This is a genomic window from Streptomyces sp. NPDC091972 (assembly GCF_044756385.1).
Taxonomy (GTDB): domain Bacteria; phylum Actinomycetota; class Actinomycetes; order Streptomycetales; family Streptomycetaceae; genus Streptomyces.
The window spans coordinates 1-57671 of record NZ_JBIVSV010000016.1; the positions used below are offsets into that span (position 1 = coordinate 1).

Genomic DNA, 57671 nt, shown 5'->3' on the forward strand with positions numbered 1-57671 from the left:
CTTCGGTCTTGCGTTTCCGACTCTATCAGACCGTTTCCGGTTCCGATTTCCTCGGTGCTTTCCAGGTTCCCGCTTCCGCGTTTCCCTTTCCGGCGCTCCCAACATTATCAGAAGTTTCAGGCCGGACTGACCGGCCATCCGTTTCCGATTTATCGGGAAGGGGCTTCTTCGAAATCGAGATTTCCAGAAGCAGACAGACACTCACCGCTGCCGAGCGGGAAGTATCCCAGCTCCAGGCAACTGTTCGAATCTACCTCCCCGCATCGTCCGTGTCAACGGCTCCTGTGGGGCGAAGGAGACAGTAGCAGCTCAGTACCGTCGCCTGCACATCAGGCGGCAGTGGGGACGCCGGCGCTGCGCTCGGCTGCCTCCACGTCGCCCGTGTCACCCGCCCGTGCCGCGCGTCCGCCCAGGACGAAGACGTAGGCGAGGAAGGCCAGCTCGGCGAGGATCCCGATGCCTATGCGGGCCCAGGTGGGCAGGCTCGAAGGCGTCACGAAGCCTTCGATCGCACCTGAGACGAACAGGACCAGGGCGAGGCCTATCGCCATACCGACGGCGGCTCGCCCCTCCTCCGCCAGCGCGGTACGGCGGGAACGGGGGCCCGGATCGATCAGGGTCCAGCCGAGGCGCAGGCCCGTGCCGGCGGCGACGAAGACCGCGGTCAGTTCGAGGAGGCCGTGCGGGAGGACCAGGCCGAGGAAGGTGTCGAGGCGGCCGACCGAGGACATCAGGCCGGCGCCGACACCGAGGTTGAGCATGTTCTGGAAGAGGATCCAGAGCACCGGGAGGCCCAGGAAGATGCCCAGGACCAGGCACGTGGCAGCGGCTTGGGCGTTGTTCGTCCACACCTGGGCGGCGAAGGACGCGGCTGGATGGCTCGAGTAGTACGTCTCGTACTGGCCACCGGGGCGGGTGAGCTCCCGCAGTTCGCTGGGGGCCGCTATGGAGGACTGCACTTCGGGATGGGTGCCGATCCACCAGCCCAGGAGGGCTGCGACGACGGTGGACAGCAGCGCGGTGGGCACCCACCAGTGACGCGATCGGTAGACGGCGGCGGGGAAGCCGTACGCGAGGAAGCGTGTGACATCGCGCCAGGAGGCGCGGCGGGTTCCTGTGACGGCACTACGCGCGCGTGCCACGAGTTGGCTGAGCCGGCCGGTGAGCTGTGGGTCGGGGGCGCTGGACTGGATCAGGGAAAGATGGGTGGCCGTGCGCTGGTAGAGGGCGACGAGTTCGTCCGTCTCGGCGCCGTTGAGGCGGCGCTGGCGCCGGAGCAGGGCGTCGAGGCGGTCCCACTCGGCTCGGTGGGCGGTGACGAAGACGTCGAGGTCCATCGGTTTGCCTGCTCCTCGGCTGATCGTCGGCGGTCCGTCGTGGATGTCAGCTTGTCGTACTGCGGCACGATGCGCTCTCAGCTTGGCAGACTGGCTGTTCACGAGGCAGGTCAGGGAAGGGCGGCGGGCGTGAGTGAGCTGGTGACGGGCGAGGCGGTGGCGCTCGAGTTGCGTCCCGCGAGGCTGCCCAGCAGGGCGTTGGCCGTGCTGATCGACCTGATCGTGGCCGTGGTCGTGTACGTCGCCGTGACCATCGCGGTGGTGGCCGCTGCCGCTTCTCTGGACGACGCGGCCCAGATGGCGCTGTCGATCGCCGCGTTCCTGCTCGTCCTGGTGGGCGGGCCGATCGCGGTCGAGACGCTGAGCCACGGGCGGTCGCTGGGGAAGCTCGCCGTGGGGCTTCGCGTGGTGCGGGACGACGGAGGACCCATCCGGTTCCGGCATGCGCTGGTGCGGGGTGCGATCGGTGTGGTCGAGATTCTGATGACGTTCGGGGTCGTGGCCTGTATCGCCTCGCTCGTCTCGGCGCGTGGCCGTCGGCTCGGTGACGTGTTCGCGGGGACGCTGGTCGTGCGGGAGCGGATCCCCGTGGCGCCCAGCGGCTTCGTACCGCCGCCTCCGCCGTGGCTGGCCGGCCGGTTCTCGGGGCTCGACCTGTCGGCGGTTCCCGATGGACTGTGGCTGGCCATACGTCAGTACCTGACCCGGATGCACCAGCTCGACCCGCAGGTCGGCTGGGCGATGGCGGAGCGGCTGGCGGCCGATCTCGCGGCGCGTACGGGTGCTCCGGCGCCGAGGGACGTGCCGCCGGGTGCGTATCTGGCGGCGGTGGTGCAGGAGCGGCAGGTCCGTGAGTCCCGGCGGGCCTTCGGCGGCACCGCGCCGGGGGCCGGGTCGTCCGCTGCCGTGGTGCCCGGTGGCGCCGCGGCCGGGATGCGGGGTGGCTATCCGCATCCGGAGATGCGGCCCGCCGGTCCCTTCTCCCCTCCCTCTCCTCAGCCGCCCGTCTCGTACGGCGGCGAGGCGAGTGCGGTCGTGGAGCGTCCCGGCGTTCCGGTCGGGGAGGTCTCCGACGGCCCCGCGCCCACCGTGCCGTCGGAGGGCAGGCCCGCGTCCGGGTTCGTCCCGCCGGCGTGATCCCGCGGGGTCAGTCGGCCGGTGTTCCAGGGAACGCCGACGGCGGTGACTCGAGGTCCTCCAGCTCGATCCCGGGGGCCGCGAGGACCACGTCCCCGGCGATGTGCACGGAGTGCTGCTCGCCCGTGTCCAGGGCTGTGACCTGGTACTCCTCCACGATCAGCGAGCCGTTGTCAGTGGCGTGTGCTTCTCTTTCCAGCAAGGTCCAGGACTGGTCCACGGTGCGCGGGGCGAGGACGGGGTCCGTGAAGGCCACGAGGCGTACGCGGGTTGCTGATGCGGAGGGGGTGAGGCGCAGGAGACGAGTGGTGGCGACGAGGAACGCGGGGGACGTGCCGGTGAAGGCGTGGGCGGGGACATTGCCTTCCGTGGCTCGGGTCCCGGTGGGGTCCGTGCGGACCCAGGTGACGCCGTCGAGCGCGGCACCGCGTACCTGCCAGTCCCCGGCGTGCAGTTCGAGGCGGATGGGGCGGCCGAGTTCGTCGAGGGCGAGGTCGACCGAGCCGCTGTGATCGCCCGCGGGGGTGGTCAGCCGAGAGACGTAACGCCAGCCGGACGGGCCGGGGGCGCACTGGAAGTGTTCTTCCGCGAGGGGGGTGTGATCGTGCGGATCGTGGAGCGAATAACGGCCGCGGGGCATGGGTGTCCTGGGTTCTGACGGGCTGTCCGGCCTGACGGTCACGCGGTGAGGGAGCAGGGCCGAAGAAGGATCACAAGGCCAAAGGGGCAGGCCCCCGACACGGGGGTGCGGGGGCCTGCCTCGGAGGACTGCTGCTGTGTCGTGCGGCTCAGTAGCGGTAGTGGTCCGGCTTGTACGGGCCCTCGACCTCGACGCCGATGTACGCCGCCTGCTCCGGGCGCAGCTGGGTCAGCTTCACGCCGAGCGCGTCCAGGTGGAGGCGGGCGACCTTCTCGTCGAGGTGCTTGGGCAGCACGTAGACGTCGGTCGGGTACTCGTCGGGCTTGGTGAACAGCTCGATCTGGGCCAGGGTCTGGTCCGCGAAGGAGTTGGACATCACGAACGACGGGTGACCGGTGGCGTTGCCCAGGTTCAGCAGGCGGCCCTCGGACAGGACGATGATCACCTTGCCGTCGGGGAAGGTCCAGGTGTGGACCTGCGGCTTGACCTCGTCCTTGACGATGCCGGGGATCTGGGCGAGGCCGGCCATGTCGATCTCGTTGTCGAAGTGGCCGATGTTGCCGACGATCGCCTGGTGCTTCATCTTGGCCATGTCCGAGGCCATGATGATGTCCTTGTTGCCGGTCGTGGTGATGAAGATGTCGGCCTTGTCGACGACCTCGTCCAGCGTCGTGACCTGGTAGCCGTCCATCGCCGCCTGCAGGGCGCAGATCGGGTCGATCTCGGTGACGATGACGCGGGCGCCCTGGCCGCGCAGGGACTCCGCACAGCCCTTGCCCACGTCGCCGTAGCCGCAGACGACCGCGGTCTTGCCGCCGATGAGGACGTCGGTGGCGCGGTTGATGCCGTCGATCAGGGAGTGGCGGCAGCCGTACTTGTTGTCGAACTTCGACTTGGTGACGGCGTCGTTCACGTTGATCGCCGGGAACAGCAGGGTGCCGTCACGGTGCATCTCGTACAGGCGGTGGACGCCCGTGGTGGTCTCCTCGGTCACGCCGCGGATCTCCGAGGCGAGCTGGGTCCACTTCTGGGAGCCCTCGGTGATGGTGCGGTTGAGGAGCTCCAGGATGACCCGGTGCTCCTCGTTCTCGGCGGTGTCGACCGAGGGGACCTTGCCGGCCTTCTCGTACTCGACGCCCTTGTGGACGAGGAGGGTGGCGTCGCCGCCGTCGTCGAGGATCATGTTCGGGCCGCCGGTGGGGGTGTTCGGCCAGGTCAGAGCCTGCTCCGTGCACCACCAGTACTCCTCCAGGGTCTCGCCCTTCCAGGCGAAGACCGGGACGCCCTGGGGGTTGTCCACGGTGCCGTTCGGGCCGACGGCGATGGCGGCGGCCGCGTGGTCCTGGGTGGAGAAGATGTTGCAGGACGCCCAGCGGACCTCGGCGCCCAGGGCGACGAGGGTCTCGATGAGGACGGCGGTCTGCACGGTCATGTGCAGGGAGCCGGTGACGCGGGCGCCGGCGAGCGGCTGCGCCTCGGCGTACTCCTTGCGGATCGCCATCAGGCCGGGCATCTCGTGCTCGGCGAGGGTGATCTCCTTACGGCCGAACTCGGCCAGGGAGAGGTCGGCGACCTTGAAGTCCTGTCGGTTCTCGACAGTCGTCATTACGAGCTGCTCCTCGGGGTTGGGGCGCGGTGGGTACGGCTGGTCTGCGCGGCGGCGGACACAGGGGTGCCCGAAGAGGACACAGGCATGCCCGGTGCGCGCAGCGCAGTCCGTCGGAGGCCCTCTCTCCCTCGGCCGGTCCGCGGTGGGACCGCCCGACCGCCATCAGCAGCGACGTCTGGCTCCGTCCCAAGCTACACCGGTCGGCCGGGCCGCCCCAGTCCGCCTCCGCATGCATCAGGCCGATCAGGGACGGCCGGCGGGGACACCGACGGGACACCGCAAGCCGTCCTGGCAGGGTGCCCGGACGACGGTGACAACACGCCTGCGAATTATGGAATGAGCGGCAACAGACCAGGTCATGCGGGAACTTTTGCCTGTTGGACGACCGGGGCAGGTGAGGGAGGATGCGAGGCCCAACGGAGCAGCAGAGCGGTCTCGCGGGGCGTCCGGGACGGCGCTTCCGAGTGACACAGGCGTGAGGAGATCGACGTGACCAGTCCGGCCGGACCTCCCCCCACGGGCGGCGACAGTGAGCGGCGGCAACGGGTGAAGCTGCTGGCGGTGACCGCGTGCCCGACCGGCATCGCGCACACGTACATGGCCGCGGAGAAGCTGGCGCAGGCCGCCGCGAGCCGTGGCATCGACATGAAGGTGGAGACCCAGGGCTCGATCGGGGCTGAGAACATCCTCGATGACAACGATGTCAGCACCGCGGACGGAATCATCGTCGCCGCGGACAAGGACGTGGACCTGAGCCGCTTCGTGGGCAAGCGGGTGCTGACCGTGGGCGTGGCGGAGGGAATACACCACCCCGAGCAGTTGATCGAGCGGGTGCTGTCGGCGCCGGTGCACACCTCGGACGGAACCCCGGCGGCGACGGCGTCGGGCGGTGGCAAGGAGCGGAGCGTCGGGTACAAGGCGCTGATGAACGGGGTCAGTTACATGATCCCGTTCGTGGTGGTCGGCGGGCTGCTGATCGCGATCTCGCTCTCGCTCGGCGGGCACACCGACCCGTCCGGCGGCCTGGTCATCCCGAAGGACTCCTTCTGGATGGACATCAACAACATCGGCGTCATCGGCTTCACGCTGATGGTGCCGATCCTCTCCGGATACATCGCCTACGCGATCGGTGACAGGCCGGCGCTGGTGCCCGGCATGATCGGCGGCTGGATCGCGAACACGGGGGACCTGTACGACTCGGAGGCGGGTGCCGGGTTCATCGGGGCGATCGTGATCGGGTTCCTCGCCGGATATCTGGTGCTGTGGATCAAGAAGGTCAAGGTCCCGAAGTTCGTGCAGCCGATCATGCCGATCATCGTGATCCCGATCGTGGCGACCACGGCGCTCGGGCTGTTCTTCATCTACGTGATCGGGAAGCCGATCTCCTGGGTGTTCGAGCACCTGACCGACTGGCTCAGCGGGATGACGGGCACCAGCGCGGTCCTGCTGGGCGCGATCCTGGGGCTCATGATCGCGTTCGACATGGGCGGGCCGGTCAACAAGACGGCGTTCCTGTTCGGGGCGGGGCTCATCGCCACGGGCAACCAGACGGTCATGGGCATGTGTGCGGCGGCGATCCCCGTCATGCCGCTCGGGCAGGGCCTGGCCACACTGATCCGCAGGCGGCTCTACACCGAGCAGGAGCGGGAGACCGGGCTGGCCGCGCTGTTCATGGGCTGTTTCGGCATATCCGAGGGCGCGATCCCGTTTGCGGCGGCGCGGCCGGCGCAGGTCATCCCGGCCAACATGCTCGGGGGCGCGGTGGCCGGAGCGATCGCCGGTGTCGCCGGGGTCGAGGACGCGGTGCCGCACGGCGGGCCGATCGTGGCGGTGCTGGGTGCGGTGAGCGGGGTGCCGCTGTTCTTCGTGGCGGTGCTGATCGGCACGGCGGTCACCGCGCTGACGACGGTCACGCTGGTCGATCTCGGCGAGCGCAAGCGCGAGGGCGGAGTGCCGTTCGGCGACGCACGCGTGGGCGGGCCGGCAGTGGCCGGGCCGCTGGAGCCGGCGCTTGTCGGAGTGGGCACCGGTGCTGCGGCGGGTGGAGCGGCCGCAGCCGTGGCGGCGGAACGGATCGTCACCTCGTCGGGCGCGCCCGGCGCGGAAGTAGCGGCGGACGGGGGTCAGACGGCCGGGGCAGCCCGCGATGGGGGCACTGACGCCGGGACCGAAACCGCCGGGGAGGAACCCGGTGCCGACGCCAACCCCGACGCGATCCTCCGGCGCAGCGCCGAAGCCCGGGCGGAAGGGACCCGGGACAACGCCGGTGCCGACCCCGAACCCGACGAGACCCTCAAGTCCAACGCCGACGCCAGGACCGAAACCCTCCGGGACGAGGCCGGTGCCGGCACCCGCCCCGGTGAGTCCACCGGGCCCAGTGCCGAAGCCCTGCCCGCCACCGTCCAGGGCGACACCGGCGGCACCCCTGACGAGACCGCCAGGCCCAGCGGCGGGGCCGCGCCCCATGCCGGTGCCGCAGCCGAAGCCGGTGTGCCCGCCGGGACGGACACCGGAGCCGGAATCGGCGGCCCGGCCGACCTCCATCCCCCGGCCGCACCGGACCGCCAGGTCCTCTCCGGCCATCTCACCGAGCAGACCGTGAAGGTGTCCCTCGACGCCCGGGACAAGGAGGGGGCCGTCCGGGAGATGGCGGAGTTGCTCGCCCGGACCGGCAAGGTGACGGACGTGGACGAGTTGGTGGCGACCGCGCTGCGGCGGGAGGAGCAGGGGACCACCGGGCTCGGGGAGGAGATCGCGATCCCGCATGCCAAGACGGATGCGGTGTCTGCGCCCGTCGTCGGGTTCGCACGGTCCGCCGAGGGCGTCGAGTGGGGCTCGCTGGACGGGACGAAGGCCAGGCTGGTCTTCATGATCTGCGTGCCGGAGGCAGCCGCGGGCGACGAACACCTGCGCATCCTGGCGCAGCTGTCGCGGAAGCTGATGGACGCCGCGTTCCGGGCGCGGCTGATCGCGGCGCCCGATGAGCGGGCCGTGCTGGACGTACTGAGCGAGATCGGGTGAGCGGGATCGGGTGAGCGAAGGGCCCGCGTCCCCGGTGCGGGGTCGCGGGCCCGTGCAGCCGCTGCGGACCGGTGATCAGTGCTCGGCGGGATGCGGCGCCGGTCCCCCGGGGGTCGCCTCGCGGTCGGCACCCTTGCGGGCCTCGGCCTCGCTGTAGATGTCCGGTTCGAGGTAGATGACGCGGGCGATGGGCACGGCCTCGCGGATGCGGGACTCGGCGGCGTTGATCGCGGCGGCGACCTCGCCGGCCGTGTCGTCGTGCTGGACGGCGATCTTGGCGGCGACGAGCAGTTCCTCGGGGCCGAGGTGGAGTGTGCGCATGTGGATGATGCCGGTGACGGTGTCGCCGTCGACGATCGCGGCCTCGATCTTCTGGACCGCCTCGATGCCGGCGGCCTCGCCGAGCAGCAGGGACTTCGTCTCCATCGCCAGGACGAGGGCGATCAGGATGAGCAGGACGCCGATGCAGAGGGTGCCGATGCCGTCCCACAGGCCGTCGCCGGTGAGCAGGGCCAGGCCGACGCCGCCGAGGGCGAGGATCAGGCCGACGAGGGCGCCGAAGTCCTCCAGGAGGACGACCGGGAGTTCGGGTGCCTTGGCGCGGCGCACGAACTCCTTCCAGGAGAGGTTGCCGCGCAGCGGGTTGGACTCCTTGATGGCCGTCCGGAAGGAGAAGCCCTCGGCGATGATCGCGAAGACGAGGACGCCCACCGGCCAGTACCAGTGCTCGATCTCGTGCGGATGCTTGATCTTCTCGTAGCCCTCGTACACGGCGAACATGCCGCCGACCGAGAAGAGGACGATGGAGACCAGGAAGGCGTAGATGTAGCGCTCGCGGCCGTAGCCGAAGGGGTGTTGCGGGGTGGCCTCGCGCTGGGCCTTCTTGCCGCCGACGAGCAGCAGGAACTGGTTGCCGGAGTCGGCGAGCGAGTGCACGCCCTCGGCGAGCATCGAGGACGAGCCGCTGAACGCGAACGCCACGAACTTCGATGCCGCGATCGCGAGGTTGGCGCCGAGTGCCGCCACGATCGCCTTGGTTCCGCCTGACGCGCTCATGTGGTCGCGTTGTCCCTTCGCCTCAAGTGCCTCTACGCCGTCCAGGCCTTTGCCCGTCCTTTGCCGGAGGGCCATTCTTGCAGCCTCCCCCGGCACGGGCGTTTCAGCCGTCCACAGGCCCGGTCATACGATCACACGCTTCCGTCACACGATCACGGTCGCCCGGAAGACCGTGCCGGTGCCGGACGCCTCGGCCGTCTCGCCCGCCGGTACGAACACCGACTGGCCGGGGCGCAGTTCGTGTTCCCCGACTCGCACGGAACCTGCCGTGCAGAGCAGGATCTGCGGGGTCGGGCGGGTCAGGTCGTGGGTGGCGGCTCCCTCGGGGAGGACATACCGGGACAGCCGGAACTCGTCGATGGGGGTCTCGTAGACCTCCTCGCCGTCGGGGGACGCCTCGGGGCGCAGCACGCCCGGGTCGGCGGCCTCGAAGCGGACGATGCGCAGGAGCTCGGGTACGTCGACGTGCTTGGGGGTGAGGCCGCAGCGCAGGACGTTGTCCGAGTTGGCCATGATCTCGACGCCCAGGCCGCTGAGGTAGGCGTGCGGGATGCCGGCGCCGAGGAACAGGGCCTCGCCGGGCTGGAGTCGGACGTGGTTGAGGAGCATCGCGGCGAGGACGCCCGGGTCGCCCGGGTAGTGGTGGGCGATGTCGGCGTAGGGCGCGTGGTCGCCGCCGAGGCGGGCGCAGGCGGCAGCGGCCTCGCTGACCGTGTGGGCCATCTCCTCGCGGTCGGCGGTGAGGATCGCGGTCAGGACCTCGCGCAGCGCCGCCTCCTCGGGGTGGGCGTGCAGGAGGTCGACGTACGGCTTGAGGGAGTCGACGCCGAGCGCGTCGAGCAGCTCGGCCGCGCGCGCGGGTTCACGGAAGCCGCACAGGCCGTCGAACTCGGTGAGCGCGCAGATCAGTTCGGGCTTGTGGTTGGCGTCCTTGTAGTTGCGGTGGCCCGCGTCGACGGGGATGCCTCGGCGCTCCTCGTCCTCGTAGCCCGCTTTCGCCTGCGCGAGGTCGGGGTGGACCTGGAGGGAGAGCGGGGCGCCGGCGGCGAGGATCTTGAGCAGGAAGGGCAGGCGCGGGCCGAACCTGGCGACCGCCTCGGCGCCGAGTTCCTTCACCGGGTCCGCGTCGATGACCTCGGCGAGGGTGCCTCGGCCGGTGCGTGAGGGAGCTCCCGGGTGGGCGCCCATCCACATCTCCGCCTGCGGTTCACCGGTCGGCTCCACGCCGAGGAGTGCGGGGATGGCGGTGGTGGAGCCCCAGGCGTAGGGGCGGATCGTGTTGTCGAGGCGGTCCATCGGGCTCTTTCTGTACGTACGGCGTTCAGGGCGTCCTGGGCTACGTCAGGCCCCGGAGGCGAGCGCCAGGTAAACGGCGGCGAAATCCGTGACGGCGATCAGTTCCGCGAGGGTCTCGATCTCGCCCCCGGACTCCGGTTCCAGCTCGCTGATCGGCGTGTCGTGGCTCAGGGCCAGGTCACGGGCGGCCGGGGCGGCGCTGAGACCGCCGATCGGACGGTCGCGGAGGAGCACCACGCGTGCGCGCAGCGCGGGAGGTTCCTCGACGCGGTCGCGGAAGAAGTCGTCGGGGTCGGCGCCGGCGGCCAGCGGTCCGGAGAGCAGCGTGCTGTGCGCGGCGAGGGCCTCGGGCAGTTCGGCGACCACGGACGGGCGGCCGGAGAGTTCGGCGAGGGCCGCGGCGAATCGCCGTCCCGCGGGGCCAGCGGAGGTGCCCTCGGTCCAGATCACCGGCAGCGCGTCGGCGAGTTCGGCGGCGAGGGTCTTGGCCGGGTTGCTGTAGGTCGCGATGGCGGGGCCGCAGCGCTCGGCGATGTGGTCCAGGCGGCCGGCGATCTTCTCGAGGATGTCCGGCGGGGCGGTGAGCAGGCCGGTGCGGTCGAGGATCGCGAGGAACGGGGTGAGCAGGGCCCACAGGACGCCGGGGGCGGAGGCGGTGAGCGGGGTCTCCTGCTCGTACGGGGCGGTCGCCATGGGCACGAACAGGCCGTGGGCGCCCTCGACCGCCTCGGCGAGCGGGGTGCGGGCGGGGGCCACGGCGACGACCGTGCAGCCGCGGCGGTAGGCATGGTCGGCGAGCAGGGACAGGCCCGGTTCGGTGCCGTCGGGGGTGGCGATCAGGAGCAGGTCGACCGAGCCGGCCCAGCCGGGGAGTTCCCAGCGCAGGGCGCCCGCGGCGGGGGCGACGCCGGTGGGGGCGAGGCGGGTGACCGGGCTGCCGGCGCCGGCCAGCGTGCCGAGGAGGTCGGCCACGTGGGTGGCGGCGGCGCCGGGGCCCGCGATGAGGACCGCGCGCGGACGGCCGTCGGGCTTGAGGTCGTTGACCCCGGCCTCGGCGGCGTGCCGGGCGGCGGTGCGGACGCGGGCGCCGGCCTCGGCGGCACCGCGGAGCAGGCCTCGGCGGTCGGCCTCCGAGAGGGCCTCGGGGGTGTCGAGCAGCGATTCGTCGAGCATGGGGCGGCAGCCTCCGATCGCCGGGTCTCCGGGACGCCGGATTGTCGCTTCGCCGGGTCGTCGGTCGCGGGTCCGGGACGCCGGTGGTCGCTGGGGGTCGCTGTGCGGTTGTCGCTCACGGCCGCTCGGGCGCTGTCCGGCCCGGGGCCGGCGGGGCGCTCGGGCGGAGGGTTCAGGCGGGGCGGCGGGCCTCGTCGACGAGGAGGACGGGGATGCCGTCACGGACGGGGTACGCCAGGCCGCAGTCCTGGCCGGTGCAGATCAGCTCGGCGTCCTGCTCCTTGAGGGGGGCGTGGCAGGCCGGGCAGGCGAGGATCTCCAGGAGGCCGGCTTCGAGCGGCATGGGGGTTCCCTTCGGGGCGGTACGACTGCTTGTGCGGATGTGCCTGGTCAGAGTACCGCCGGGAGGAGTTGGGTGCGGGGGTTGGGCCGAGGTCGGGGGGCGGGGCGCCGCCGGGGTTCTCCACCCCCGCCGCCCCGGCTCGTCTCCCCGGTCGCCCAGCGGCCCGCCCCTCGCCCCCCGGGCCACGGGATCAGGCCCTGATGATCGCCAGGACTTCGTCGCGCACCTTCGCCATCGTCGCCTCGTCCCTCGCCTCCGCGTTCAGGCGCAGGAGGGGCTCGGTGTTGGAGGGGCGGACGTTGAACCACCAGTCGGCTGTGGTGATCGTGAGGCCGTCGAGTTCGTCGAGCCGTACGCCCTCCTGGCCCTCGTAGGCCGCCCTGATCGCTGCCAGGCGGTCCGTCTGGTCGGCGACCGTGGAGTTGATCTCGCCGGAGCCCGCGTAGCGGTCGTACTGGGCCACCAGGGACGACAGCGGGCCTTCCTGGCCGCCCAGCGCGGCCAGGACGTGCAGGGCCGCCAGCATGCCCGTGTCGGCGTTCCAGAAGTCCTTGAAGTAGTAGTGCGCGGAGTGCTCGCCGCCGAAGATCGCGCCGGTCCTGGCCATCTCCGCCTTGATGAAGGAGTGGCCCACGCGGGTGCGTACGGGTGTGCCGCCGTTCTCCTCGACGACCTCCGGCACCGACCAGGACGTGATCAGGTTGTGGATGACCGTGCCCCTGCCGCCGTGCCGGGCGAGCTCCCGGGAGGCCACCAGGGCGGTGACGGCGGACGGGGAGACCGGGTCTCCGTGCTCGTCGACGACGAAGCAGCGGTCGGCGTCGCCGTCGAAGGCGATGCCGAGGTCGGCCCCCTCTTCGCGGACGCGCTTCTGGAGGTCGACGATGTTGGCCGGGTCAAGGGGGTTGGCCTCGTGGTTCGGGAAGGTGCCGTCCAGTTCGAAGTACATCGGGACGGTGTCCAGGGGCAGCCCGGCGAAGACGGTCGGGACGGTGTGACCGCCCATGCCGTTGCCCGCGTCGACGACGACCTTGAGGGGGCGGATGGAGGTCAGGTCGACGAGGGAGCGCAGGTGGGCCGCGTAGTCCCGCAGCGTGTCCCGCTCGGTGACGGTCCCCGTGACGGCCGCCGGCTCCGGGCCGCCCGTCTCGCTCCACCGCTCGACCAGTGCGCGGATCTCGGCGAGGCCGGTGTCCTGGCCCACCGGGGCGGCGCCCGCGCGGCACATCTTTATGCCGTTGTACTGCGCGGGGTTGTGGGAGGCCGTGAACATCGCGCCCGGCAGGTCCAGCGCGCCGGAGGCGTAGTAGAGCTGGTCGGTCGAGCACAAACCGATCTCGGTGACGTCGACACCGCGGGCGGCCGATCCGCGCGCGAAGGCCCGCGACAGGGCGGGGGACGTGGGCCGCATGTCGTGACCCGTCACGATGGCGCTCGCCCCGGTCACCTGGACGAAAGCGGCACCGAAGAGCTCGGCCAGCGTCTCGTCCCACTGGTCGGGAACGACTCCGCGCACGTCGTACGCCTTTACGAGCTGTGACAGATCAGCCACGGCCAACCCTTCTGAAAGTCCTGTCGGTCACCACAAACTACCCGGGCGTACTGACAGCGCGTAGTGCGGGAGGCGAGTGGACGCCCAGCCGTTATCTGAGGTCAGAGGGCGTCCAGGGGGTCAGGGCAGCATCCAGTCCAGTACGGGTGAGCTCTGCCCGACCACGATCAGGCACATCACCAGCAGCAGTCCGAGGCTCCAGGGCAGCACCTTGCGCAGCAGGTCCCCCTCGCGGCCCGCGAGTCCGACGGCCGCGCAGGCGATGGTGAGGTTCTGCGGCGAGATCATCTTGCCGAGCACGCCGCCGGAGCTGTTGGCGGCCGCCAGCAGCTCGGGCGACAAGCCGGACTCGCGGGCCGCGGTCACCTGCAACGCCCCGAACAGCGCGTTGGCCGAAGTGTCGGAGCCGGAGACGGCCACCCCGAACCAGCCCAGGACCGGCGACAGGAAGGCGAGGCCCGCGCCCGCGGCGGCCACGAAGTGGCCGATGGTGGCGGCCTGTCCGGAGAGGTTCATGACGTACGCGAGCGCCAGCACGGACGTCACGGTCAGGATCGCGAACCTCAACTCATGGACGGTGGCCGCCCATTCACGCACCGCCCCGCGCGCGTGCACGCCGAGCACGAGGGCCGTGAGGACTCCCGCGAGCAGCACGAGGGTGCCGCCGGTGGAGACGACCGGCCAGGTGAAGACGTTGCCGCCGACCGGATCGCCGTCGGGGTCCACGACGTTCAGGAAGGGCCAGTCGTACGTCCGGGTCGCCTTGGCCAGCCAGTCCTTGACGGCCGGGACCTGGGCGACGGAGAAGATCACGACGATCAGGGCGTACGGCGCGTAGGCGCGCAGGACTTCGCCGCGCGGGTCGGTCTCGTCCAGGTCCTCGCTGCGCGCGCCGGTCAGCACGGACGCGCGTACGGACTCGTCGGCCGGTACGCGTGCGCGTGGCACGGCGACCAGGGCGCCCGCGCCGGCCAGCGCCGCCCCGATGTCGGCCAGTTGGGCGGAGACGTAGTTGGAGGCCGCGAACTGGGCGACGGCGAAGGCCACTCCGCAGACCAGGGCGGGCACCCAGGTCTCGCGCAGGCCCCGCTTGCCGTCGACGAGGAGCACCAGGACGAGGGGCACCACGAGGGCCAGCAACGGCGTCTGACGGCCCACCACGGACGCCACGTCGTCCAGGGGCAGTCCGGTGACCTGAGCGAGTGTCACCACCGGTGTGCCCATGGCCCCGAAGGCGACGGGGGCGGTGTTGGCGACCAGCGCGACGACCGCCGCGCGCACCGGGTCGAAGCCGAGAGCGACGAGCATGACCGAGCAGATCGCGACCGGGGCGCCGAAGCCCGCGAGGGCCTCCAGGAGCGCGCCGAAGCAGAAGGCGACCACGAGGGCCTGGATGCGCGGGTCGTCGGAGAGCCGCCCGAAGGAGCGGCGCAGGATGTCGAAGTGCCGGGTGCGGACGGTCATCCGGTACACCCACAGGGCGTTGACGACGATCCACAGGATGGGGAAGAGGCCGAAGACGGCCCCCTGGGCGGCGCTGGAGACGGTCTGGCCCAGTGGCATGCCGTAGGCGAGCCGGGCGACCAGAGCGGCCGCCAGGAGGCCGGTGAGGCCCGCCAGGTGCGCCTTCATGCGGACAGCGCCGAGCAGGACGAGGACGATCACCAGGGGCAGGGCCGCGACGAGGGCGGACAGCCCGAGCGAGTGGGCGACGGGTTCGAGTTCCTGGACGTACACGGGCGCCTCCCCGATTCCGTCATGCGGAAAGCGATGTCTCACTTCGGCTCACGGAATGGTCGCGTCCGCGCCGACGAAACGTCAATGGGCGTGCGTCAGTCGACGGAACACGTGCCCAAGTGGCAGGCGGAACGGTTCAGTTGTCCGGCGAGCGCAGCACCCGGAGATGACCGCGGCGCGCGACCTCCATCGGGTCGGCCCGCCGGGCCCCGCCGGCCTCGGCCGCGCGCTCCTGGGGACGGGCCGCCTCACGCACGGCGTTGGCGAGCGCTTCCAGGTCGTCCCCGCTGGGCCTGGCCGGGGCCGAACCGTCGAGGAGCCGGACGACCTCCCAGCCGCGCGGGGCGGTGAGGCGCTCGGAGTGCTCGGCGCACAGGTCGTAGCAGTGGGGTTCGGCGTAGGTGGCGAGCGGGCCGAGGACCGCGGTCGAGTCGGCGTAGACGTACGTCAGCGTCGCGACGGCGGGACGGCCGCAAGCGGTGCGCGAACAGCGACGTACAGGGCTCACGACGTTGGACGGTACCGCACTCTTGAGCGGGCCGCGACGACTCTCCCCCAGGTCACCCCACCGTGTCGTGTTGTGAAACGCCCCACACGCCCCTCCGATCACACCGCGGTGACCTGCGCGGACACCCGTTTCCGGACAGCCGGTCCGACCTGAATCCGATCACCACTCGGTACAAACCATGTCAATCGCCTAGCGATCGACGGTCTCGGAGAGATACGGAATCGAGCCCAACCTTGGCTGGAATGGTCAACCGCCGACACGCCGTACGAGGCGGCCGTACGTCGTTTCGGACGGTGTCCCGACAGCGCGTGGGGGCCGGGCACCGGAGGGCGGCGAGGATTACCCTTCACCAGTGATGGACAACCCCGTACCGCCCCGCGCCACCGGCCCCGGGCCCCGCCGCCGTGATCGCCACGGACGAGGCATGCGCGGTCCGATCGCCCCGCCGCAGGTACCGCTCGCCGCGAGCCGGGCGGAGGCGTTCGCGGACCTGGTGCAGGACTCCGTGGAGCGCCTGGAGCGGCGCTGGCCGCAGCTCGCCGACATCGATTTTCTGGTCCTGGAGGTCCCCCGGCTGGACGGGCGGACCTGGAACGACGAGGCGGTGCCGCTCGGCGGGACGATTCCCGCGCGGGAGGGACGCCCCGCGCGCGTGGTCGTCTACCGGCGTCCCGTGGAGATCCGCACCAAGGGGCGCGACGAGCGGGCCGCGCTGGTGCACGAGGTCGTCGTGGAGCAGATCGCGGAGCTGCTGGGACTCACCCCCGAGACGGTCGATCCGCGGTACGGCGAGGACTGAGCCGCCCACGGACCGTCCCGGGCTACTTCTGGAGCACCGACAGGTCCTGGTCCGCCTCCGGCACCGCGACCATGCCCCGGTCGTCCGGGAGGGTCTGGATCGTGAAGCCCGGGACGCCGTCCTCCGTCGCCGCCAGGGTGCGGGCGCCGTAGACGGGGCCGCCCGAGACCCGCTCCACCGTGAGGGCGTAGGTGCCCTTGAGGCCGGTCGGGACCGGGGCCTCCACGTTCTGCGTGGTGCCCGCCTTGAGGGTGAACGTCTTCGAGACGGCCTCGCCGCCCTCGCTGCCCGCCGAGGCCGTGACCTTGACGGTGGCGGCGCCCTTGGGGGCGGTCAGGGACAGCGTGGTCCCCTTGGCGCTGTTGTCGGCGACCGTCGCGCGCGCGCCGACCGGCCGGGTGGCGGGGATGAAGGCCGTCTCCTGGTCGTCGCCCTTGCCGCGGACGACCCGCAGCGCGGCGACCACCGGCGCGGAGGCGTCGGTGGAGGTGAGCACCAGCGAACCGGCCTCCCCGCGCGTGACGTCACCGAGGTCGGCCGAGGCCGTCATGCCCGCCTTCACGTGCAGCGTCTCGTTGCCGGCGGGGGTGATCAGGCCGGACGGGGACGCGAGCTGCACCTTCAGGTCGGCGTCGGAGTCGCCGGGCGTGAAGGCGACCAGGCGCACGGCGGTGGCGTCCTTCGGGATGCCCGGCAGCACCAGGCTGCCGGACGGGTCCGTGGAGGCGGCCAGCCAGTCACCGCCGAGCTTGTCGTCCAGCGCCTGCACGGCCGCGCCCACGCGCCCGCTGCGGACGTTCACATGGACGGTGAGGTTCTCCTGCTTCTCCTCGGTGAGCGTGGACAGCAGGATCGGGTCGCTGGAGTGCGGCGCGACGGTGATGCCCTCCCCCAGCGTGGAGTCCAGGGCGCCGTCCTTGCCGTAGAGCTCGATGTCGACGACGGCGGCGGAGTCGTCGGGGTTGGTCAGGTGGACGTAGTCGGTGCGGTCGGCGGCCGTGCTCACGCCCGGGAACCAGAACTCGGTGTCGGGGGCCGAGCAGTTGACGCCCTGCAGCCCGCGTCCGGAGCCCGCGGCGACCTGCGTGGTCTCCTGGACGGTCCAGCCGGGCGCGAACTTCCCCTCGGCGGTGCCGACGAGAGCCGGCGCGTCGCCGCCTGAGGTGTCACCGGTGGCGGGCTTGCCGGGCTCCACGGGCGCGAGGACAGGCTTGTCGGCCTTCTTGCCCTTGCCCTTGCCCTTGCTCTTGCCCTTGCTCTTGTCGTCCGACTTCTCGGCGGCCGCCTGGAGTGCGGCCTTGCCGTCGCCGCCCGCGTCCTTGGTGACGGGAGTGAAGGACGTGTACGACGTCTCCGCTATGTCGGAGGTGCTGGGCGAGGGGCACAGCAGGCTGGTGCGCTCCACGGGCAGCTCGGTGGCCGTCCCGGCGGTGCCGGCGGCCTGCGGTGAGCTGAGCGTGGCGAACCCGGTGACGGCGGCGAGCGCCGCGGTGCCGGCGATGAGGGACACGGTGGTGCGGTTCACTGCTGACTCCCGTCGGGGCGCTCGCTGCCGGGGGCGCCCGGGTGCTGCTGCGCCGGGTCGTACGCGGGGTCGTAGCCCTGGTCGTACTGCTGCTGCTCGTACTGGCCGCCGTACGTCTGGTCGTACGACGTCTGCTGGTGCTGCCCGCCGTAGGCGTACGGGTCGTACTGGCCGCCCTGGTAGGGGTCCGCCTGGTACGGCTGCTGGTCGTAGCCGCCCGCCGGGTACTGCTGGGCGTTCTGGTACTGGTCACCGGCGTAGCTGCCGTACTCGGCGTGCGCGTGGTTCGGGGCGTCCCAGTCGCCGTAGGACTGCTGCTGGGGGACCGCGGCGGGGGCCTCCTGCGGAGGTGCGGGGAAGTCCTCGGGTGCGGGGGTCTCCTCGGCGTCGGCCTGGGCGCGCAGCCGGCGGGCGCGGCGGCCCTCGCCCGCGACGGCCTGGGCGGGCACGGCCGGCTCCTCGGGGAGGTCGTCGTCGACGTCGCGGCGGCGGCCGGGCAGGGCCATCACCACCAGGACGACGGCGAGGAAGCCCTGGATCCACAGCCACAGGGTGTGGGTGAAGGGGTCGTCGAAGGTGACGTCCAGCCTGCCGCCGGAGGCGGGCAGTTCGAAGCCCTGGGCCCAGCCGTCGACCGTGGTGCGGGTCAGCGGCTTGCCGTCCAGGGTGGCCGTCCAGCCCTCGTCGGCGGTGTCGGCGAGGCGCAGGACGCGGCCTTCGGCACCGGACGGGACCGTGGTGTGGATGTCGACGGGGCCCGCGGCGACGGGGGTCGCGGGGCCGGAGCCGGACTTCGCGACGATCGTCGCGCGCGCGACCTCCTGGTCGACCCGCCACAGTCCGCTGCCGTCCTGCTGGCTGAGCCGGGTCAGGCCGGGGGTGGCGTCCAGCACGCGCGTGACCTCGCGGGGCGCGCCCTTGTGGACGAGGACGTAGCGCACGGCGAAACCGCCGAGCTGGTTCGCCTGGTCGGCGCCGGAGCCGGCGACGAGGTTGGCCACGACCTTGTCCAGCCTGGCGTTCTCACCGTCGGCCGCGGCCAGTTCGGCGTCGCCGAGGCGGGCGCCGGAGCCGCGCACCAGCATGTAGCCGACGTGGGCGGAGGAGTCGCTGTCGAGGACGAGGGTGCGAGCCTGGTCGCGGGTGCCGCTCTCCTCGGCGACGAACGCCGGCACCTGCACGGGGTCGCGGCGCTCCAGCGGTCCGTCGGCGCCGCCGATCATCCAGCCGGCGGCGACGAGCAGCGGGCCCGCTGCGGACGCGAAGGCGATCAGCGCGGCGACCGGCTGGCGCCAGCCGAAGCTCTGCTCGGCCACACGCGCGCGTGCCCCGTCGGCGCCGAGCATGGCGGCGGCCAGCAGGGCGAGGCCGTAGACGAGGGTGGCGGGGCCGGCCCAGGTCGACTCGTTGGACAGGACCGCGAAGACGAGGCCGACCAGGGCCACCGCCCAGGCCGTCCAGATGGCGAACTGCCGCTCGGTGCGCAGCAGGGCGGCCAGCGCGGCCAGCACCACGCCGATGAGCATCAGGCCGTCGACGGTGCCGGGCCCGCCGGGGCTCGCGCCCAGCAGGTCCAGCGCGGAGGCGGTGGACGAGCCGTACTCCAGGCCCGCCTGCTCGAAGAAGCCGAACGGGAGCAGCGTCAGCGACCAGGGCGCGAGGACCAGCAGCGGGGTGCCGAACTGGGCCAGGAAGCGCAGGCCGTAGGCGGTGATGTCGCCGCGGCGCACCACCAGCAGGCCGATGCCGAGGAGCAGCGTGATCGGCCAGACGATCGGTGTGAACGCGGTGGTGATCGTGAGCAGCAGGGCGAACGTCCAGGTGGCGCGCCAACTGCCACGCGCGCCCGTGCTGTTCGTCAGTCCGGCCGCCGCGACGCCGGCGCGCGCGATGAGCGGCAGCAGGACGGCGAGGACGGCCGTGCCGACGCGGCCGCCGGCGAGGGCGCCGGTGGCGGCGGGCAGGAAGGCGTAGACGACGGCCGCCCACGCGCGCAGGAGGCGGGACTCGACGAGCGGCCGGGAGGCGAAGTAGGCCGTGAAACCGGCCAGCGGCACCGAGCAGACCAGCAGGACCGTCAGCGCGAGCCCGGTCGAGCCGAACAGCACGGAGGACAGCGCGGCGATGATCGCCAGGTAGGGCGGCGCGGAGGGGGTGCCGCCGGCCCCCACCGTGTGCCACGCGTCCGCGTAGCGGGCCCACAGCTCGCTCGCGTCGGCCGGGGCGGGCAGCAGGGCACCGCCCGCGAGCGCGCCGCCGCCCAGGAGGTTGCGGCAGGCGACCAGGGCGACCAGCAGCAGCGCCAGGAAGAGCACCGGCCCCGGCTTGCGGGCGATGCGCTTGAGGCGGGCGAACTGCTCGATCTCCAGGAACTCGGCGTCGTCGCCGCCGGGTCCGGACTCGATGCCGCCGCCGTGGCGTCCGGCGGTGGAGGCGTCGGTGTCGGAGCCGCCGAAGAGGTTGCCCGCGACCTGCTCGACCGTGGCCCGCACGGTCGCTCCGGGCGGCGGGAACAACGGCCGGAGCTCGTCCTTGTCGACGACGGGCTTGCCGCGTCTGCCGCGTCCGGCGATGATCCGCTCGGGCCGCAGCAGGGTGCCGAGGAGGCCGCGGATCTCGTCGAGGGCCTGTCCGGGGACCTTGCCGACGAGGTAGGCGACGGTCCGCAGCAGGGTGCCGAGGACCAGCCGCAGCAGCACCCAGGGCAGCGCGGCGGTACGGGTGTTGACGAGCAGGGTGTAGGCGGCGCCGGCCTTGTCGACCTTGTGCGGGGAGGCGGTGGTGCGGCCCGCGCAGTCGACGGTGCGGCGCTCGCGGGAGGCCGCCTCGGCATGGCGGACGACGGCCTCGGGGGCGATGAGGACGCGGTGCCCGGCGGCCTGGGCGCGCCAGCACAGGTCGACGTCGTCCCGCATGAGGGGCAGGCGCCGGTCGAAGCCGCCGAGCTGCTCGAAGACGTCGCGGCGGATCAGCATGCCGGCGGTGGACACCGAGAGTACGGACCGGACGTGGTCGTGCTGGCCCTGGTCCTGTTCGCGGCGGTCGAGGCCGGTCCAGCGGCGGCCGGAGTTGGCGATGGAGACGCCGACCTCCAGGAGCTGCCGCTTGTCGTACCAGCCGCGGAGCTTGGGGCCCACGACGGCGACGTCGTCGCGGCCGAGCTCCAGTTCGTTCTCCACGACGCGCAGCAGTTCGGCCAGGGCGCCGGGTTCGGGGGCGCAGTCGTCGTGCAGCAGCCACAGCCACTGGACGGGCTCGCCGTGCGGCAGCTCCGGCAGGTCGTAGGCGTCGTCGCGCCAGGTGCGCGTGACCGGGTCCCAGCCGCTCGGCCGCTTGAGGTACGGCAGCTCGTCCGGGGTGAGGACCGGGGCGGTGCGCGTGGCCTCCTCGACGGCCTGGCCGAAGCCGGTGCGCCGGGCGAGGTGCAGCACCCGGTCGGCGCCGAGGGCCTCGGTGACCAGCCGGGCGGAGTCGTCCGCGCTGCCGGTGTCGGCGGCCAGGGCGAACTGCACGGGGCGCTCCTGGCCGAGCAGCCCGGCGAGCGCGTCGGGCAGCCAGCGGGCGCCGTCGTGGGAGACGAGCACCGCGGTCACCACGTGACGCGGGAACTCAGGGGTGGCAGCGTGGTCTTGGGCTGCCGTGTGGCTGTGCACGGACATCGAGGTACGGGCCCCGGTTCGGTGGACTGCGGTGGACGCCTGTGCCCTGAGGGGGCGGCGAGGCGTCTCGGACGAGCGCCCACACTATCGGCTGGGCAAGACGGCGGCCCGCCGCCTGTGGACAACCAGGTGCGACGGGCCGTGCGGTTGCGTACGAAAAGTGCGGTGACGCCTGCCTCGGATCAGACGGCGGCCTTCTTCAGCCTGCGGCGTTCGCGTTCCGACAGGCCGCCCCAGATGCCGAAGCGCTCGTCGTTGGCGAGGGCGTACTCAAGGCACTCGGAGCGGACCTCGCAGGAGAGGCAGACCTTCTTGGCCTCGCGGGTGGAGCCGCCCTTCTCCGGGAAGAAGGACTCGGGGTCGGTCTGGGCGCACAGCGCGCGCTCCTGCCAGCCGAGTTCCTCGTCCGCGTCGTCGACCAGCAGTTGCTGCACCGTCTCGGTCATGTGCGCCCCTCGTCTGTCTTTCGCGTCCCCGTGTGACGGCCGTTACCGATTTCGGCTGAACGACACGAGTGAAATTACAAGTGTGCTGCTCCGGGCGAGTCAAGCCGAGATCTGCTATTGGGCCCCTTATTCACTCTGCGGAACCAAGGCCTTGCTGAAAGTGTTCAAATCGGCATAAACCTTGACAAGCAGACGAGACCCGAAAGGGCTGCCGAGTCGCACCGGGCCTTGCGGACCTGTACGGGGAAGGACGCCCATCAGTTCGAACTCGTTCCGTACGCCCGTGTGGAAGTCACGGTGAACTCACGGCCCGTGCGCCCGGTTGTGCGCCATGTGTCCCGGTCGGCCCCTGAACAAACCTTTCACCACCCAGATGGACCGGATGAGGTGAAACATCTCCCACTTCCAGGGTGTCGAGTTGACAGTGAAGGTGTGAGCCGCTGTCCTTGTGGGCATGCTCGCGAACTTGGCGCTCACCTCGACCCGCACCGCCGGGTCCCACGGTGCTGCCCGCGCTCGCTGTAGCTGTTGTTGCTGTTCCAGCTGTTGAGCCCATCGCTCCGGCTGCTCCTGAGTCCATCGTGACTCGGCTGCTTGTGCCCCGCCCGCACCCGGGCATTCCTGTTCTCCCGCGATCCGGGCGGACGGTACGTGACACCCAGCCAGCCCCCCACTCTTCGCCGAGGATCCACCGCACCCATGAACAGCGACTACGACCTCCAGATCGCGGGCGACCTCCTCGAGGTCCCGCACCTCCTCCAGAGCCCCCGCGAGCACCCGGCCACCGTCGCCGAGTTCGCCGGACTGGCCCGCTCCATCGCCGCCGACCGCTCGCAGTGGGCCCACCTCGTCCGGTTCGACGCGACGAGCCGCTGGTACCACCGGCTGCGCACCGGACCCGGCTACGAGGTGTGGCTGCTGTCCTGGGTGCCCGGTCAGGGCAGCGGGCTGCACGACCACGGCCGCTCCGCAGGCGTCCTCACCGTCCTGGAGGGCGCGCTGACCGAGCGGACCGAGCGCGGCAAGCGCTCGCTGGCGGCGGGAGCGCAGCGGGTGTTCGCGCCGGGGTACGCGCACGAGGTCGTCAACGATGCGCTGGAGCCGGCGGTCAGCCTGCACGTCTACTACCCGGGTCTGACCGACATGCCGATGCTCCCCCAGTCCGCACTCGACGCGGCCGGACGGGCCCCCGTCGGCTGCGCCGCCGGCGGAGGCCGCACCGGGGCGGACGCCGTAACCGCATGACGCGTTGTCGTAGCCGCCTGCAAGACTGGCTTCCATGCGAATCGTGGTTCTGGCAGGCGGCATCGGCGGTGCCCGTTTCCTGCGTGGTCTGAAGCAGGCCGCGCCGGAGGCGGACATCACGGTCATCGGCAACACCGGGGACGACATCCACCTCTTCGGGCTGAAGGTCTGCCCGGACCTCGACACGGTGATGTACACGCTCGGCGGCGGCATCAACGAGGAGCAGGGCTGGGGGCGCGCCGACGAGACCTTCCACCTCAAGGAGGAGCTCGCGGCGTACGGCGTCGGCCCCGAGTGGTTCGGGCTCGGCGACCGGGACTTCGCCACGCACATCGTGCGGACGCAGATGATCGGTGCCGGGTACCCGCTGAGCGCGGTCACCGAGGCGCTCTGCGACCGGTGGAAGCCGGGGGTGCGGCTCATCCCGATGACCGACGACCGGGTCGAGACGCATGTCGCGGTCGAGATCGACGGCGAGCGCAAGGCCGTGCACTTCCAGGAGTACTGGGTGCGGCTGCGGGCGTCCGTGCCGGCCCACGCGGTCGTGCCGGTGGGCGCCGAGCAGGCCAAGCCGGCGCCGGGGGTCCTGGAGGCGATCGCCGAGGCGGACGTCGTGCTCTTCCCGCCGTCCAACCCCGTCGTGTCCGTCGGCACCATCCTCGCCGTGCCCGGCATCCGCGAGGCCGTCGCCGAGGCCGGGGTGCCGGTCGTGGGCCTGTCCCCCATCGTCGGGGACGCGCCGGTGCGCGGCATGGCCGACAAGGTCCTCGCGGCGGTCGGCGTCGAGTCCACGGCCGCGGCGGTCGCCGAGCACTACGGCTCGGGGCTGCTGGACGGCTGGCTCGTCGACACCGTGGACGCCGGCGCGGTCGCGCGGATCGAGTCGGCCGGCATCCGCTGCCGCGCCGTACCGCTGATGATGACCGACCTCGACGCGACCGCGCGGATGGCCCGGGAGGCGCTGGAGCTGGCGGAGGAGGTGCGCGGAGCTTGAGCGGGACACCTGCCGACGGCTACCGGGTCTGGGCCGTCCCGGATCTCCCCGAGGTGCAGCGGGGGGACGACCTGGCCAAGATGATCGCCGCCGCCGAGCCGGGGCTGGCCGACGGGGACGTCCTCCTGGTCACCTCGAAGATCGTGTCCAAGGCGGAGGGGCGGGTCGTCGAGGCCGCCGACCGGGAGGCCGCGATCGACGCCGAGACCGTGCGGGTCGTGGCCCGGCGCGGACCGCTCAGGATCGTCGAGAACCGGCAGGGGCTCGTGATGGCCGCCGCCGGGGTGGACGCCTCCAACACCCCTTCCGGGACCGTGCTGTTGCTGCCCGAGGACCCGGACGCGTCCGCGCGGGCGATCCGGGACGGGCTGCGGGACGCCCTCGGGGTCGACGTCGGGGTCGTCGTCACCGACACCTTCGGCCGGCCCTGGCGTGCCGGGCTCACCGACGTCGCGATCGGCGCCGCCGGGGTGCGGGTGCTGGACGACCTGCGGGGCGGGACGGACGCGTACGGCAACCCGCTCGGCGCGACCGTCGTGGCGACGGCCGACGAACTGGCCGCCGCCGGTGATCTCGTCAAGGGCAAGGCCGCCGGGCTGCCCGTCGCCGTCGTGCGCGGGCTGGCGCATGTGGTGGCCGACGGACACCGGGAGGGGGCGCGGGCCATGGTGCGCCACGCGCGCGACGACATGTTCCGGCTGGGCACCTCGGAGGCGGTCCGGGAGGCGGTCACCCAGCGGCGTACCGTACGGGCGTTCACGGACGAGCCCGTCGACCCCGGGGCTGTGCGGCGGGCCGTGGCCGCGGCCGTCACCGCGCCGGCGCCGCACCACACCACGCCGTGGCGGTTCGTGCTGCTGGAGTCGCAGAGCGCCCGGATCTCGCTGCTGGACGCCATGCGGGACGCCTGGATCGCCGACCTGCGGCGGGACGGCAAGTCCGAGGAGTCCATAGCGAAGCGGGTGCGGCGCGGCGACGTCCTGCGGAACGCGCCGTACCTCGTCGTGCCCTGTCTGGTGATGGACGGCTCGCACACGTACGGGGACGCGCGGCGGGACGCGGCCGAGCGGGAGATGTTCGTCGTCGCCGCGGGGGCCGGGGTGCAGAACTTCCTCGTCGCGCTGGCCGGGGAGCGCCTCGGCTCGGCGTGGGTGTCGTCCACCATGTTCTGCCGCGAGGTGGTGCGGGACGTGCTGGGGCTGCCGGAGGACTGGGATCCGATGGGGGCCGTCGCGGTGGGGCATCCGGCGCAGGAGCCCCGGCCGCGGCCGGACCGGGACGCGGGGAGCTTCATCGAGGTGCGGTGACGTGCGCCCGAGGTGCCGAGGTGCGGCGGTGGGCCTCGGGTTGCGCCTAGTCTCGTAGGGCTTCCACCGGTTCCTCTCGTACCCCAGGACTTCATCCGTGGCAGGACGTTTCACTCCCCGGCCCACGCGTACGACCGTGCGCGGCGGTGAGGTCGTCGTGCCCGCCGCGCGGCGGGAGGCGGCCCGGGTGGAGGCCCCGCTGGTGCGGAGGTGGACGCCGCCGTGGCCCGTCGACCTCGGGCTGGTGCTCGGGGCGCTTCGGCGGGGCCCGGCGGATCCCACGTTCCGGGCCCTCCCGGACGGCTCCGTGTGGCGGGCCAGCCGTACGCCCGCCGGCCCCGGGACCCTGCGGGTGTGCGTGTACGGCGGTGAGGTGCGCGGCGAGGCGTGGGGGCCGGGGGGCGAGTGGCTGCTCACGCAGTTGCCGGAGCTGCTCGGGGCCGCGGACGACCCCTCCGCCTTCGTGCCCCGGCACCGGGTCGTGGCGCACTCCTGGCACCGGCGGCCGGGGTTGCGGCTGACGCGGACCGGGCTGGTGCTGGAGTCGCTGATCCCGTCCGTGCTGGAGCAGAAGGTCACGACCGACGAGGCGTACCGGGCGTGGCGGCTGCTGGTGCGGAAGTTCGGGGAGCCGGCGCCGGGGCCTGCGGCGGGCGGGCGGCTGTGGGTGATGCCGGCGCCCCGGACGTGGGCGTTGATCCCGTCGTGGGAGTGGCACCGGGCCGGGGTCGACAACAAGCGGGCCTCGACGATTCTGCGGTGCGTGCGGGTCGCTGCGCGGCTGGAGGAGGCGGTGGGGATGTCGCCTGCTGCCGCGCAGGCCCGGCTGGAGGTGGTTCCGGGGGTGGGGCCGTGGACCTCGGCGGAGGTGGTGCAGCGCAGTCATGGGGCGGCGGACGCGGTGACCGTGGGGGATCTGCATCTGCCGGGGATCGTGGGGTTCGCGCTCGCGGGGGACCGGGACGCGGATGACGCGGCGATGTTGTCGTTGCTGGAGCCGTATGCGGGGCAGCGGCATCGGGCGGCCCGGCTGATCTTGCTGAGCGGGCGTACGCCTCCCAGGCGGGCGCCGCGGATGACTCGGGGGGACATCGGGAGGTTGTGACGGGGGCGCCGTCGCGTCTTCCTCGCCCCCGCCGCCCCTGCCCGTCCCTCCCCCAGGGGCTGCCGCCCCTTCGACCCCGCTCCCAGGGGCTCCGCCCCCGGACCCCCGCTCCTCAAAACGCCGGAGGGGCTGCGTGCGGACCGGGGCTGCGATCCTCCGGAGGGGCCGGGGGCAGACCGGAGCAGCTCACGCTCCGGAAGGGCCGGGGGCAGACCGGAGCAGCTCACGCTCCGGAAGGGCCGGGGGCAGACCGGAGCAGCTCAAGGTCCCGGTGGGGCTGGGACGGCCCCGAGCAGCTCACGGTCCCGGAGGGGCTGGGACGGACCCGAGCAGCTCACGGTCCCGGAGGGGCTGGGACGGACCCGAGCAGCTCACGGTCCCGGAGGGGCCGGGTCTTACGGCCCGGACCGCTTCACTGGTCGGACGAGAAGCGGACCGCTCCTGCCGGGATTCTGGCGTCGCACCAGATCCTCATGCCGTCCAGCAGTTCGTTGTCGGCGCCGATGACCGCGCCGTCGCCGATGACGGTGCCGGTGAGGACCGAGCGCTCGCCCACGCGGGCCCTCGTGCCGATCAGGGAGTCGGTGATGACGGCGCCCGGTTCGATCACCGCGCCCGGCAGGATCGTCGAGCCGGAGACGCGCGCGCCCTCCGCGACGTACGCGCCCTCGCCGACCACCGTGCCGTCCGTCAGCTTGGCATCGGGGGCGACCCGTGCCGTGGGCAGGACCAGGCGGTCGCCACAGCGGCCGGGGACCGCGGGTGAGGGGGCCCGGCCGAGGACCAGGTCGGCCGAGCCGCGCACGAAGGCCGCGGGCGTGCCCAGGTCCAGCCAGTACGTCGAGTCCACCATGCCCTGGAGGTGGGCCCCGGCCGCCAGGAGGCCGGGGAAGGTCTCGCGTTCGACCGAGACCGGGCGGCCCCGCGGGATGGTGTCGATGACCGAGCGGCGGAAGACGTACGCCCCGGCGTTGATCTGGTCGGTGACGATCTCCTCGGGGGTCTGGGGCTTCTCCAGGAAGGCGAGGACCCTGCCGGTGTCGTCGGTCGGGACCAGTCCGTAGGCCCGGGGGTCCGTCACCTTCGTGAGGTGCAGGGAGACGTCGGCACCCGTGGTCTCGTGGGTGCGCACCAGGGCCCTGATGTCCAGGCCGGTCAGGATGTCGCCGTTGAAGATCAGGACCGGGTCGTCGGGGCCGGAGTGCAGACGGGCGGCCACGTTGCGTATCGCGCCGCCCGTGCCGAGGGGCTCCTCCTCGGTGACGTACTCGAGGTGGAGCCCCAGGGCCGAACCGTCGCCGAAGTGCGGTTCGAAGACCTCCGCGAGGTAGCTCGTCGCCAGGACGATGTGGTCGACGCCCGCCGCCCGCGCTCTCGCGAGCTGGTGTGTGAGGAAGGGGACGCCGGCCGCACGGACCATGGGCTTGGGGGTGTGGACCGTGAGGGGTCGCAGCCTCGTGCCCTTGCCGCCGACCAGGAGGATCGCTTCTGTCACCTGTCGTCTCCGCTTCCTGCCGGGACCGGCCCGAACTGTCTTTCGACCGGCCAGTTTATGCAGACCGTGGTGCGGCACCTTCGGAGACCGTGCGGCATGCGCGCCTGCCCCCCGACGGCGGTGAAACGGGTGGTACGAACTCTCCCCGGCCCTCAGCGACCGTCAACGACCCTGGAGACGGGCGGCTGTCGTGCGGGTGGACCCGAGCTTGCGGTAGAGCTGCCGTCCGGGGCACTCCGTGGCGAAGCCGTCCCGGTGGCCGGAGATCACGTTCAGTCGTACCTTCTTACCCTTCGGATAGAGGTTGCCACCGCCGGACTTCAGATACGTCTTGCCCTTGGGGTTGGCGCCGTGGAGACCGAGCTTCCAGGCGGCCAGCCGTGCGACGGCCTTCGTCACGGCGGCGGGCGGCTTCTTGGAGCCGTAGCTGCCGAGGACGGCGATGCCCATGCTGTTGGAGTTGAACCCGAGGGTGTGGGCGCCGAGGACCGGCTTCGCCACCCCGCCCGCCCGGCCCTCGTAGATGTTTCCGCACTTGTCGACGAGGAAGTTGTAGCCGACGTCGCGCCAGCCCATGCTCTTGACGTGGTAGCGGTAGATACCGCGAATGAGCGAGGGCACCTGGGTGCAGCGGTAGCCGTTGCCGGACGCCGTGTGGTGCACGAAGGCCGCCTTGACCTTCTTGGTGTAGACGAAGCCCCGCTCGCGCAGGCTCTCGTCGGCCCCCCAGCCGCGCCGGGTGACGATACGCGGGCGCGGTCCGATGTACGGCTTCGCGCGCTGCCGGTCCGTCAGCTCCCCCGCACGCAGGGCGAACAGCTCCTGCTCGGTCTGCTGCCGGTCCAGCGCCGGGATCTCGGTGGCGCCGAGGTCGGCGAGGTCGGCGTTGGCGGCGGAGGCGTCCATCCGGGCGAGGGCCTCGGCGGGTTCGGCGGTGGGCGCGGAGCGGGGTGCGAGGGCGCGGTGGGGTGCGCCGGCCGCGCTCTCCCGGCGGGCGGGCGCCGGTGCGCTCTCCCCCGGGTCCACGAGTTCCAGACGCAGCCCCGTCGGCAGCGGGCCGGTCGTGGTCGCCGTACGGGAGCCGCGGGCCGTGTCCTCGGTCCTGCGGTCGGCCTCGGCGCGGACCCGTACCTCCACCCCGTCGGAGTCGCCCACCCACAGGGGCGCGGTGGCGCCGCGGACGCGGCCTGAGGTGCGCTCGGCCGTGCCGGGGTCGGCGGCGTCGTCGTTGTGGGTCTCCAGGTCCTGCCAGCCGGACCAGGTGTCGGTGCCGGCGGCACGGGTGCGGACCTGGACGCTGCCGTGCAGTACGGCGTCCGGATCGTCCCAGACCACCCCCACGAGGGAGAAGTGGCGTACGTCCCGGCGGGGCAGGCCCTGTTCGGCCGCCGGGGCCAGGGTGCGGTCACTGGAGGCCAGGGGCGCGAGGGGCAGCGACTGGGTGGCCCCGAGGGCTTCCGCGCCCGGCGCCGGTCTCACGGCTGCCGGGGACACCGGTCTCGCCGCGGCGGCGGGCGAGGTGAGGGGAAGGGCGAGGGCGGCCGCGCAGGTGACGCCGACCGAGGAAGCAAGAAGTCCACGCATGCCCCCGATCCTGGACATAGTCATATAAATCTGTCCATCGGGGAACTGACGGACCGTCGGGAGCCGTTGCGCCGAACCGGTGGCCCCGCGCGGAGGTGTCCGGCCGCGCGCCCGCGTACGCTTTCGCGGGTGAACGCCACCGATCGCACCCCTGCCGACCTGCTGCGTTCCGCGCTCGCCGCGGACCCCGGACGCCCCCTGGTGACCTTCTACGACGACGCCACGGGCGAACGCGTCGAACTGTCCGTGGCCACCTTCGCCAATTGGGTGGCCAAGACCTCGAACCTCCTCCAGGGCGACCTGGCCGCCGCGCCCGGCGACCGGGTCGCGCTGCTGCTGCCCGCGCACTGGCAGACGGCGGTGTGGCTGCTGGCGTGCGCGTCGGTGGGCGTGGTCGCGGACGTCGGCGGGGATCCGGCCGCGGCCGACGTCGTCGTGAGCGGGCCGGACACCCTGGAGGCGGCCCGGGCCTGCTCCGGGGAGCGGGTCGCGCTGGCGCTGCGGCCGCTGGGCGGACGGTTCCCGCAGCCGCCGGACGGGTTCGTCGACTACGCGGTGGAGGTGCCGGGCCAGGGCGACCGGTTCGCGCCGTTCGCCCCGGTGGACCCCGAGGAGCCGGCGCTGGTCGTGGCGGGGCGGGAGTTCAGCGGGGCCGAGCTCGTGGAGCGGGCCCGGGCCGAGGGGACGCGGGACCGGGTGCTGTCGGGACTGCCGTACGACACGTGGGACGGGCTGAACGCCGGGCTGTACGGGCCGCTCGCCAACGGGGGGTCCGTCGTGCTGTGCCGGAATCTGGAACGGCTGGGCGAGGAGGCCCTCGCCCAGCGGATCGAGAGCGAGCGGGTGACCGCCGTACGCCGCTGAGCGGGGCCGGCGGACCCCTCCGTGAGGCCGCGCGGGACACCGGGCGCCGGCTGCCACGGGACGGCGGGCCGCCGCCAGGTCGGAGTTCCGGGCCGGGATCGCGGTCCGGGTGACCGGGCCGGGCCGGAATCGCGTCCGGGTGACCGAGCCGGGCCGGACCGCCGGAGGGCACCGGCCGCACCGCTTCACCCGGACGGCTCAGCACGGGGCGCCCCGGGGGCCCGCCCACGCCATGGTCGTAGGAGCAGACAGGAGCTGTGCGCCTACGCCGTGAGGGGGCACCCGTCGTGACCGACAGCGCAGGCACCCTCGGGCCCGGCGCCGGGTCGTCGGCGAGCGGGGAGGGGCTCATACGGCGGCGCCGGCGCAGGCGGGTCCGGTGCGGCGGGCTCGTCGTCGCCGTGGTCGCCGCCGCGGCCGGCGGCACCGGGTGGGCCCTGTACGCCAAGCTCGACGGGAACATCACCGCGGACGAGGCCGCCGCCGCCGAGCTCGCCCGGTACGAGAAGGACCGGCCGACCTCGCTCGTCAAGGACGCGCAGAACATCCTGCTGATCGGGTCCGACTCGCGGTCGGGCGACGGGAACGGCCGGTACGGCCGGGACTCCGGGACCGAGCGGTCGGACACCACGATCCTGCTGCACCTGGCCGCCGGGCGGCGCACCGCGACGGCCGTGTCCCTGCCGCGGGACCTGATGGTGGACGTGCCGGCCTGTCTGGGGCGGGACGGGACCCGCAGCGAGCCCATGTTCGCGATGTTCAACTACGCGTTCCAGAAGGGCGGTTCGGCCTGCACGATCCGTACCGTCGAGAAACTCACGAACATTCGCGTGGATCATCACATGGTCGTCGACTTCCATGGCTTCAAGGACATGGTGGACGCCGTCGACGGGGTCGCGGTCTGCCTCGCCGAACCGATCGACGACAAGGCCGCCAAGCTGCGGCTCCCGGCGGGTCGGGTGACGCTCGACGGCGAGGAGGCGCTCGGTTACGTGCGCGCCCGCAAGTCCCTCGGCAACGGCAGTGACACCGACCGGATGGACCGCCAGCAGCGCTTTCTCGGGGCGCTCGTCAACAAGGTGCAGAGCAATGACGTACTGCTGAATCCGGTGAAGCTCTATCCCGTGCTGGACGCGGCGACTTCCTCGCTCACCACCGACCCCGGGCTGGCGAGTCTGCGCGGGCTGTACGAACTCGTGCGCGGCCTGCGGCACATCCCGGCCGGGCGGGTGCAATTCCTCACCGTGCCGCGGGAGTCCTACGTGTACGACGCCAATCGTGATCAACTCGTCGAACCCGAGGCCCGGCGCCTTTTCGAACAGTTGCGCAAGGATGCGCCGGTGAAGGTGACGGAGAAAGCCCCCACCGTTTCAGAACATTCCCGGGACGAAGAACCCCGTGGGGAATCCGAGAACGGCGAAGGGGTGCCCGCGTTCCGCGGCAACACCGCCGCCGAGGACACCTGCGAGTAAAGCGTTCGCCAAGGTGGCGAAGCGGTGTCCGGGCAAATGGGCGGATTGCCCGGTTGTAGGGACGTGGAATGCGTCACCGCCGTAACCTGTCGGCGAATCGGACGGCTAGTGTGAGCGATCCGGTGCATCCGGCCGACGGAGGATTCAGCAACCGTGGACGCACAAGGCCGTGGGCGGGCGGGCGAAATCGACCCCGCCGACCAGTGGGTGCTCAACCCGCACACCGGTGAATACGAACTGCGACTGACCCCTTCCGCACCGCAGTCAGGTGTTCCCGGTCCCCGTGGATCTGCGCCCTCGTCCGCCAGGACGGGCGCCCCCTCCGGTCGTACGGCCACCCCCGTGGCCCCCGGCCGGAACGTCCCGCCGCCGCGCAGGCGCCGGGGCGCGCCGCCCGAGGAGCCGCTGCCGGGGCGGCGCGGACGCCGGCCCGTCAAGAAGAAGTCGACGGCGAAGAAGGCGCTGCTGTGGACCGGCGGCACGATGGCCTTCGTGCTGATCGCGGCCGCGGGCGGCGGGTACCTCTACATCCGCCATCTCAACGGGAACATCACCTCCGTCTCCGACGACGGCGCGAGCACCGGCGGCTTCCAGTCGGACAAGGCGATCAACATCCTGCTGATCGGCACCGACAAGCGCACCGGCAAGGGCAACGAGAGCTACGGCGACAAGGACAGCGTCGGGCACGCGGACACCACGATCCTGCTGCACGTCTCCAAGGACCGGACGAACGCGACCGCGCTGAGCATCCCGCGCGACCTGATCGTGGACGTGCCGGACTGCCCGACCACCCAGGAGGACGGCAGCACCAAGGTCATCCCGGGCTCGGACAACGTCCGCTTCAACACCAGCCTCGGCCAGGACGAGCGCACCCCGAGCTGCACGGTGCGAACGGTCACCGAGCTGACCGGCATCCAGGCCGACAACTTCATGGTGGCCGACTTCAACGCGGTCAAGACGCTGACCACGGCGGTCGGCGGGGTCGAGGTCTGCCTGGCCAAGGACATCGACGACGAGGACTCCAAGCTCAAGCTGTCCAAGGGCAAGCACACCATCTCCGGTGAGGACGCCCTCGCGTTCGTGCGCACCCGGCACTCGGTCGGCTTCGGCGGTGACCTGAGCCGGATCGGGCTCCAGCAGCAGTTCCTGAGCGCGCTGATGCGCAAGCTGAAGTCGAACGACACGCTCACCAACCCGGCGAAGATGCTGAAGCTGGCGGAGGCGGGCACCAAGGCGCTGACCGTCGACTCGCAGCTGGACAGCATCGGCAAGCTGAAGGACCTCGGTCTCGAACTGGGCAAGCTGAACGTGAAGAACCTGACGTTCACCACCGTGCCGGTCGTCGACAACCCGGCGGAGAAGGTGAAGGCCACGGTCGTCCTCAACGACGCGACGGCTCCCACGGTGTTCGACATGATCAAGAACGACGTGTCGTTCACCGAGGTCAAGAAGAAGGCGAAGGCGTCCAAGAGCGCCGAGGCGGCCGAGGCGGCGGCCCGTCTCAAGGGCACCAAGTCCGCCGCGTCCGAGGTGCGGGTGCGCATCCTCAACGGCGGTGCGGCGGCGGGCAGCGCGCAGGCCGAGCTGGAGTACCTCCAGAACGAGGAGGGCGTGCTGAAGTCGGAGAACGCGGGCAACGCGAACGCGTCGCTGGCGAAGACGACCCTGGAGTACGCCCCCGACCAGGCCGACCAGGCGCGCCGCCTCGCGGACATCCTGGGACTGTCCGGGGCGCAGCTCAAGCCGGGCAAGAGTGTCACCAACGCGCAGGGCCTGCCCACGATGACCCTGACCCTGGGCAAGGACTTCAAGGGCGCCGGGGTCTCCTTCACCACGGCGACGAAGGCACCGGAGGGGGTGCAGCAGTCCACGGCCGACAAGGTCGAGTGCGCCAAGTGAGAGCCGGTTCTGCGGCTCTGCGGTGACCTGAAGGGCCTGTCGTGCGTCTAACCGGTCGTACGGCAGGTCTTTTCGTCGGTTCGGTGTGAGGGTGGGGAGACAGGGGATGGCGCACAGCGGTGTGCACGAGGAGGGGGCGCGGCCGGTTTCCCGGCCCGCTCCAGGCCCGCGGGAAGCAGGCGGGGGCGGCGGCAGCGGGAGCGGGGGCACAGGGGACGGCGGCAGCCGGCACGGGCGGCGGCGCGGCAGACGCGGGCACCGGGTGCTGCGATGGTCGGCGGCCACGCTCGCCGTGCTGATACTCGGCGCGGCCGGCGCCGGGTACCTGTACTACCAGCATCTCAACGGCAACATACGCAAGGGCGAGCGCAGCAGCGGTGACTCCAAGGCGCGCAGGACCGAGGCCAACGCGGCCGGGCAGACGCCGCTCAACATCCTGCTGATCGGATCGGACAGCCGTAACTCCGACGAGAACGTGCGGCTCGGCGGCAGCCGGGACAACCGCGGAAACCCGCCGCTGGGCGACGTGCAGATGCTCATCCACCTCTCCGCGGACCGCAAGAGCGCGGCGATGGTGAGCATTCCGCGCGACACCCGGGTCGACATCCCCAAGTGCACGGACCCGGACACCGGGAAGACCTACCCGGCGACCACCGACATCATCAACACCTCGCTGGCCCGCGGCGGCGCCGGCTGCACGCTCGCCACCTGGCAGAACCTCACCGGCGTCTACATCGACCACTGGATGACGATCGACTTCTCGGGCGTGGTGCGGATGGCGGACGCCATCGGCGGGGTCTCCGTCTGCGTGAAGCAGAACGTGTGGGACCGGCCGACGGCCGCGGTGCCGGGCGGCTCCGGGCTGAAGATGACGGCGGGCACCCACAAGGTCGAGGGCAAGCAGGCCCTCCAGTGGCTGCGCACCCGGCACGCCTGGGGCAGCGACCTGATGCGGGCCAGGGCCCAGCACATGTACCTGAACTCGATGATCCGCACGCTGAAGGGGCAGAACGTCTTCACCGACACCCCGCGGCTGATGAGCCTCGCCGAGGCGGCCACCAAGTCCCTCCAGGTGTCCGAGGAGATCGGCTCGGTCAAGGAGCTCTACGACCTGGGCATGCAGCTCAAGTCGGTGCCGACGGACCGCATCACCTCGGTGACGATGCCGAACGTCGAGGACCCGCGGGACGGCAACCACGTCGTGCCGGACGGCGCGAACGCCGACAAGCTGTGGGAGATGCTCCGCGACGACGTGCCCCTCGACAAGAAGGGCAAGGGGTCCGGCGGGGAGAAGGACAGCGGGCCCACCAAGGCCCCTTCCGCCCCGGACGGCGAGATCGGTGTCCTCGTGCAGAACGCGACGGGGACCTCGACGCAGGGCCCGGTGGGCGGACAGGCCGGCACGATCGCCGCCGCGCTCGTGCAAAAAGGTTTCTCACAGGCGTCCAAGGACGCGACGACGGGGCTCTCCGAGGAACGGACCGTCGTGCGCTACCCGAGCGCCGACCTGGAGGGCGACGCCCAGCGGGTCGCCAAGTCCCTGGGCATCCCGATGAGTTCGGTGAAGAAGTCGACCGATGTCTCCGGGGTCACCCTGGTCGTGGGCGCCGACTGGCGCACCGGGACGGTGTATCCGAAGCAGTCCGAGGCCAAGGCCGGTGACGTGCCGGGCAACGCGGACGCCATCAACGGCTCGGACACCGGACAGTGCATGGACGTGTACTCGGTGTACCGCTGGTAGTCGAACGGAGCGGGCCGGGCGTACGTACATGCTCACGGAATCGGCACGGGAACAACTCACGTCGCTCAAGGCCCGATCGGGCGGATAGTGTGAGCGATCCAGCGATCGCCGCGTGGCCCTGACGGAGGATTCGGACAACCGTGGACGCACAAGGCCGTGGGCGGGCGGACGACGTCGACCCCGCAGACCAGTGGGTGCTCAATCCGAACACCGGTGAGTACGAACTGCGACTGGCCCCTTCCGCAGCGCAGTCGCCCGTTCCCGGTCCGCGGGGATCGGCGCCCGCACCGGGTCGGCCGGGAGCACCGCGTGGTCGTACGACGACCCCCGTGGCCCCCGGCCGGGACGTCCCGCCGCCGCGCAGGCGCCGGGGCGCGCCGCCCGAGGAGCCGTCGCCGGGCCGGCGCGGACGCCGGCCGGTCAAGCAGAAGTCGAAGGCGAAGAAGGCGCTGCTGTGGACCGGCGGCACGATGGCGTTCGTCCTGGTCGCCGGTGCCACCACGGGGTACTTCTACCTCAAGCACCTGGAGGGCAACGTCGGCACGACCGACGTCGGGGACGCGGCCGCGAGCAGCTTCAGCAAGGACGAGGCCTTCGACATCCTCATCATCGGCACCGACAAGCGCACCGGTGAGGGCAACGAGGGCTACGGCGACGCGGGCAGCGTGGGCCACGCGGACACCAACATCCTGCTGCACGTCTCCAAGGACCGGACGAACGCGACCGCGCTGAGCATCCCGCGCGACCTGATCGTCGACATCCCGGACTGCGAGACCAAGCAGGAGGACGGCTCCACGTCGGTCGTCGCGGGGCAGGACGGCGTCCGCTTCAACCGGAGCCTCGGGGAGAGCGGCCGGGACGCGGGCTGCACGATGCGCACCGTGGAGGCGGCCACCGGCATCAAGCCGGAGCACTTCGTGATGGCCGACTTCAACGCGGTGAAGACCCTGACCTCCGCGGTGGACGGCGTCGAGGTCTGTGTGGAGAACGCCGTCAACGACAAGAAGTCGAAGCTCGTCCTGCCGGCCGGGGAGTCGAAGGTGGAGGGCGAGCAGGCCCTCGCCTTCGTGCGCACCCGGCACGCCTTCGGCAACGAGGGCGACCTGGACCGGATCAAGGTGCAGCAGCAGTTCCTGGGCTCGCTGATGCGCAAGATGACCTCCGGCGACACCCTCACCAGCCCCGCCAAGCTGCTGAAGCTGGCGGAGGCCGCGACCAACGCGCTCACCGTGGACCAGGCGATCGGCAAGGTCGGCACGCTCAAGGACATCGCCCTGGAGCTGAAGAAGGTGCCGACGAAGAACATCAGCTTCCTGACCGTCCCGGTCAAGGACAACCCCGCCGAGACGATCAAGGCGACGGTGGTCGTCGACGAGACGAAGGCGCCCCCGATCTTCGACGCGATCAAGAACGACGTCTCGTTCACCGAGGTCAAGGCGCAGCAGAAGAAGGAGAAGGCGGCGGTCGCGGCCCGGCTCAAGGGCACCAGGTCGGCCGCGTCCGACGTCCGGGTGCGCATCCTCAACGGCGGTGCGGCCGCCGGCAGCGCACAGCAGCAGCTCGCCTACCTCCAGACCGAGGCGGGCGTGACCAAGTCCGACAACGCGGGCAACGCCGAGGCTGCTCTGGCGAGGACCACCCTGGAGTACGACCCCGACCAGGCCGACCAGGCCCGCCGCCTCGCGGACATCATGGGGCTGTCCGGCTCGGCGCTGAAGCCCGGCAAGAGCGTCACCAACGCCCAGGGCCTGCCCGCCATGACCCTCACCCTGGGCAAGGACTTCAAGGGCGCGGGCGTGAAGCTGAACTCCGCCACGGCGTCCGCACCGGACGTGGAGAAGTCCACGGCGGACAAGAAGCAGTGCGCCAGCTGAGCTCCACGGCGGCCGGGACGCGGTGAGCCGGCCGGGGTTCACGGGGTACCGCGAGCCGGCGCCCAGGTCTCGCACAGGTTCACAGGGCAACCTCACGGCCCCGTCGTATGTCTAAGACGTACGGCGGGCCCGTGGCATGACCGCGGATCCGGTGGGGTGGGTGGGGAGGACGGGAACGTTGACAACGCAATACAGCGTGCAGGAAGCGGCGCCGGCGACCGAGGGGGACGGCGGGCACGGCAGCCGCAGGGCGCCGCGCAAGCACCGGCTGCTCAGATGGTCGGCGGCGACGCTCGCGGTGCTGATACTCGCGGCGGGCGGGACCGGCTACCTCTACTACCGGCACCTGAACTCCAACATCGAGCAGGACGACCTGAACCTCGGCGACAACAAGGTCGCCGAGCCGACGCCGAACGCCGCGGGCCAGACCCCGCTGAACATCCTGCTGATCGGCTCCGACGCCCGGGACAGCAAGGAGAACCAGGAACTCGGCGGCGCCCGGGAGACCTTCGGCTCCACTCCGCTCGCGGACGTGCAGATGCTGCTGCACCTGTCCGCCGACCGCACCAACCTCTCGGTCGTCAGCATGCCCCGCGACACCCTGGTGAAGATCCCCAAGTGCACCGACCCGGACGACGGCAAGGTGTACCCGGCGAGCGACGGACGGGTGATGACCAACCAGAGCCTCGGCCACGGCGGCCCGGGCTGCACGGTGGCCACCTGGCAGGAGCTCACCGGCATCCACATCGACCACTTCGTGATGGTCGACTTCGCCGGCGTGGTGTCCATGGCCGACGCCATCGGCGGCGTGCCGGTCTGCGTGGACGCCAACATCCACTCGCGGGACAGCCAGGGGCACGGCTCGGGCCTCAAGCTGGAGAAGGGCACTACCTCCGTCAAGGGCGAGCAGGCCCTTCAGTGGCTGCGCACCCGCTACGGCTTCGAGGACGGCAGCGACCTCGCCCGAGCCAAGGCCCAGCACATGTACATGAACTCGATGGTCCGCGAGCTGCGCGCCAACGCCACCCTGAGCAGCCCCAACAAGCTGCGCAAGCTCGCCGAGCAGGCCACCGAGGCCCTCACCGTCGACTCGGGGCTCGGCACCGTGAAGAAGCTCTACGACCTCAGCAACGAGCTGCGCAAGGTCGAGCCGGAGCGCATCACCATGACGACCATGCCGAACCGGTACGTCGGCGCGCGCGTGGAGCCCACCGAGGACGCCGAGCAGCTCTTCCGGCTGGTGCGCGACGACATCGCGCTGGACGGCAAGGACGCGAAGAAGGCCACCGCGCAGAAGGCGGAGGAGACCTCCGACGACCGAGCCGCCGCGAAGGACGAGATCGGGGTCCTGGTCCAGAACGGCACCCGCACCGACAGCCTGGCCGCGGCGCGCGGGCGGGCGAGCACGGTGGCCGGCCTGCTGGTGGACAAGGGCTTCGAGAAGGCGGTCTCCGACCGTTCCGCGTCGCTCAGCGAGGCGAAGACGCTCGTGCGCTACCCGAGCGCGGAACTGGAGGGGGACGCCCAGGCGGTCGCCAAGTCCCTGGGCATTCCGATGAGTTCGGTGAAGAAGTCGACCGATGTCTCCGGGGTCACGCTCGTCGTGGGCGCCGACTGGCGCGAGGGTACGGCGTACAGGGCGCCCGAGGAGGACGACACGACCCCGAAGACCGCGGAGGCCCTCAACGGCGCCGACGACTCGGCCTGCATGCACGTCAACCCGGGCTTCACCTGGTGACGGGGGCGCCCCTCGGTCCCGAGGGGCGCCGCTTTCACACCTCGTTCAGGACGGCGGGCCGGCGCGAGGCGATGACTCGCCGGGCCAGGGAGCGCGGGCTGGTCAGGAAGCCGTAGCCCCACGACATGTGCATGGTGGCGAGGGCGACGGGGATCTGGAGCCGGGCCTTCAGCGGCAGCCCCTTGCCCGCGGGCAGCGAGCCGAGGACGATCGCCGCGAGGTAGCCGCCGGGGACCACGAAGCCGAGCGGGGTCAGCGCGGCGCCCACCACGATCCCGGCCGCGATCGCGCACACGGCGGTCGGCGGGGCGAGGTAGCGCAGGTTGATGGAGCCCTCGTGGTAGCGGGCGACGACGTGCCGCCAGCGGCCGTAGTCCTTGTACTGCTTGGCCAGCGCCTTGACTGACGGCCTCGGGCGGTACGACACCTTGAGCTCGGGCGAGAACCAGATGAGCCCGCCCGCCTCCCTGATCCGGAAGTTGAGCTCCCAGTCCTGGGCGCGGATGAACTCCTCGTTGTAGCCGCCCTGTTGCTCCAGGGCCTCGCGCCTGAAGACACCGAGGTACACGGTCTCGGCGGCCTGTGCCGCACCGCCGGTGTGGAAGGCGGCGTTGCCGACGCCGATCCTGGAGGTCATCGCGGCGGCGACCGCGCGTTCCCAGTCGTTCTCGCCCTCGGCGTGCATGATGCCGCCGACGTTCTGCGCGCCGGTCTCCTCCAGGAGCCGTACGGCGGTCGCGATGTAGTTCGGCGAGAGCATGCCGTGCCCGTCGACGCGGACGACGATCGGGTGGCGGGAGGCCTTGATCGCGGCGTTGAGGGCTGCGGGGGTGCGGCCTGTGGGGTTGGGGACGGTGTGCACGCGCGCGTCTTCCGCGACGAGCTCGGCGGCGATCTCGTCCGTGCGGTCCGTGGACGGACCGAGGGCGATCACGACCTCCATCTCGCCGGCGTACTCCTGCGCGAGGATCGCTTGGACGGCTCCGCGCAGATGCCGTTCCTCGTTGAGGACGGGCATGATCACAGACACGGCGGGGAGCTGCACGTCGGGCTTGGCGTTCATAGGGGGCTCACGTTACCGCGAACGGGGGACACCGTTGCGCGCCACCGGCGCCGGTGCACCGGGCGGCAGATCGTATGGGCCTACGGTGCTCAGGATCCCTCGTTCGGCTGTTCCTCGCGGAGGTGTCCCCCCATGCCCGCCACGCCCCCACGGCCCTCCGCCGCCCGCCCCCGTCCCCCGCGGCGCCGGCCCGCCCCGCCGCCCGTGCGGCCCCGACGGCCCCGCTGGGCCATGCGGGCGGCAACGACGCTGTCCGTCGTCGTGCTCGCCTCCGCCGGGATCGGTCACGCGGTGATGACCAGCCTCGACGCGGACATCAAGCGCGTGGACCCCTTCAAGGACATGAAGAACCGGCCGCGCGCCGGACACGGCATGAACGTGCTGCTGGTCGGCACCGACGGCCGCGACCGGATCACCGAGGAGGAGCGGCAGAAGTACCGGCTGGGCGGGGCGCCGTGCCACTGCACCGACACGATCATGATCGTGCACATCTCGGAGGACCGGGAGCGGGCGAGCGTGGTGAGCCTGCCGCGCGACTCGTACGCGACGACACCGGAGCACGTCGACGAGACCACGGGGGAACGCCATCGCGGCCACCCCATCAAGATCAACGCGGCGTACGCGGAGGGCGGGCCGCCGCTGACGGTCCGGACCGTGGAGGAGATGACCCATGTGAAGATCGACCACTACCTGGAGGTCGACTTCACCAGCTTCATGAAGACGGTGGACGTGCTCGGCGGGGTCGAGATCTGCAACGCCGACCCGCTGAAGGACGCGTACACCGGGCTCGACCTCGCGGCGGGCCGGCACCGGCTGATGGGCGGTCAGGCCCTCCAGTACGTCCGCTCCCGGCACGCCGACGGCTCCTCCGACCTCGGCCGGATGAAGCGTCAGCAGCGGTTCCTGGCGGCGCTGATCGAGCGGGCCACGTCCTCCGGCGTCCTGCTGAACCCGATGAGGTTCCGCGACGTGGCGCGGGCCGTCCTCGGCTCTGTACGGGCCGACAAGGGCTTCGGCACGGACGAGCTGCTCGACCTGGGCCGCGCCATGCGGAACTTCTCCCCCTCGTCCTCGGAGTTCACCACCGTGCCGATCGGGCAGATGGGATACGCCGTCAAGGGCGTCGGCTCGACGCTGAAGTGGGACCCCGTGAAGTCGGCGCGGCTCTTCAGGGCCCTGCGCGAGGACCGGCCGCTGGTCGCGTACAAGCCGAGGAGCAAGGCGCTGCTGGTCCCGGTGTCCCCGCAGCAGATCCGCGTCCAGGTCGAGAACGGCACGGCGACGGGCGGACTCGGCAAGCGGGTGGACGCGGCCCTGGCGTCGACGGGCTTCCGCACGACGGGCGCCCCGGTGAACGCGGCCGACCGCACCCTGAAGCGCACGGTCATCGCCTACGACCCCCGCTGGGACCGCTCGGCCCGCTCCCTGGCGGCGGCCCTGCCCGGCAGCGAGCTGCGCGCGGTCAAGGGCCAGGGAGCGGTGCTCAAGGTGATCGCGGGCACCGACTTCGAACGCGTACGCAAGGTGCGCGCCGAGGACGAGCTGCAAGGGGAGTCCGGCGTGGTGACAGGCGACGAGGTGGGGTGCGTGTAGGGGGCGGGTGACTTCGGTCACCCAGGGGGTGGGGGCCGGTGCCGGCTCAGTCCTCGAAGCCCTCCGCCGCCCGCTTCTCGCGCAGTTCCATGATCGCGCGGCGGCGGGCGAGGCGGTGGGTGCGGCGGATCTGGGCCTCCTGGTAGCGGCGCTCGTCCCGTTCCGTCTCCGGGAGCACCGGCGGGACCCGGCGGGGCTTGCCGTCGGCGTCGACCGCGGCGAACACGAGGTAGGCGGAGCCGACCTGGGTCGCGGGCGTGGACTCGTTCCAGCGCTCGGCGAGGACCCGCACGCCGACCTCCATCGAGGTCCGGCCGGTCCAGTTGACCTGGGCCTTCACATGGACGAGGTCGCCCACCCGGACCGGCTCCAGGAACGCCATCTCGTCCATGGAGGCGGTGACGGCGGGCCCGCCGCTGTGCCGTCCGGCCACCGCGCCCGCCGCGTCGTCCACCAGTTTCATGATCACGCCACCGTGCACGGTGCCGAGGAGGTTGGTGTCGGCCTGGGTCATGATGTGGCTCAGCGTGGTGCGGGACGCCGAGGTGGGCTTGCCCGGGATCTCCGGGGCGCCCTGGAGCGCGGCGGTGGCCTGGTCTGTCATGCCCCCCACCCTATGCCTGATGACAATTCGGGAATTTGTGTCAGCTTGGCAACAGCGCTGCCCTGATTTTCCGACGACCCTTGTGAAGGGCACAGCGGGTACCGGCACACTGGGGCCCATGAACGATTGGCCCGAGGGATGGTCCGGCGACAACCGCGGCGACCGGTACGGACGCGGCAGCGCGAGCGCACAGCCCGAGAGCGCCCGCGTGATGCGGCAGGTCCGCCGCGGTCAGGCGCCGCAGTACGGTGCCGGCGTGCCGCAGCAGCCGTCGTACGTCAACGGCCAGGGCCACGGCGACTACGACGGGTACGACAGCGGTTACAACACCGGCCAGGTCTACGGCTCCCCCGGCGGCGGGCCCGGCGACCCGGTCGGCGGCCGGGGTCCGCGGCCCGCGCCGAACTGGCGCAAGCGGATCAAGTGGACCGCGATCGTGGTGATCACCGGGCTGGTCGTGACGACCGTCGGCACCTACTTCTGGGCCGACTCCAAGCTCAACCGCGAGGTCGACCTGTCCAAGGTGATCGACCGGCCGGAGCAGGGCGACGGCACCAACTACCTGATCGTCGGCTCCGACAGCCGCGCGGGGCTCTCCTCCGAGCAGAAGAAGCAGCTGCACACCGGCTCCGCCGAGGGCAAGCGCACCGACTCGATGATGATCCTGCACACCGGCAGCAACGGCGACACCCTGATCTCGCTGCCGCGCGACTCGGACGTGGAGATCCCGACCTTCGTGGGCTCCGAGTCCGGCAAGACGTACAAGGGCACGGGCCGGCACGTGAAGCTGAACGCCGCCTACGCCGAGGACGGTCCCGAACTGCTCGTGCGCACGGTCGAGTTCAACACCGGCCTGAAGATCGACCACTACGTCGAGATCGGCTTCGCCGGCTTCGCGAACATCGTGGACGCGGTCGGCGGGGTCGAGATCGACATCCCGAAGGGCGGCATGAAGGACACCAAGTCCGGTGCCGACTTCGAGGCGGGCAAGCAGACCCTCAACGGCGACCAGGCCCTCGCCTTCGTGCGCACCCGGTACGCCCTCGCCGGCTCCGACCTCGACCGCACGAAGAACCAGCAGAAGTTCCTCAACGCCCTCGCCAACCAGGTCGCCACCCCGAGCACGATCCTCAACCCCTTCAAGCTCTACCCGACGATGGGCGCGGGCCTGGACTCGCTGATCGTCGACAAGGACATGGGCCTGTACGACCTGGGCAAGATGTTCTGGGCGATGAAGGGCGTCAACGGCGGTGACGGCACCTCCATGAACATGCCGATCGCCGGTTCCACCGGCGGCAACCTGCTCTGGGACAAGGCCAAGGTGAAGACCCTGGTCGACGAGTTGAAGAACGACGAGAAGGTCACCGTCTCGGGCAACTGAGCCCTACGGCCGCCGTCCCGAGCCGAGCAACGCGATGTGCGGAAGGGCCAACCGCCCTTCCGCCACCGTGTGTTCGGCGCTCAGCCGGTCGTACTCCCGGCGGATCCGGGCGACCGTCCCCGGGTCCTGCGCGGTGACGACCAGCCCGATGGTGGCCACGCCGCCCGCGGCACCGCTCCACCACTCCTCGACGCCGGCCCGGTGCTCCCAGGCGAGTTCGTCCGCCTCGGCCGCCACGAAGCCCGCCCCGCCGAGGAGCCGGGCGAGTCCCTCCGGCGTACGGGGCCAGTCCTGCGCCGGGTCCAGTCGGGGGAGGTACGGCGGCGGTACGGCCCCGCCCGCCTCGCAGGCCCGGCCGAGCAGGTCCTGCCCGGCGCCGCGGCGCGTACTCCACGTCGTGACGGCGATCCGGCCACCGGGACGCAGGACGCGGTGGAGTTCGGCGAGGGCGGTGCGCGGGCGGCCGACGTGGTTGAGGACGAAGTTGCCGACGACGGCGTCGAACTCACCGTCCGGGTAGGGCAGTTCGACAAGCTCGGCGATGCGCGCGTCGATCCCGCGGGCGCGTGCCGCCGCCACCATCCCGGCGTCGGCGTCCACGGCGCTCACCCGGGCGCCGCGGGCCCGCGCCGCCACGGCCGCCGTACCGGTGCCGGTGCCGGCGTCGAGGACGCGCGTGCCCTCCCCGACCCCGGCGGCGTCCAGCAGGGCCGGTACCGGATGGGCGCACAGGCGCGCGAAACTGCCCGCGTAGGCCTCGGTGCGGCCCCGCCACATCGCGCGCTCGGCGGCGTCGAACGCCTCGGTGGCGTCCGCGTGGGGCGGTGTCGTGTGCTCGGGTGCGGTCATGCCCCGCAGCCTGCCGCACCCGCGGCCGGGGGCACCTCGCGGGGTGCCCCCGGACACGCTCGGGCGGGGAGCGTCACATCGCCATGCCCGCCATCGCGCGACAGGTCTCCACGCAGCGGCGACACGCCTGGGCGCAGCGCATCATCTGGGGGTCGTCCGGCATGGCCATGCACGCCTCGGCGCACATCTCGCACGCCTTGGCGCACATCGCGCACATCTCCGCCGACAGGGGCGAGCGGCGCATCATCATGTCCGCGCACATCCGGGTCATCTCGGCACAGTCGATGAGCGCGCGCATGATCTGCATCTGCGCCTGGCCGCCCCTCTGCATGCAGGAGCTCATGGTCTCCTCGCACAGGCTGTGGCACTCCATGCACGCCGCCACGCAGTCCTGCATCTCCCGGCTCATCGCGGACATGCTCTCGGCCTGGGTCATGGCTCCTCCTGGGGGACGCGGGAGCCCGGGGCGGGCCCCGTGCCCTTCCGTCCTACGCCCCTGTCCCGCCGGGCGCCATCGGGCGGACGGCAACAATCCACCCCGAAACGCCCACCCGTGGAGCGACGAAAGCCCCCGGAACGCCTCCGGGGGCTCGGTCGTGGCAGGTCGGGCCGCTACGGCAGGTTGCGCGCCATCACGATCCGCTGGACCTGGTTGGTGCCCTCGTAGATCTGGGTGATCTTGGCGTCGCGCATCATGCGCTCGACCGGGTAGTCCCGGGTGTAGCCGTAGCCGCCGAGGAGCTGGACGGCGTCCGTGGTGACCTCCATGGCCACGTCCGAGGCGAAGCACTTGGCCGCCGCGCCCTGGAAGGTGAGGTCCTTGTCGAGGCGCTCCGAGGCGGCCGCGGCCTGGTAGGTCAGGGCGCGGGCGGCGGAGATCTTCATGGCCATGTCGGCGAGCATGAACTGGATGCCCTGGAAGTCGGCGATCGGCTTGCCGAACTGCTTGCGCTCCTGGACGTAGCCCTTGGCGTAGTCGAAGGCGCCCTGGGCGACACCCAGCGCCTGGGCGGCGATGGTGATGCGGGTGTGGTCCAGGGTCTTCATCGCGGTGGCGAAGCCGGTGCCCTCCTCGCCGATCATGCGATCGGCGGGGATGCGGACGTTGTCGAAGTAGACCTCGCGGGTCGGGGAGCCCTTGATGCCGAGCTTCTTCTCGGGGGCGCCGAAGGAGACGCCCTCGTCGGACTTCTCGACGACGAACGCCGAGATGCCCTTGGACCGCTTGGTGGGGTCGGTGACGGCCATCACCGTGTAGTACTCGGACTCGCCCGCGTTGGTGATCCAGCGCTTCACGCCGTTGAGGATCCAGTGGTCGCCGTCGCGGACCGCCTTGGTCTTCATGCCGGCCGCGTCGGAGCCGGCGTCCGGCTCGGACAGGGCGTAGGAGAACATCGCGTCGCCCTTGGCGAGGGGCGAGAGGTACTTCTTCTTCAGGTCCTCGGAACCCGAGAGGATCACCGGGAGCGAGCCCAGCTTGTTCACGGCGGGGATCAGGGAGGAGCTGACGCAGACGCGCGCCACCTCCTCGATGACGATGACCGTGGCCAGGGCGTCGGCACCGGCGCCGCCGTACTCCTCGGGGACGTGCACGGCGTGCAGGTCGTTGGCCACCAGCGCGTCCAGCGCCTCGCGCGGGAAGCGGGCCTCCTCGTCGACCGCGGCGGCGTGGGGCGCGATCTTCGCCTCCGCCAGCGAGCGGATGGCGTCCCGGAGCATGTCGTGCTCCTCGGACGGGCGGTACAGGTCGAAGTCAGCCGTTCCGGCCAAGGTCTCTCACGCTCCAAGGACGCTGCGATGCCTGTGCTAATTACCGTTAAGTAACTCAAATTTTAGGGGTCCGCCCACGGGAGTGATACGTGAGCTTGGCGACAGCGGGAAAGCTGCCCGTCAGGCCCTCCGACTATGCTCGGGCGCGCACCGGCCCGTCCCTCTTTCTGGAGTCTCCATGGCCCTCAAGATCACCGTGATCGGCACCGGCTACCTCGGCGCCACCCACGCCGCGGCCATGGCCGAGCTCGGGTTCGAGGTGCTGGGGCTCGACGTGGTGCCCGAGAAGATCGAGATGCTCCAGCGGGGCGAGGTCCCGATGTACGAGCCGGGCCTGGAGGACCTGCTGCGCAGGCACGTCGCCGGGATCGAGGGCTCCACCGGCCGGCTCCGCTTCACCATGGACTTCGCCGAGGTGGGCGCCTTCGGTGACGTGCACTTCGTCTGTGTGAACACCCCGCAGCGGCACGGCGAGTACGCCTGCGACATGTCGTACGTCGACTCGGCGATCGCCTCCCTCGCCCCGCACCTGAGCCGTCCGGCTCTGGTCGTCGGCAAGTCGACGGTGCCCGTGGGCTCGGCCGACCGGCTGGCCCGCTACCTGGCCGACCACTCCCCCGCGGGCGCGGACGCGGAGCTGGCCTGGAACCCGGAGTTCCTGCGCGAGGGCTTCGCGGTGGACGACACGCTGCACCCGGACCGGATCGTCGTCGGCGTGCGCAGTGAGCGCGCGGAGCAACTGCTGCGCGAGGTGTACGCCAGGCCGCTCGGCGAGGGCACGCCGTTCGTGGTGACCGACTTCCCGACCGCCGAACTGGTGAAGACCTCGGCGAACTCCTTCCTGGCCACGAAGATCTCCTTCATCAACGCGATGGCGGAGGTCTGCGAGGCGGCCGGCGGCGACGTCGCCAAGCTGGCCGAGGCCATCGGGTACGACGACCGGATCGGGAAGAAGTTCCTGCGGGCCGGGATCGGCTTCGGCGGCGGCTGCCTGCCCAAGGACATCCGCGCCTTCATGGCCCGTGCGGGTGAACTCGGCGCCGACCAGGCGCTGACGTTCCTGCGCGAGATCGACTCGATCAACATGCGCCAGCGCGGCCAGATGGTGGAGCTGGCCCGGCAGATACTGGGCGGCGGGCCGTTCCTCGGCAAGCGGGTCGCGGTGCTCGGCGCCACCTTCAAGCCCGACTCGGACGACGTGCGCGACTCCCCCGCCCTGAACGTCGCCGGGCAGATCCATCTCCAGGGCGGCCAGGTCACCGTCTACGACCCCAAGGGCATGGACAACGCCCGCCGCATCTTCCCCACGCTGGGCTACGCCGACACGGCCGTGGACGCGGTCCGGGGCGCCGACGTCGTGCTCCACCTCACGGAGTGGCGGGAGTTCCGCGAACTGGACCCGGCGGCCCTCGGCGAGGTCGCGGCGGCGAAGGTCGTCCTCGACGGCCGCAACGCCCTGGACCCGGCGCTGTGGCGGAAGGCCGGCTGGACGTACCGGGCGATGGGCCGGCCGACGGCCTGAGCGACGGGCCGTCCGCGGCGACGGCCGCCGCACGCGTGGGTGGACGCCGTTCCGGCCGGGGCTCAGCCGGCCGGAACGGCGTCCGGGGCCATTCTCCACACCCTCGCCACATTTCGGGAACCGCTTTCCGAGGTCTTGGGGATGACAACCGTCACCCCGCCCTCGGAAGAGACACCCGGACGCCTCAGCCCTTGGCCCGGTACCGCCGCATCTTCGCCCGGGCCCCGCACACCTGCATGGAGCACCAGCGGCCCCGCCCCGCCGGGCTGCGGTCGTAGTACGCCCAGTGGCAGTCCACCGCCTCGCACGCCTTCAGGCGGGTCCAGGTACCCGCGACCAGCGACTCGGCGACGGCGGCGGCGACCCGGGAGAGCAGCGGGCCGGCGTCCGCGGGGGCCAGCGCGGCCGAGCCGTCCGACGCGGCCACCGTGAGCAGCAGCGGCGCGGCCGCCAGCAGCTCCCCCAGCGGTGTCACCGTGCGGTGCGGCGGATGCCCGGCGTGGGCCAGCAGGGCCACCCGCAGCGACTCCCGCAGCTCGCGCGCCGGCGCCAGCTCCTCCTCGGCGATCCCGAACCGCGCCCGTCCCTCCGCCGTGTCCAGCGCGTCGGCACCCGACTCCAGGTCCACGGTGTTGACCAGGGACTCGACCAGGGCCAGTCCCCCGGGCGCGGGCGATCGCTCACTCATGGCTGCACGCTACCTAGCTAGGGAATTCCCTTGCGACGTTACCTCCGATGCGGGAGCATGCGGTAACCGTTACTGGTTACCCGCCTCTACAGGTAACCGCGCTTCGAGGAGGAAGCCATGGCCATCGCCGAACTCGGCACCGTCGTACTGGACTGTCCCGACCCGCGCGCGCTCGCCGGTTTCTACGCCGGTGTCCTCGGCGGCAGCGTCGAGGGCGAGGGCGACTGGGTGGACCTGAAAACCCCCGGCGGACCGTCGCTGGCCTTCCAGGCCGCCCCCGGGTTCGTACCGCCCCGGTGGCCCGCCCCCGACGCCTCGCAGCAGTTCCACCTCGACCTGACCGTGCAGGACCTGGACGCGGCCGAGCAGGAGGTGCTGGCGCTCGGGGCCAAGCCGCTGGACACCGAGGACCGGTCCCGCACCTTCCGTGTGTACGCGGACCCGGCGGGGCACCCGTTCTGCCTCTGCGCCTGCTGAACCGCCGGACGAACCAGGAGGACCTCTCGTGACCGTCGCACGTTTCCGTTCCGTCGTGCTCGACTGCCCCGACCCCCGCGCGCTCGCCCGCTTCTACGCCGGGATCGTGGGCGGCACCCCGGAGGACGACGACCCCGACTGGGTGGTCCTGCGCGTCCCCGCCGGTCCCCGGCTGGCCTTCCAGAGCGCCCCGGACCTCACCCCGCCCGAGTGGCCGCGGGCCGACCGCAACTCCCAGCAGTTCCACCTCGACTTCGACGGCGGGACCACCTGGGAGGAGATCGAGGCGGCCGAGGCCAAGGTGCTGGAGATGGGCGCCAAGCTGCTGCACGCCGAGGACAAGGAGGACTTCAGGGTGTACGCGGATCCGGCGGGACACCCCTTCTGCCTCTGCCGCATCGACCCGGTGTAGCGCCCCCGGTCAGCCGTCCAGCTCGGCGATCTTCGCCGTGGACGGCTCGCGGCGTAGTTGCGCCGCCCGCGCGGTGAAGTCGGACTCGCGCAGCAGGCGCTGGACATTTCCCCAGGTCAGCAGCGCGAGGTCGGCTTCGTCCCAGCCACGCCGCAGCAGCTCGGCGACGAGGTGCGGGTAGCAGGAGGCGTCGCCGAGCTCCTGCGGGTGGGCGGTCCCGGCGTCGTAGGTCCCGGACAGGCCCACGCACGCGGCGCCCGCGACCGCGCGCACGTGGTCGAGGTGGTCGGCGACGTCCCGGACCGTCGGGCCGGTCTGCTCGGCGGTCAGCGGCACCATGCACAGGCCCTTGGCGGCGCCCAGCTCGGCGAGCAGGTCGTCGGGCAGGTTGGCCGGGTGCGGGCGCAGGGCGCGGGCGGCGGAGCGGCTGAACAGCACCGGCGCCTTGGACACCGCAAGGGTCCGCCGGACGGTGGCCTCGGAGGCGCCGGAGAGGTCGGCGAGCACCCCGAGCCGGTTCATCTCGCGCAGCACCTCCTCGCCGAACCGGGTCAGCCCGGCCTCGCTCGCCCAGGACACCCCGGTCAGCGTGAGGGCGCGCAGGCCGAGGGCGTGCAGGGAGCGCAGGATGCCGAGCGAGTCGCCGACAGCGGCGGCACCGGCGGGGCCGAGCAGGACGGCGGCGCGGCCGCAGTTGCGGGCGTCGGTGGTCTGCCCCGCGGTGCGGGCCAGGCGCAGGCCCTCGGGATGGGCGCGTACGACGGTCTTCACCAGGTCGAGCTGTTCCATCGTGGCGCCGACCGCACGGTCCCCGTCGAGCCCCTCGGGCAGGTGCAGCGACCACATCAGGGCACCCACGTGCCCCTCCCGGAGCCTCGGCACGTCCGTGTCCACGGCGCTCTCGCCGAGCTCCAGGTCGAACCAGGGCAGGTGCCGCAGGGCCCAGGGCAGCCCGCTGTAGCCGTCGGCGACGGGGTGCGCGGCCAGGAGGGCCCGGGCGCGCTCCAGGAGCCCGGTGTCCTGGCCGGAGGCCGAGGTGTACGGATTTGGCACGTCCTCGAAGAGCTGGGGCAGCTCTCCCACGTCGGCCGCGGGGTGCAGTTCGTCCTGGAGATCTGCCATGACGGGCTCCGTACGTCGTGATCTTCCTGATCGCCGTACGGTCACCGTCGCACGGAGCGCGGGGGGCTTCCTGGTGGGCGGGGCGTTCGGGGGTACCCCCGTGGGGACACCGCGCGCGCCCCGGCCACCGGGTCGAGAATGCCCCCGGACGCTCAGCCGTCGAGCTGGGTCAGGGTCGCGTTGGACGGCCCCCGCGTCGCCTGGAGCTCCCGCGCCACGTCCTCCGCCGCGCCCAGCACCCGTACCGCGTTCTGCCAGGTGAGCTTGGCGAGATCGGCGCGGGACCAGCCGCGGTCGAGGAGCTCGGCGATCAGGTTCGGGTAGCCGGAGACGTCGCCGAGGCCGTCCGGGGTGAACGCCGTGCCGTCGTAGTCGCCGCCGATGCCGATGTGGTCCACGCCGGCCACCTCGCGCATGTGGTCCAGGTGGTCGGCGACGGTCGAGACCGTGGCGACCGGGCGCGGGTTGCGCTCCTCGAAGGCGCGGTGCACCCGCATCGCCTCGGGGGTGGTCGCGAGGTGGTGGAAGCCGTGCTCGCGCATGTTCTCGTCGGCCGCGGCGGTCCAGTCCACGGCGGCCTGGAGGACGAACTTCGGGACGAAGGTGACCATGGCCATGCCGCCGTTGGCCGGCAGGCGTTCCAGGACGTCGTCCGGGATGTTGCGCGGGTGGTCGCACACGGCCCGCGCGGAGGAGTGGGAGAAGATCACCGGCGCGAGCGTGGCGTCGAGTGCGTCCCGCATGGTCGTCGCCGCCACGTGCGAGAGGTCCACGAGCATGCCCTCACGGTTCATCTCCCGGACCACCGCGCGGCCGAAGGCCGAGAGCCCTCCGACGCCGGGCTCGTCCGTCGCCGAGTCCGCCCAGTCCACGTTGTCGTTGTGGGTGAGGGTCATGTAGCGCACGCCGAGCGCGTACAACGCGCGTAGCGTGGCAAGGGAGTTGGCGATGGAGTGGCCGCCCTCGGCACCCATGAGGGACGCGATACGGCCTTCCCCGCGCGCCGCCTCCATGTCCGCGGCGGTGAGCGCGGGCCGCAGCGTCTCGGCGTACCGGGCCTGGAGCTGCCGCACGCAGTCGATCTGTTCCAGGGTCGCCGGCACCGCGTCGGGCAGGTCGGAGCGGACGTACACCGACCAGTACTGCGCGCCGACCCCGCCGGCCCGCAGGCGGGCCAGGTCGGTGTGCAGGTGGGCCGACTGGTCGGTGGCGATGTCACGGGCGTCGAGGTCGTAGCCGACCTGCTCGCGCAGGGCCCAGGGGAGGTCGTTGTGGCCGTCGACGACCGGGAACTCGCGCAGGAGTTCCCGGGCCGTCTCCAGCGGACGCGCGGCCGTCACTTGCCGAAGCCGAAGCCGTTGGAGCCCTCGACCTTGGACCGCAGGCGCTTGCCCTTCTCGGTGGCCTGGTCGTTGAGCTCCTGCTGGAACTCCCGCATCCGGCCGAGGAGTTCCTCGTCGTGCGCGGCGAGCATACGGGCCGCGAGCAGACCGGCGTTGCGGGCGCCGCCGACGGAGACGGTCGCGACGGGGACGCCCGCCGGCATCTGCACGATGGACAGCAGCGAGTCCATGCCGTCGAGGTACTTCAGCGGGACCGGGACACCGATGACGGGGAGCGGGGTGACCGAGGCGAGCATGCCCGGGAGGTGGGCGGCGCCACCGGCACCGGCGATGATCACCTTCAGGCCCCGCTCGGCCGCCTGCTCGCCGTACGCGATCATCTCGCGCGGCATGCGGTGCGCGGAGACGACGTCGACCTCGTAGTCGATCTCGAACTCGTCGAGGGCCTGGGCGGCGGCCTCCATGACGGGCCAGTCGCTGTCCGACCCCATGACGATGCCTACAACGGGGCTCATTCGGTGATCGTGCCTCTCAGGTAGCCGGCAGCGTGACGTGCGCGTTCGAGAACGTCGTCCAGGTCGTCGCCGTAGGTGTTGACGTGACCGACCTTGCGGCCGGGCTTCACGTCCTTGCCGTACATGTGGATCTTGAGCTTGGGGTCGCGGGCCATGCAGTGCAGGTACGCGGAGTACATGTCGGGGAAGTCGCCGCCGAGGACGTTGACCATGACGGTCCACTTCGCGCGGGGGCGCGGGTCGCCGAGCGGGAGGTCGAGGACGGCCCGGACGTGGTTGGCGAACTGCGAGGTGATCGCGCCGTCCATGGACCAGTGGCCCGAGTTGTGCGGGCGCATCGCCAGTTCGTTGACGAGGATGCGGCCGTCGCGGGTCTGGAACAGCTCGACGGCGAGGTGGCCGACGACGTCCAGTTCCTTGGCGATGTTGAGGGCCATCTCCTCCGCCTTGAGGGCGAGGGCCTCGTCCAGGTCCGGGGCGGGGGCGATGACGGTGTCGCAGACGCCGTTGACCTGCTGGGACTCGACGACCGGGTAGGCGACGGCCTGCCCGTGCGGCGACCGTACGACGTTGGCGGCGAGCTCGCGGACGTAGTCGACCTTCTCCTCGGCGAGGACGGGCACGCCGGCCCGGAAGGGGTCGGCCGCCTCCTCGGCGGAGTCCACGACCCACACGCCCTTGCCGTCGTAGCCGCCGCGGACGGTCTTGAGGACGACGGGGAAGCCGTCGCCCTCCGCCGCGAAGGCCGCCACGTCCTCGGGATCGCTGACGATCCGGTGCCGTGGGCACGGGACGCCGATCGCGGTGAGCCGCGCGCGCATCACGCCCTTGTCCTGGGCGTGCACGAGCGCGTCCGGGCCGGGGCGCACGGGGATGCCGTCCGCCTCCAGGGCCCTGAGGTGCTCGGTGGGTACGTGTTCGTGATCGAAGGTGATCACATCGCACCCGCGCGCGAACTCACGCAGCGTGTCGAGGTCGCGATAGTCGCCGATGACGACGTCGCTCACCACCTGCGCCGCGGAATCCTGAGGGGTGTCACTGAGAAGCTTGAACCTGATGCCGAGCGGGATGCCTGCCTCGTGTGTCATACGCGCGAGCTGGCCCCCGCCGACCATGCCGACTACCGGGAACGTCACGACCCCAGAGTATCGGTCGCGCCACGGCGGCTGGATTCCGCGCCTGTTTCCGGTCCTCTTACCAGCTTGTTTCCCTGTGTGTGAGTTCATCCACAGGCAGCGGGTACAGGGGGTGGTTAGCATGGCTTGGTTGACGAAATCACTCGACTGACCGACCCGACTGGGGGACTGTACAACCATGGGACATGGTTCCTCAGGGCTGCGGAGGATCGTCCGCGAGGTCGCCAAATTCGGTGCGGTCGGCGGAGCGGGGCTCCTCGTCAACCTCGTCGTCTTCAACGTGGTCCGGCATCTCACCGACCTTCCGGTGGTCCGCGCGAGCGTCGTCGCCACGGTGGTGGCCATCGCCTTCAACTACATAGGGTTCCGTTACTTCACGTACCGCGACCGCGACAAGAGCGGCCGCACGAAGGAACTGACCCTGTTCCTGCTGTTCAGCGTGGTCGGCCTCGTCATCGAGAACGGCATCCTGTACACCGCGACCTACGGCTTCGGCTGGGACAGCCCCCTCCAGAGCAACATCTTCAAGTTCGTCGGCATCGGCATCGCCACGCTCTTCCGCTTCTGGTCCTACCGGAGCTGGGTGTTCAAGACCCTCCCGGCCCGCGAGGCGGTGGCCAGCGCGGAGGCCTTCCTGGAACAGGCCGAGCAGACGGCGACCCGAAAGCCGTCCCGACCTGGCCAGCGCGTGCTCTGACCCCCCCGACGCACGGTCCACCCCCGGCGACCCTTGCCGGGACCACCGATCCTTCGCGCCGCTCGCCCGAGCATCGGCCCGGTGGGACTGCCCCACCCCGAATCCACCCGGCGTCCGGCTGCGCCGAAGCCCCCAGGGGGCCGGCGCCCGCAGCGACTCCGAACGCTCGCGCCGGCCTGCGGCAGACCCGGACCGGGGGCTCCGCCGAAGACCGCCAGCTCACCCGGCGCAGCCCGACCCACACTCCAGCCCCGCCGTCGGCCTGGCTCGCCGTCGGGCACGGCCGGCTACAGCGGGATGCGCAGGACCCGAGGCAGCCCTAGACGCTCCGACACCGGCCGCTGAAGAACCCGCCCGGCGCCACCAGACCCGCGCCTCAGCCCGCGCAGCTCACCCGTCCGTCAGCCCGGCTCGTCGTCCGGCTCGGCCGCTTCAGCGGGGGCGCAGGCCCTGAGACGGCCCTCATCAGGGACGCTCCGACACCGACCGCCGAAAACCCCGGCCTCAGCCCGCGCAGCTCACCGCACCATCGGTTCGTCGTCGTCCGGGACCGTCGGCTTGAGGGGGGTGCGGGAGAGGAACAGGCCGAAGACCGGGGGCTGGGCCTGGAGCATCTCCAGGCGGCCGCCGTCGGCCTCCGCGAGGTCGCGGGCCACCGCGAGGCCGATGCCCGTGGAGTTGCGGCCGCTGATCGTGCGCTCGAAGATGCGGGCGCCGAGGTCGGCCGGGACACCGGGACCCTCGTCGGTGACCTCGATGACGGCCTGGTTGCCGGTGACGCGGGTGCGCAGCGCCACCGTGCCGCCGCCGTGCATGAGGGAGTTCTCGATCAGCGCGGCCAGGACCTGGGCCACCGCGCCCGGGGTGCCGACCGCCGTGAGGTGCCGCTTGCCCGAGCTGACGATCGCCCGGCCCGCGCTGCGGTAGGCGGGCCGCCACTCCGCGAGCTGCTGCTGGATGACCTCGTCGAGGTCGAAGGTGACCGCGTTGCCGGCCCGGGGGTCGCGGGAGTTCGTCAGCAGCCGTTCGACCACGTCCGTGAGCCGCTCCACCTGGGTCAGCGCGACGTTCGCCTCCTCCTTCACCGTGTCCGGGTCGTCGGTGAGGGTGATCTCCTCCAGCCGCATCGACAGGGCGGTCAGGGGCGTACGGAGCTGGTGGGAGGCGTCGGCGGCCAGGCGCCGTTCCGCGGTCAGCATGCGGGCGATCCGCTCGGCCGAGGAGTCCAGCACGTCGGCGACCCGGTCCAGCTCGGGGACGCCGTAGCGCTTGTGCCGCGGGCGCGGGTCGCCGGAGCCGAGGCGTTCCGCGGTCTCGGCGAGGTCGGTGAGCGGCGAGGCCAGCTTGTTGGCCTGGCGGATCGCGAGGAGCACCGCGGCGATCACCGCGAGCAGCGCCACCAGGCCGATGATCAGGAGCGTACGGCCGACCTCGCGGGTCACCGAGGAGCGCGGCTCCTGCACGGTGACCGTCTCGCCCTCCTCGCCCTTCTCGGTGGAGCTGATGACCTCGCCGGAGGGCCGGGTGCCGACCTCGATCGGGTCCTTACCGGGGATCCGGATAAGGGCGTACCGTTCCTGCGCGACCTGGTCGCGCAGGATGTCCGCGGTCACGTCCTCCGCGGCGAACAGCCTGCTGTCCACGATCCCGGCCAGCCGGATCGCCTCGGAGTCGACCCGCTCCTGGGCACTGTTGCTGATGGTGCGGGTCTCGACGATGACGAGGGAGACGCCGAAGACGGCGATCACCACGAGCACCACGGCGAGCGTGGACTGGATCAGTCGACGGCGCATGTCCTCTTACCTGTTGCCTGCCGGACGATGACCCGGGTCAGCTCTTCTCGAAGCGGAAGCCCACTCCCCGGACCGTCGCGATGTACCGCGGGTTGGCCGCGTCGTCGCCGAGCTTCTTGCGGAGCCAGGAGATGTGCATGTCCAGCGTCTTGGTCGACGACCACCACGTGGTGTCCCAGACCTCGCGCATCAGCTGGTCCCGGGTGACCACCCGGCCGGCGTCCCGCACCAGGACCCGCAGCAGGTCGAACTCCTTGGCGGTGAGCTGGAGTTCCTCGTCGCCCATCCACGCCCGGTGCGACTCGACGTCGATCCGCACCCCGTGGGTGGCCGGCGGCTGCGCCGGCTCGACCGCCCCGCGCCGCAGCAGGGCCCGGACCCGGGCGAGCAGCTCGGCGAGCCGGAACGGCTTGGTGACGTAGTCGTCGGCGCCCGCGTCGAGACCGACGACGGTGTCCACCTCGTCGGCGCGGGCGGTCAGGATGAGGATCGGCACGGCGTGGCCCTCGGCGCGCAGTCGGCGGGCCACCTCGAGGCCGTCCATGCCGGGCAGACCCAGGTCGAGGACGACCAGGTCGATACCGCCCTGCATTCCGGCGTCGAGCGCGGTGGGTCCGTCCTCGCGCACCTCGACCTCGTACCCTTCCCGGCGCAGGGCGCGGGCCAGCGGCTCCGAAATGGACGCATCGTCCTCGGCGAGCAGTACACGGGTCATGAGCTGATGGTAGACCGCTCCTGACAGATGCTGGGGTGTGATCGCAGCCCAGTGGTTCTTACCTTCCGCGGTTCCGGTGTGAACCTGTGACTGTGCGGTGCCAATCCTGTAAGGACCTTAGAAACCGGGTGTACGGTTCCACAGCCACCTGTGATTCAGGTCTCAAGTCCTTCCATCTCCGTCAGTAGCCTGACGTATGGTGAATTCAATGCCTGTCGCATCGTGGGGACCTTTGGCGCTATCCGTCGCTGAAGGTCTCTTTTGTGTGCGGTAATCCCCACCAGCAAGGAACGACCATGGCGTCCAGCCTGACGAAGGACTCGGTGACTCCGGGCACCCCCGGTTCCGACACAGCCTTCTTCGGCCACCCCCGCGGACTGGCCACACTCTTCATGACCGAGATGTGGGAGAGGTTCTCCTACTACGGCATGAGGGCTCTGCTCCCGCTGTACCTCGTCGCCCCGGGCGGCCTGCACCTCGGCGCCGCGACCGCGACCGCGATCTACTCCGTGTACGTGTCGCTGGTGTACCTGCTCGCGATGCCGGGCGGCTGGTTCGGCGACCGCGTGTGGGGTCCCCGCAAGACCGTCGCCGTCGCCGGTGCCGTGATCATGCTCGGTCACCTCACCCTGGCCCTGCCCTCCTCGGGCACCTTCTACGCCGGCCTCGGCCTGGTCGCGATCGGTTCCGGTCTGCTGAAGGCCAACATCTCCACGATGGTCGGCCACCTCTACGAGGGCCCTGACGACCCCCGCCGCGACGGCGGCTTCACGGTCTTCTACATGGGCATCAACCTCGGTGCCTTCGCCGCCCCGCTGGTCATCGGCACCATCGG

47 protein-coding genes (1 of these 47 running past the window's edge) are annotated in these 57671 nt (G+C 71.7%); 20 read left to right on the forward strand and 27 right to left on the reverse strand.

Going from position 1 to position 57671, the window contains the following annotated elements; translation table 11 throughout:
• Positions 1-329: 329 nt before the first annotated feature.
• Entirely contained in the window at positions 330-1337 is a 1008-nt protein-coding gene (locus ACIQJT_RS35760; RefSeq protein WP_402649926.1) for a stage II sporulation protein M, read from the reverse strand.
• 129 nt (positions 1338-1466) lie between these two features.
• On the opposite strand from ACIQJT_RS35760, the gene ACIQJT_RS35765 reads away from it, so the two are divergent.
• Positions 1467-2474: an RDD family protein gene (locus tag ACIQJT_RS35765; RefSeq protein ID WP_402649927.1), complete on the forward strand. Its 1008-nt coding sequence runs from the start codon at positions 1467-1469 to the stop codon at positions 2472-2474.
• A 10-nt stretch (positions 2475-2484) separates the two neighbouring features.
• Here ACIQJT_RS35765 and ACIQJT_RS35770 read toward each other — a convergent pair whose 3' ends face one another.
• On the reverse strand, positions 2485-3114 hold the full coding sequence (locus ACIQJT_RS35770) for a hypothetical protein (RefSeq protein WP_402649928.1): 630 nt from the start codon (positions 3112-3114) through the stop codon (positions 2485-2487).
• A gap of 148 nt (positions 3115-3262) precedes the next feature.
• Positions 3263-4720: an adenosylhomocysteinase gene (gene ahcY / locus ACIQJT_RS35775; RefSeq protein WP_402649929.1), complete on the reverse strand. Its 1458-nt coding sequence runs from the start codon at positions 4718-4720 to the stop codon at positions 3263-3265.
• 492 nt (positions 4721-5212) lie between these two features.
• Between ahcY and ACIQJT_RS35780 the strand changes: the two genes are divergently transcribed.
• Complete coding sequence (locus tag ACIQJT_RS35780; protein ID WP_402649930.1) at positions 5213-7744, forward strand: fructose-specific PTS transporter subunit EIIC; 2532 nt, start codon at positions 5213-5215, stop codon at positions 7742-7744.
• A 75-nt stretch (positions 7745-7819) separates the two neighbouring features.
• Here the strand turns inward: ACIQJT_RS35780 and ACIQJT_RS35785 are convergent, their stop codons facing one another.
• From ACIQJT_RS35785 to ACIQJT_RS35815, 7 genes are all read right to left on the reverse strand, one after another.
• Complete coding sequence (locus ACIQJT_RS35785; RefSeq protein ID WP_365451692.1) at positions 7820-8800, reverse strand: cation diffusion facilitator family transporter; 981 nt, start codon at positions 8798-8800, stop codon at positions 7820-7822.
• A 144-nt stretch (positions 8801-8944) separates the two neighbouring features.
• Positions 8945-10096, reverse strand: coding sequence for a mannose-6-phosphate isomerase, class I (gene manA / locus ACIQJT_RS35790; protein WP_402649931.1), 1152 nt, complete (start codon positions 10094-10096; stop codon positions 8945-8947).
• Positions 10097-10141: 45 nt separating this feature from the next.
• Entirely contained in the window at positions 10142-11269 is a 1128-nt protein-coding gene (locus ACIQJT_RS35795) for an SIS domain-containing protein (protein ID WP_365451696.1), read from the reverse strand.
• Positions 11270-11441: 172 nt separating this feature from the next.
• Positions 11442-11612, reverse strand: a complete 171-nt coding sequence (locus ACIQJT_RS35800) for a Trm112 family protein (protein WP_020940431.1) — start codon at positions 11610-11612, stop codon at positions 11442-11444.
• Between the two features lie 190 nt (positions 11613-11802).
• Positions 11803-13170, reverse strand: a complete 1368-nt coding sequence (locus tag ACIQJT_RS35805) for a phosphomannomutase/phosphoglucomutase (RefSeq protein WP_402649932.1) — start codon at positions 13168-13170, stop codon at positions 11803-11805.
• A 114-nt stretch (positions 13171-13284) separates the two neighbouring features.
• Positions 13285-14901 carry an L-lactate permease gene (locus ACIQJT_RS35810; RefSeq protein ID WP_402649933.1) on the reverse strand — a complete coding sequence of 539 codons (1617 nt, stop codon included), beginning with the start codon at positions 14899-14901 and terminating at the stop codon, positions 13285-13287.
• 136 nt (positions 14902-15037) lie between these two features.
• A complete protein-coding gene (locus tag ACIQJT_RS35815) occupies positions 15038-15409 on the reverse strand; it encodes a DUF3499 domain-containing protein (protein ID WP_020120748.1) in 372 nt (123 codons plus the stop codon).
• 355 nt (positions 15410-15764) lie between these two features.
• Here ACIQJT_RS35815 and ACIQJT_RS35820 point away from each other — a divergent pair, with 355 nt between their 5' ends.
• Positions 15765-16208: a metallopeptidase family protein gene (locus ACIQJT_RS35820; protein WP_078959810.1), complete on the forward strand. Its 444-nt coding sequence runs from the start codon at positions 15765-15767 to the stop codon at positions 16206-16208.
• 22 nt (positions 16209-16230) lie between these two features.
• Here the strand turns inward: ACIQJT_RS35820 and ACIQJT_RS35825 are convergent, their stop codons facing one another.
• The 3 genes from ACIQJT_RS35825 to ACIQJT_RS35835 form a co-directional block, all read right to left on the reverse strand.
• Positions 16231-17733 carry a DUF5719 family protein gene (locus tag ACIQJT_RS35825; protein WP_402649934.1) on the reverse strand — a complete coding sequence of 501 codons (1503 nt, stop codon included), beginning with the start codon at positions 17731-17733 and terminating at the stop codon, positions 16231-16233.
• A complete protein-coding gene (locus tag ACIQJT_RS35830; RefSeq protein WP_402649935.1) occupies positions 17730-21392 on the reverse strand; it encodes a glycosyltransferase in 3663 nt (1220 codons plus the stop codon). The genes ACIQJT_RS35825 and ACIQJT_RS35830 overlap by 4 nt, the downstream gene beginning before the upstream one ends.
• A 182-nt stretch (positions 21393-21574) precedes the next feature.
• Entirely contained in the window at positions 21575-21838 is a 264-nt protein-coding gene (locus ACIQJT_RS35835) for a WhiB family transcriptional regulator (RefSeq protein WP_020137941.1), read from the reverse strand.
• A gap of 699 nt (positions 21839-22537) precedes the next feature.
• Here ACIQJT_RS35835 and ACIQJT_RS35840 point away from each other — a divergent pair.
• The 4 genes from ACIQJT_RS35840 (at position 22538) to ACIQJT_RS35855 (ending at position 26489) form a co-directional block, all read left to right on the forward strand.
• Positions 22538-23083 (forward strand): cysteine dioxygenase, encoded by a 546-nt coding sequence (locus ACIQJT_RS35840; protein ID WP_402649936.1) that lies wholly within the window; start codon positions 22538-22540, stop codon positions 23081-23083.
• 34 nt (positions 23084-23117) lie between these two features.
• Complete coding sequence (gene cofD, locus ACIQJT_RS35845) at positions 23118-24077, forward strand: 2-phospho-L-lactate transferase (RefSeq protein WP_053847692.1); 960 nt, start codon at positions 23118-23120, stop codon at positions 24075-24077.
• Entirely contained in the window at positions 24074-25384 is a 1311-nt protein-coding gene (locus tag ACIQJT_RS35850; RefSeq protein WP_402649937.1) for a coenzyme F420-0:L-glutamate ligase, read from the forward strand. The genes cofD and ACIQJT_RS35850 overlap by 4 nt, the downstream gene beginning before the upstream one ends.
• 97 nt (positions 25385-25481) lie before the next feature.
• Positions 25482-26489 carry a DNA-3-methyladenine glycosylase 2 family protein gene (locus tag ACIQJT_RS35855; protein WP_365451710.1) on the forward strand — a complete coding sequence of 336 codons (1008 nt, stop codon included), beginning with the start codon at positions 25482-25484 and terminating at the stop codon, positions 26487-26489.
• Between the two features lie 412 nt (positions 26490-26901).
• On the opposite strand, the gene ACIQJT_RS35860 is transcribed toward ACIQJT_RS35855, so the two are convergent.
• Together ACIQJT_RS35860 and ACIQJT_RS35865 are read right to left on the reverse strand one after the other, a co-directional pair.
• On the reverse strand, positions 26902-27984 hold the full coding sequence (locus tag ACIQJT_RS35860) for an NDP-sugar synthase (RefSeq protein WP_365451712.1): 1083 nt from the start codon (positions 27982-27984) through the stop codon (positions 26902-26904).
• Between the two features lie 162 nt (positions 27985-28146).
• Positions 28147-29568, reverse strand: coding sequence for an N-acetylmuramoyl-L-alanine amidase (locus ACIQJT_RS35865; protein ID WP_365451714.1), 1422 nt, complete (start codon positions 29566-29568; stop codon positions 28147-28149).
• 129 nt (positions 29569-29697) lie between these two features.
• On the opposite strand from ACIQJT_RS35865, the gene ACIQJT_RS35870 reads away from it, so the two are divergent.
• From ACIQJT_RS35870 to ACIQJT_RS35895, 6 genes are all read left to right on the forward strand, one after another.
• On the forward strand, positions 29698-30432 hold the full coding sequence (locus ACIQJT_RS35870; protein ID WP_365451716.1) for a TIGR03089 family protein: 735 nt from the start codon (positions 29698-29700) through the stop codon (positions 30430-30432).
• Positions 30433-30719: 287 nt separating this feature from the next.
• Entirely contained in the window at positions 30720-31904 is a 1185-nt protein-coding gene (locus ACIQJT_RS35875; RefSeq protein WP_402649938.1) for an LCP family protein, read from the forward strand.
• Positions 31905-32057: 153 nt separating this feature from the next.
• Positions 32058-33803 (forward strand): LCP family protein, encoded by a 1746-nt coding sequence (locus ACIQJT_RS35880; protein ID WP_365451720.1) that lies wholly within the window; start codon positions 32058-32060, stop codon positions 33801-33803.
• Positions 33804-33909: 106 nt separating this feature from the next.
• The gene (locus tag ACIQJT_RS35885) at positions 33910-35544 is read left to right on the forward strand and encodes an LCP family protein (RefSeq protein ID WP_402649939.1); all 1635 of its coding nucleotides are present in this window, start codon (positions 33910-33912) and stop codon (positions 35542-35544) included.
• 140 nt (positions 35545-35684) lie between these two features.
• A complete protein-coding gene (locus tag ACIQJT_RS35890; RefSeq protein ID WP_402649940.1) occupies positions 35685-37418 on the forward strand; it encodes an LCP family protein in 1734 nt (577 codons plus the stop codon).
• Positions 37419-37554: 136 nt separating this feature from the next.
• Positions 37555-39156 carry an LCP family protein gene (locus ACIQJT_RS35895; RefSeq protein WP_402649941.1) on the forward strand — a complete coding sequence of 534 codons (1602 nt, stop codon included), beginning with the start codon at positions 37555-37557 and terminating at the stop codon, positions 39154-39156.
• A gap of 34 nt (positions 39157-39190) precedes the next feature.
• On the opposite strand, the gene ACIQJT_RS35900 is transcribed toward ACIQJT_RS35895, so the two are convergent.
• Positions 39191-40219, reverse strand: coding sequence for a glycosyltransferase family 2 protein (locus ACIQJT_RS35900; RefSeq protein WP_402649942.1), 1029 nt, complete (start codon positions 40217-40219; stop codon positions 39191-39193).
• Positions 40220-40351: 132 nt separating this feature from the next.
• Between ACIQJT_RS35900 and ACIQJT_RS35905 the strand changes: the two genes are divergently transcribed.
• Positions 40352-41812, forward strand: a complete 1461-nt coding sequence (locus tag ACIQJT_RS35905) for an LCP family protein (RefSeq protein ID WP_402649943.1) — start codon at positions 40352-40354, stop codon at positions 41810-41812.
• 46 nt (positions 41813-41858) lie between these two features.
• Here ACIQJT_RS35905 and ACIQJT_RS35910 read toward each other — a convergent pair whose 3' ends face one another.
• Positions 41859-42416: an acyl-CoA thioesterase gene (locus ACIQJT_RS35910; RefSeq protein WP_365451730.1), complete on the reverse strand. Its 558-nt coding sequence runs from the start codon at positions 42414-42416 to the stop codon at positions 41859-41861.
• Between the two features lie 118 nt (positions 42417-42534).
• Here ACIQJT_RS35910 and ACIQJT_RS35915 point away from each other — a divergent pair, with 118 nt between their 5' ends.
• Positions 42535-43797: an LCP family protein gene (locus tag ACIQJT_RS35915; protein ID WP_365451732.1), complete on the forward strand. Its 1263-nt coding sequence runs from the start codon at positions 42535-42537 to the stop codon at positions 43795-43797.
• Positions 43798-43800: 3 nt separating this feature from the next.
• Here ACIQJT_RS35915 and ACIQJT_RS35920 read toward each other — a convergent pair whose 3' ends face one another.
• The 3 genes from ACIQJT_RS35920 to ACIQJT_RS35930 all read right to left on the reverse strand — a co-directional run bounded on the left by ACIQJT_RS35920 (position 43801) and on the right by ACIQJT_RS35930 (position 46416).
• Positions 43801-44646: a class I SAM-dependent methyltransferase gene (locus ACIQJT_RS35920; protein ID WP_402649944.1), complete on the reverse strand. Its 846-nt coding sequence runs from the start codon at positions 44644-44646 to the stop codon at positions 43801-43803.
• A 73-nt stretch (positions 44647-44719) separates the two neighbouring features.
• On the reverse strand, positions 44720-45082 hold the full coding sequence (locus ACIQJT_RS35925; protein ID WP_365451736.1) for a four-helix bundle copper-binding protein: 363 nt from the start codon (positions 45080-45082) through the stop codon (positions 44720-44722).
• Positions 45083-45258: 176 nt separating this feature from the next.
• The gene (locus ACIQJT_RS35930; RefSeq protein WP_365451738.1) at positions 45259-46416 is read right to left on the reverse strand and encodes an acyl-CoA dehydrogenase; all 1158 of its coding nucleotides are present in this window, start codon (positions 46414-46416) and stop codon (positions 45259-45261) included.
• 178 nt (positions 46417-46594) lie between these two features.
• Between ACIQJT_RS35930 and ACIQJT_RS35935 the strand changes: the two genes are divergently transcribed.
• Positions 46595-47938 carry a UDP-glucose/GDP-mannose dehydrogenase family protein gene (locus ACIQJT_RS35935; RefSeq protein ID WP_365451740.1) on the forward strand — a complete coding sequence of 448 codons (1344 nt, stop codon included), beginning with the start codon at positions 46595-46597 and terminating at the stop codon, positions 47936-47938.
• Positions 47939-48122: 184 nt separating this feature from the next.
• Here the strand turns inward: ACIQJT_RS35935 and ACIQJT_RS35940 are convergent, their stop codons facing one another.
• On the reverse strand, positions 48123-48626 hold the full coding sequence (locus ACIQJT_RS35940; RefSeq protein WP_053851004.1) for a CGNR zinc finger domain-containing protein: 504 nt from the start codon (positions 48624-48626) through the stop codon (positions 48123-48125).
• A gap of 117 nt (positions 48627-48743) precedes the next feature.
• On the opposite strand from ACIQJT_RS35940, the gene ACIQJT_RS35945 reads away from it, so the two are divergent.
• Both ACIQJT_RS35945 and ACIQJT_RS35950 read left to right on the forward strand, forming a co-directional pair.
• Positions 48744-49103, forward strand: a complete 360-nt coding sequence (locus ACIQJT_RS35945; RefSeq protein WP_365451742.1) for a VOC family protein — start codon at positions 48744-48746, stop codon at positions 49101-49103.
• A 28-nt stretch (positions 49104-49131) separates the two neighbouring features.
• Entirely contained in the window at positions 49132-49515 is a 384-nt protein-coding gene (locus ACIQJT_RS35950) for a VOC family protein (RefSeq protein WP_053851006.1), read from the forward strand.
• Positions 49516-49524: 9 nt separating this feature from the next.
• Here ACIQJT_RS35950 and ACIQJT_RS35955 read toward each other — a convergent pair whose 3' ends face one another.
• The 4 genes from ACIQJT_RS35955 to ACIQJT_RS35970 form a co-directional block, all read right to left on the reverse strand.
• Positions 49525-50637 carry a dipeptidase gene (locus ACIQJT_RS35955; protein ID WP_402649945.1) on the reverse strand — a complete coding sequence of 371 codons (1113 nt, stop codon included), beginning with the start codon at positions 50635-50637 and terminating at the stop codon, positions 49525-49527.
• A 152-nt stretch (positions 50638-50789) separates the two neighbouring features.
• Positions 50790-51977, reverse strand: coding sequence for a dipeptidase (locus ACIQJT_RS35960; RefSeq protein WP_402649946.1), 1188 nt, complete (start codon positions 51975-51977; stop codon positions 50790-50792).
• Positions 51974-52471: a 5-(carboxyamino)imidazole ribonucleotide mutase gene (gene purE / locus ACIQJT_RS35965; RefSeq protein WP_365452538.1), complete on the reverse strand. Its 498-nt coding sequence runs from the start codon at positions 52469-52471 to the stop codon at positions 51974-51976. Before purE ends, ACIQJT_RS35960 begins: the two co-directional genes overlap by 4 nt.
• 20 nt (positions 52472-52491) lie before the next feature.
• Positions 52492-53631: a 5-(carboxyamino)imidazole ribonucleotide synthase gene (locus ACIQJT_RS35970; protein WP_053851010.1), complete on the reverse strand. Its 1140-nt coding sequence runs from the start codon at positions 53629-53631 to the stop codon at positions 52492-52494.
• A gap of 178 nt (positions 53632-53809) precedes the next feature.
• Here ACIQJT_RS35970 and ACIQJT_RS35975 point away from each other — a divergent pair, with 178 nt between their 5' ends.
• Complete coding sequence (locus tag ACIQJT_RS35975) at positions 53810-54328, forward strand: GtrA family protein (protein ID WP_365451748.1); 519 nt, start codon at positions 53810-53812, stop codon at positions 54326-54328.
• 518 nt (positions 54329-54846) lie between these two features.
• Here the strand turns inward: ACIQJT_RS35975 and ACIQJT_RS35980 are convergent.
• Positions 54847-56121 (reverse strand): ATP-binding protein, encoded by a 1275-nt coding sequence (locus ACIQJT_RS35980; protein WP_365451750.1) that lies wholly within the window; start codon positions 56119-56121, stop codon positions 54847-54849.
• A gap of 37 nt (positions 56122-56158) precedes the next feature.
• Entirely contained in the window at positions 56159-56836 is a 678-nt protein-coding gene (locus tag ACIQJT_RS35985) for a response regulator transcription factor (RefSeq protein WP_402649947.1), read from the reverse strand.
• A 296-nt stretch (positions 56837-57132) separates the two neighbouring features.
• On the opposite strand from ACIQJT_RS35985, the gene ACIQJT_RS35990 reads away from it, so the two are divergent.
• Positions 57133-57671, forward strand: the 5' portion of a protein-coding gene (locus tag ACIQJT_RS35990; RefSeq protein WP_365451754.1) for an oligopeptide:H+ symporter. Its footprint extends 958 nt past the window's final position; 539 of the gene's 1497 nt are visible here — the first part of the coding sequence; the start codon lies at positions 57133-57135; its stop codon lies beyond the right edge, outside the window.

What these genes read in the sequence shown, in the direction of transcription:
- ACIQJT_RS35935 (WP_365451740.1), top strand. Translation starts at nt 46,595, where the DNA reads ATGGCCCTCAAGATCACCGTGATCGGCACCGGCTACCTCGGCGCCACC.
- ACIQJT_RS35895 (WP_402649941.1), top strand. Translation starts at nt 37,555, where the DNA reads ATGACCGCGGATCCGGTGGGGTGGGTGGGGAGGACGGGAACGTTGACA.
- ACIQJT_RS35785 (WP_365451692.1), bottom strand. Translation starts at nt 8,800, where the DNA reads ATGAGCGCGTCAGGCGGAACCAAGGCGATCGTGGCGGCACTCGGCGCC.
- ACIQJT_RS35975 (WP_365451748.1), top strand. Translation starts at nt 53,810, where the DNA reads ATGGGACATGGTTCCTCAGGGCTGCGGAGGATCGTCCGCGAGGTCGCC.
- ACIQJT_RS35985 (WP_402649947.1), bottom strand. Translation starts at nt 56,836, where the DNA reads ATGACCCGTGTACTGCTCGCCGAGGACGATGCGTCCATTTCGGAGCCG.
- cofD (WP_053847692.1), top strand. Translation starts at nt 23,118, where the DNA reads ATGCGAATCGTGGTTCTGGCAGGCGGCATCGGCGGTGCCCGTTTCCTG.
- ACIQJT_RS35920 (WP_402649944.1), bottom strand. Translation starts at nt 44,646, where the DNA reads ATGACCGCACCCGAGCACACGACACCGCCCCACGCGGACGCCACCGAG.
- ACIQJT_RS35900 (WP_402649942.1), bottom strand. Translation starts at nt 40,219, where the DNA reads ATGAACGCCAAGCCCGACGTGCAGCTCCCCGCCGTGTCTGTGATCATG.
- ACIQJT_RS35940 (WP_053851004.1), bottom strand. Translation starts at nt 48,626, where the DNA reads ATGAGTGAGCGATCGCCCGCGCCCGGGGGACTGGCCCTGGTCGAGTCC.
- ACIQJT_RS35945 (WP_365451742.1), top strand. Translation starts at nt 48,744, where the DNA reads ATGGCCATCGCCGAACTCGGCACCGTCGTACTGGACTGTCCCGACCCG.
- ACIQJT_RS35925 (WP_365451736.1), bottom strand. Translation starts at nt 45,082, where the DNA reads ATGACCCAGGCCGAGAGCATGTCCGCGATGAGCCGGGAGATGCAGGAC.
- manA (WP_402649931.1), bottom strand. Translation starts at nt 10,096, where the DNA reads ATGGACCGCCTCGACAACACGATCCGCCCCTACGCCTGGGGCTCCACC.
- ACIQJT_RS35820 (WP_078959810.1), top strand. Translation starts at nt 15,765, where the DNA reads ATGGACAACCCCGTACCGCCCCGCGCCACCGGCCCCGGGCCCCGCCGC.
- purE (WP_365452538.1), bottom strand. Translation starts at nt 52,471, where the DNA reads ATGGGGTCGGACAGCGACTGGCCCGTCATGGAGGCCGCCGCCCAGGCC.
- ACIQJT_RS35760 (WP_402649926.1), bottom strand. Translation starts at nt 1,337, where the DNA reads ATGGACCTCGACGTCTTCGTCACCGCCCACCGAGCCGAGTGGGACCGC.
- ACIQJT_RS35800 (WP_020940431.1), bottom strand. Translation starts at nt 11,612, where the DNA reads ATGCCGCTCGAAGCCGGCCTCCTGGAGATCCTCGCCTGCCCGGCCTGC.
- ACIQJT_RS35980 (WP_365451750.1), bottom strand. Translation starts at nt 56,121, where the DNA reads ATGCGCCGTCGACTGATCCAGTCCACGCTCGCCGTGGTGCTCGTGGTG.
- ACIQJT_RS35910 (WP_365451730.1), bottom strand. Translation starts at nt 42,416, where the DNA reads ATGACAGACCAGGCCACCGCCGCGCTCCAGGGCGCCCCGGAGATCCCG.
- ahcY (WP_402649929.1), bottom strand. Translation starts at nt 4,720, where the DNA reads ATGACGACTGTCGAGAACCGACAGGACTTCAAGGTCGCCGACCTCTCC.
- ACIQJT_RS35835 (WP_020137941.1), bottom strand. Translation starts at nt 21,838, where the DNA reads ATGACCGAGACGGTGCAGCAACTGCTGGTCGACGACGCGGACGAGGAA.
- ACIQJT_RS35830 (WP_402649935.1), bottom strand. Translation starts at nt 21,392, where the DNA reads ATGTCCGTGCACAGCCACACGGCAGCCCAAGACCACGCTGCCACCCCT.
- ACIQJT_RS35955 (WP_402649945.1), bottom strand. Translation starts at nt 50,637, where the DNA reads ATGGCAGATCTCCAGGACGAACTGCACCCCGCGGCCGACGTGGGAGAG.
- ACIQJT_RS35770 (WP_402649928.1), bottom strand. Translation starts at nt 3,114, where the DNA reads ATGCCCCGCGGCCGTTATTCGCTCCACGATCCGCACGATCACACCCCC.
- ACIQJT_RS35885 (WP_402649939.1), top strand. Translation starts at nt 33,910, where the DNA reads ATGGCGCACAGCGGTGTGCACGAGGAGGGGGCGCGGCCGGTTTCCCGG.
- ACIQJT_RS35795 (WP_365451696.1), bottom strand. Translation starts at nt 11,269, where the DNA reads ATGCTCGACGAATCGCTGCTCGACACCCCCGAGGCCCTCTCGGAGGCC.
- ACIQJT_RS35840 (WP_402649936.1), top strand. Translation starts at nt 22,538, where the DNA reads ATGAACAGCGACTACGACCTCCAGATCGCGGGCGACCTCCTCGAGGTC.
- ACIQJT_RS35865 (WP_365451714.1), bottom strand. Translation starts at nt 29,568, where the DNA reads ATGCGTGGACTTCTTGCTTCCTCGGTCGGCGTCACCTGCGCGGCCGCC.
- ACIQJT_RS35915 (WP_365451732.1), top strand. Translation starts at nt 42,535, where the DNA reads ATGAACGATTGGCCCGAGGGATGGTCCGGCGACAACCGCGGCGACCGG.
- ACIQJT_RS35905 (WP_402649943.1), top strand. Translation starts at nt 40,352, where the DNA reads ATGCCCGCCACGCCCCCACGGCCCTCCGCCGCCCGCCCCCGTCCCCCG.